The 57,037-nt window shown below is 70.8% G+C and carries 49 protein-coding genes, 1 pseudogene and 2 riboswitches (1 of these 52 cut by a window edge); of the genes and pseudogenes, 15 read left to right on the top strand and 35 right to left on the bottom strand.

All coding sequences use genetic code 11. From position 1 onward, the window contains the following. Positions 1–309 carry the 5' portion of a ferredoxin gene (gene fdxA / locus FJ658_RS07765; RefSeq protein WP_141144780.1) on the bottom strand. The gene continues 9 nt to the left of window position 1, outside the view, so only the first 309 of its 318 coding nucleotides appear in the window; it begins with the start codon at positions 307–309; the stop codon falls past the left edge of the window. Beyond that, a complete protein-coding gene (locus tag FJ658_RS07760; RefSeq protein WP_141144779.1) occupies positions 306–758 on the bottom strand; it encodes a hypothetical protein in 453 nt (150 codons plus the stop codon). Before FJ658_RS07760 ends, fdxA begins: the two co-directional genes overlap by 4 nt. A gap of 101 nt (positions 759–859) precedes the next feature. Here FJ658_RS07760 and efeU point away from each other — a divergent pair, with 101 nt between their 5' ends. The 3 genes from efeU (at position 860) to efeB (ending at position 4,345) form a co-directional block, all read left to right on the top strand. Next, positions 860–1,738: an iron uptake transporter permease EfeU gene (efeU, locus tag FJ658_RS07755; protein ID WP_141144778.1), complete on the top strand. Its 879-nt coding sequence runs from the start codon at positions 860–862 to the stop codon at positions 1,736–1,738. A gap of 103 nt (positions 1,739–1,841) precedes the next feature. Continuing rightward, positions 1,842–3,071, top strand: coding sequence for an iron uptake system protein EfeO (gene efeO / locus FJ658_RS07750; protein WP_141144777.1), 1,230 nt, complete (start codon positions 1,842–1,844; stop codon positions 3,069–3,071). Beyond that, entirely contained in the window at positions 3,068–4,345 is a 1,278-nt protein-coding gene (efeB, locus tag FJ658_RS07745) for an iron uptake transporter deferrochelatase/peroxidase subunit (protein WP_141144776.1), read from the top strand. Before efeO ends, efeB begins: the two co-directional genes overlap by 4 nt. Positions 4,346–4,360: 15 nt before the next feature. Here the strand turns inward: efeB and FJ658_RS07740 are convergent, their stop codons facing one another. The 5 genes from FJ658_RS07740 to FJ658_RS07720 all read right to left on the bottom strand — a co-directional run bounded on the left by FJ658_RS07740 (position 4,361) and on the right by FJ658_RS07720 (position 12,515). Continuing rightward, positions 4,361–4,855 carry a hypothetical protein gene (locus FJ658_RS07740; RefSeq protein WP_141144775.1) on the bottom strand — a complete coding sequence of 165 codons (495 nt, stop codon included), beginning with the start codon at positions 4,853–4,855 and terminating at the stop codon, positions 4,361–4,363. 126 nt (positions 4,856–4,981) lie between these two features. Continuing rightward, positions 4,982–6,904 carry a translational GTPase TypA gene (gene typA, locus FJ658_RS07735; RefSeq protein WP_141144774.1) on the bottom strand — a complete coding sequence of 641 codons (1,923 nt, stop codon included), beginning with the start codon at positions 6,902–6,904 and terminating at the stop codon, positions 4,982–4,984. Positions 6,905–7,018: 114 nt separating this feature from the next. After that, positions 7,019–8,842 (bottom strand): ABC transporter substrate-binding protein, encoded by a 1,824-nt coding sequence (locus tag FJ658_RS07730; RefSeq protein ID WP_141144773.1) that lies wholly within the window; start codon positions 8,840–8,842, stop codon positions 7,019–7,021. Next, on the bottom strand, positions 8,839–10,653 hold the full coding sequence (locus FJ658_RS07725; protein ID WP_141144772.1) for an ABC transporter substrate-binding protein: 1,815 nt from the start codon (positions 10,651–10,653) through the stop codon (positions 8,839–8,841). The genes FJ658_RS07730 and FJ658_RS07725 overlap by 4 nt, the downstream gene beginning before the upstream one ends. 146 nt (positions 10,654–10,799) lie before the next feature. Then, the gene (locus tag FJ658_RS07720; protein WP_141144771.1) at positions 10,800–12,515 is read right to left on the bottom strand and encodes an ABC transporter family substrate-binding protein; all 1,716 of its coding nucleotides are present in this window, start codon (positions 12,513–12,515) and stop codon (positions 10,800–10,802) included. A gap of 285 nt (positions 12,516–12,800) precedes the next feature. Here FJ658_RS07720 and FJ658_RS07715 point away from each other — a divergent pair, with 285 nt between their 5' ends. The 4 genes from FJ658_RS07715 (at position 12,801) to FJ658_RS07700 (ending at position 17,447) form a co-directional block, all read left to right on the top strand. Further along, positions 12,801–13,784: an ABC transporter permease gene (locus FJ658_RS07715; protein ID WP_141144770.1), complete on the top strand. Its 984-nt coding sequence runs from the start codon at positions 12,801–12,803 to the stop codon at positions 13,782–13,784. A gap of 83 nt (positions 13,785–13,867) precedes the next feature. After that, entirely contained in the window at positions 13,868–14,701 is an 834-nt protein-coding gene (locus FJ658_RS07710; RefSeq protein ID WP_255447618.1) for an ABC transporter permease, read from the top strand. Beyond that, a complete protein-coding gene (locus FJ658_RS07705) occupies positions 14,694–16,763 on the top strand; it encodes an ABC transporter ATP-binding protein (RefSeq protein WP_141144768.1) in 2,070 nt (689 codons plus the stop codon). The genes FJ658_RS07710 and FJ658_RS07705 overlap by 8 nt, the downstream gene beginning before the upstream one ends. Before the next feature lie 60 nt (positions 16,764–16,823). Further along, a complete protein-coding gene (locus tag FJ658_RS07700) occupies positions 16,824–17,447 on the top strand; it encodes a PH domain-containing protein (RefSeq protein ID WP_141144767.1) in 624 nt (207 codons plus the stop codon). Between the two features lie 100 nt (positions 17,448–17,547). On the opposite strand, the gene FJ658_RS07695 is transcribed toward FJ658_RS07700, so the two are convergent. The 4 genes from FJ658_RS07695 to FJ658_RS07680 form a co-directional block, all read right to left on the bottom strand. Beyond that, the gene (locus FJ658_RS07695) at positions 17,548–19,272 is read right to left on the bottom strand and encodes an ABC transporter ATP-binding protein (RefSeq protein ID WP_141144766.1); all 1,725 of its coding nucleotides are present in this window, start codon (positions 19,270–19,272) and stop codon (positions 17,548–17,550) included. Further along, positions 19,269–20,228, bottom strand: a complete 960-nt coding sequence (locus tag FJ658_RS07690; protein ID WP_141144765.1) for an ABC transporter permease — start codon at positions 20,226–20,228, stop codon at positions 19,269–19,271. Before FJ658_RS07690 ends, FJ658_RS07695 begins: the two co-directional genes overlap by 4 nt. Continuing rightward, positions 20,218–21,147, bottom strand: coding sequence for an ABC transporter permease (locus FJ658_RS07685; RefSeq protein ID WP_141144764.1), 930 nt, complete (start codon positions 21,145–21,147; stop codon positions 20,218–20,220). Before FJ658_RS07685 ends, FJ658_RS07690 begins: the two co-directional genes overlap by 11 nt. A gap of 110 nt (positions 21,148–21,257) precedes the next feature. After that, positions 21,258–22,907, bottom strand: a complete 1,650-nt coding sequence (locus FJ658_RS07680; protein ID WP_141144763.1) for an ABC transporter substrate-binding protein — start codon at positions 22,905–22,907, stop codon at positions 21,258–21,260. 317 nt (positions 22,908–23,224) lie between these two features. Here FJ658_RS07680 and FJ658_RS07675 point away from each other — a divergent pair, with 317 nt between their 5' ends. Further along, positions 23,225–23,974, top strand: a complete 750-nt coding sequence (locus FJ658_RS07675) for a CPBP family intramembrane glutamic endopeptidase (RefSeq protein WP_141144762.1) — start codon at positions 23,225–23,227, stop codon at positions 23,972–23,974. A 115-nt stretch (positions 23,975–24,089) separates the two neighbouring features. Here the strand turns inward: FJ658_RS07675 and gcvP are convergent, their stop codons facing one another. From gcvP to FJ658_RS07645, 6 genes are all read right to left on the bottom strand, one after another. Further along, positions 24,090–26,948 carry an aminomethyl-transferring glycine dehydrogenase gene (gene gcvP / locus FJ658_RS07670; protein ID WP_370454777.1) on the bottom strand — a complete coding sequence of 953 codons (2,859 nt, stop codon included), beginning with the start codon at positions 26,946–26,948 and terminating at the stop codon, positions 24,090–24,092. A 77-nt stretch (positions 26,949–27,025) separates the two neighbouring features. Further along, a complete protein-coding gene (gcvH, locus tag FJ658_RS07665; RefSeq protein WP_141144761.1) occupies positions 27,026–27,388 on the bottom strand; it encodes a glycine cleavage system protein GcvH in 363 nt (120 codons plus the stop codon). A gap of 2 nt (positions 27,389–27,390) precedes the next feature. Further along, a complete protein-coding gene (gene gcvT, locus FJ658_RS07660; protein ID WP_141144760.1) occupies positions 27,391–28,581 on the bottom strand; it encodes a glycine cleavage system aminomethyltransferase GcvT in 1,191 nt (396 codons plus the stop codon). 40 nt (positions 28,582–28,621) lie between these two features. Then, a riboswitch (glycine riboswitch) is annotated at positions 28,622–28,710 on the bottom strand. Continuing rightward, positions 28,711–28,800, bottom strand: a riboswitch (glycine riboswitch). A 118-nt stretch (positions 28,801–28,918) separates the two neighbouring features. Continuing rightward, positions 28,919–29,536: a hypothetical protein gene (locus FJ658_RS07655; protein ID WP_141144759.1), complete on the bottom strand. Its 618-nt coding sequence runs from the start codon at positions 29,534–29,536 to the stop codon at positions 28,919–28,921. A gap of 96 nt (positions 29,537–29,632) precedes the next feature. Continuing rightward, entirely contained in the window at positions 29,633–30,157 is a 525-nt protein-coding gene (locus FJ658_RS07650) for a hypothetical protein (protein WP_141144758.1), read from the bottom strand. Positions 30,158–30,263: 106 nt separating this feature from the next. Further along, the gene (locus tag FJ658_RS07645) at positions 30,264–30,923 is read right to left on the bottom strand and encodes a TetR/AcrR family transcriptional regulator (RefSeq protein ID WP_141144757.1); all 660 of its coding nucleotides are present in this window, start codon (positions 30,921–30,923) and stop codon (positions 30,264–30,266) included. Positions 30,924–31,051: 128 nt separating this feature from the next. Between FJ658_RS07645 and FJ658_RS07640 the strand changes: the two genes are divergently transcribed. After that, complete coding sequence (locus tag FJ658_RS07640) at positions 31,052–32,035, top strand: aldo/keto reductase (RefSeq protein WP_141144756.1); 984 nt, start codon at positions 31,052–31,054, stop codon at positions 32,033–32,035. Positions 32,036–32,181: 146 nt separating this feature from the next. Here the strand turns inward: FJ658_RS07640 and FJ658_RS07635 are convergent, their stop codons facing one another. After that, positions 32,182–33,522, bottom strand: a complete 1,341-nt coding sequence (locus FJ658_RS07635) for a heparan-alpha-glucosaminide N-acetyltransferase domain-containing protein (protein ID WP_141144755.1) — start codon at positions 33,520–33,522, stop codon at positions 32,182–32,184. Between the two features lie 165 nt (positions 33,523–33,687). Here FJ658_RS07635 and FJ658_RS16100 point away from each other — a divergent pair, with 165 nt between their 5' ends. Next, a complete protein-coding gene (locus FJ658_RS16100; protein ID WP_181408373.1) occupies positions 33,688–33,861 on the top strand; it encodes a hypothetical protein in 174 nt (57 codons plus the stop codon). 54 nt (positions 33,862–33,915) lie between these two features. On the opposite strand, the gene FJ658_RS07630 is transcribed toward FJ658_RS16100, so the two are convergent. The 5 genes from FJ658_RS07630 to FJ658_RS07610 form a co-directional block, all read right to left on the bottom strand. Then, positions 33,916–34,233, bottom strand: coding sequence for a HigA family addiction module antitoxin (locus FJ658_RS07630; protein WP_141144754.1), 318 nt, complete (start codon positions 34,231–34,233; stop codon positions 33,916–33,918). Continuing rightward, the gene (locus FJ658_RS07625; protein WP_141144753.1) at positions 34,220–34,501 is read right to left on the bottom strand and encodes a type II toxin-antitoxin system RelE/ParE family toxin; all 282 of its coding nucleotides are present in this window, start codon (positions 34,499–34,501) and stop codon (positions 34,220–34,222) included. Before FJ658_RS07625 ends, FJ658_RS07630 begins: the two co-directional genes overlap by 14 nt. 115 nt (positions 34,502–34,616) lie before the next feature. Beyond that, the gene (locus FJ658_RS07620) at positions 34,617–35,120 is read right to left on the bottom strand and encodes a DUF1877 domain-containing protein (RefSeq protein ID WP_141144752.1); all 504 of its coding nucleotides are present in this window, start codon (positions 35,118–35,120) and stop codon (positions 34,617–34,619) included. Positions 35,121–35,224: 104 nt separating this feature from the next. Next, positions 35,225–36,301, bottom strand: coding sequence for a redox-regulated ATPase YchF (ychF, locus tag FJ658_RS07615; protein WP_141144751.1), 1,077 nt, complete (start codon positions 36,299–36,301; stop codon positions 35,225–35,227). A gap of 11 nt (positions 36,302–36,312) precedes the next feature. After that, a complete protein-coding gene (locus FJ658_RS07610) occupies positions 36,313–37,044 on the bottom strand; it encodes a class I SAM-dependent methyltransferase (RefSeq protein ID WP_141144750.1) in 732 nt (243 codons plus the stop codon). Between the two features lie 130 nt (positions 37,045–37,174). Between FJ658_RS07610 and FJ658_RS07605 the strand changes: the two genes are divergently transcribed. The 3 genes from FJ658_RS07605 to FJ658_RS07595 all read left to right on the top strand — a co-directional run bounded on the left by FJ658_RS07605 (position 37,175) and on the right by FJ658_RS07595 (position 40,158). After that, positions 37,175–37,858, top strand: coding sequence for an exonuclease domain-containing protein (locus tag FJ658_RS07605; RefSeq protein WP_141144749.1), 684 nt, complete (start codon positions 37,175–37,177; stop codon positions 37,856–37,858). A 95-nt stretch (positions 37,859–37,953) separates the two neighbouring features. Then, positions 37,954–38,646, top strand: coding sequence for a hypothetical protein (locus FJ658_RS07600; protein WP_141144748.1), 693 nt, complete (start codon positions 37,954–37,956; stop codon positions 38,644–38,646). A gap of 81 nt (positions 38,647–38,727) precedes the next feature. Then, the gene (locus FJ658_RS07595) at positions 38,728–40,158 is read left to right on the top strand and encodes a DNA recombination protein RmuC (RefSeq protein WP_141144747.1); all 1,431 of its coding nucleotides are present in this window, start codon (positions 38,728–38,730) and stop codon (positions 40,156–40,158) included. Between the two features lie 2 nt (positions 40,159–40,160). Here FJ658_RS07595 and FJ658_RS07590 read toward each other — a convergent pair whose 3' ends face one another. The 8 genes from FJ658_RS07590 to FJ658_RS07555 form a co-directional block, all read right to left on the bottom strand. Beyond that, entirely contained in the window at positions 40,161–42,203 is a 2,043-nt protein-coding gene (locus tag FJ658_RS07590) for an ABC transporter ATP-binding protein (RefSeq protein ID WP_141144746.1), read from the bottom strand. After that, a complete protein-coding gene (locus FJ658_RS07585) occupies positions 42,200–43,933 on the bottom strand; it encodes an ABC transporter ATP-binding protein (RefSeq protein ID WP_141144745.1) in 1,734 nt (577 codons plus the stop codon). Before FJ658_RS07585 ends, FJ658_RS07590 begins: the two co-directional genes overlap by 4 nt. A 7-nt stretch (positions 43,934–43,940) precedes the next feature. Next, positions 43,941–44,558, bottom strand: coding sequence for a TetR/AcrR family transcriptional regulator (locus FJ658_RS16635; protein WP_219995733.1), 618 nt, complete (start codon positions 44,556–44,558; stop codon positions 43,941–43,943). Positions 44,559–44,653: 95 nt separating this feature from the next. Next, the gene (gene glpX / locus FJ658_RS07575) at positions 44,654–45,664 is read right to left on the bottom strand and encodes a class II fructose-bisphosphatase (protein ID WP_141144744.1); all 1,011 of its coding nucleotides are present in this window, start codon (positions 45,662–45,664) and stop codon (positions 44,654–44,656) included. A gap of 99 nt (positions 45,665–45,763) precedes the next feature. Further along, positions 45,764–47,026 (bottom strand): four-carbon acid sugar kinase family protein, encoded by a 1,263-nt coding sequence (locus FJ658_RS07570; RefSeq protein ID WP_141144743.1) that lies wholly within the window; start codon positions 47,024–47,026, stop codon positions 45,764–45,766. 14 nt (positions 47,027–47,040) lie between these two features. Beyond that, on the bottom strand, positions 47,041–48,375 hold the full coding sequence (locus tag FJ658_RS07565) for an MFS transporter (RefSeq protein ID WP_141144742.1): 1,335 nt from the start codon (positions 48,373–48,375) through the stop codon (positions 47,041–47,043). Positions 48,376–48,442: 67 nt separating this feature from the next. Continuing rightward, positions 48,443–49,186: a FadR/GntR family transcriptional regulator gene (locus tag FJ658_RS07560; protein WP_141144741.1), complete on the bottom strand. Its 744-nt coding sequence runs from the start codon at positions 49,184–49,186 to the stop codon at positions 48,443–48,445. A gap of 105 nt (positions 49,187–49,291) precedes the next feature. Next, the gene (locus FJ658_RS07555; RefSeq protein WP_141144740.1) at positions 49,292–50,653 is read right to left on the bottom strand and encodes an NAD(P)H-dependent oxidoreductase; all 1,362 of its coding nucleotides are present in this window, start codon (positions 50,651–50,653) and stop codon (positions 49,292–49,294) included. A gap of 185 nt (positions 50,654–50,838) precedes the next feature. On the opposite strand from FJ658_RS07555, the gene fbaA reads away from it, so the two are divergent. Beyond that, positions 50,839–51,870, top strand: coding sequence for a class II fructose-bisphosphate aldolase (gene fbaA, locus FJ658_RS07550; RefSeq protein ID WP_141144739.1), 1,032 nt, complete (start codon positions 50,839–50,841; stop codon positions 51,868–51,870). A 121-nt stretch (positions 51,871–51,991) separates the two neighbouring features. On the opposite strand, the gene FJ658_RS07545 is transcribed toward fbaA, so the two are convergent. The 4 genes from FJ658_RS07545 to FJ658_RS07530 all read right to left on the bottom strand — a co-directional run bounded on the left by FJ658_RS07545 (position 51,992) and on the right by FJ658_RS07530 (position 56,373). Then, positions 51,992–53,122 carry a hypothetical protein gene (locus FJ658_RS07545; protein ID WP_141144738.1) on the bottom strand — a complete coding sequence of 377 codons (1,131 nt, stop codon included), beginning with the start codon at positions 53,120–53,122 and terminating at the stop codon, positions 51,992–51,994. After that, entirely contained in the window at positions 53,112–54,431 is a 1,320-nt protein-coding gene (locus FJ658_RS07540) for a sensor histidine kinase (protein ID WP_141144737.1), read from the bottom strand. Before FJ658_RS07540 ends, FJ658_RS07545 begins: the two co-directional genes overlap by 11 nt. Before the next feature lie 116 nt (positions 54,432–54,547). Continuing rightward, positions 54,548–55,294 (bottom strand): DUF6264 family protein, encoded by a 747-nt coding sequence (locus FJ658_RS07535; protein ID WP_141144736.1) that lies wholly within the window; start codon positions 55,292–55,294, stop codon positions 54,548–54,550. After that, positions 55,291–56,373 carry a 4-hydroxy-3-methylbut-2-enyl diphosphate reductase gene (locus FJ658_RS07530; RefSeq protein WP_370454776.1) on the bottom strand — a complete coding sequence of 361 codons (1,083 nt, stop codon included), beginning with the start codon at positions 56,371–56,373 and terminating at the stop codon, positions 55,291–55,293. Before FJ658_RS07530 ends, FJ658_RS07535 begins: the two co-directional genes overlap by 4 nt. A 130-nt stretch (positions 56,374–56,503) precedes the next feature. On the opposite strand from FJ658_RS07530, the pseudogene FJ658_RS16820 reads away from it, so the two are divergent. Continuing rightward, positions 56,504–57,037 (top strand): annotated as a pseudogene (locus tag FJ658_RS16820) (HNH endonuclease); the annotation flags it as partial.

Genomic DNA, 57,037 nt, shown 5'->3' with positions numbered 1-57,037 from the left:
CGGCGGCAGGGCGGCGATCAGCGCGTGGTCGCCCGGGATGGGGCCGACCTTGGCGGCGCCGCCGGGCGAGCCGATCTCCTGGAAGAACTCCACGTTCGCGTTGTAGTAGTCCTTCCACTCGTCGGGGAGGTCGTCTTCGTAGTAGATCGCCTCGACGGGGCAGACGGGCTCGCAGGCGCCGCAGTCGACGCATTCGTCGGCCTGGATGTAAAGCATCCGATCGCCCTCGTAGATGCAGTCGACGGGGCACTCGTCGATGCAGGCGCGGTCTTTCACATCGACGCAGGGAAGGGCGATGACGTAGGTCACTGGGCGATTCTATTCGTTGAGGGGGCGGGGTTCCGACGGCGCACGATGCGCGGCCAGGCGAGCACGACGAGGGCGATCACGGTGGGCGCGACGGCCCAGGTCCAGCCGATCGCGTCGTCGGCCACGAGCACGGATCCGCCGGGCCCGCGCAGGGCGAGCAGCGCGGTCGCGCCGAGCAGCCCGACCGCGGCGCCGCCGGCGACGATGCGGCTGTCGAAGGCGAAGCGGAAGCCGGCTAGCAGGCAGGCGGCGAGCACGATCGCCACGACGAGGCCGAGCGGCAGTCCCTCGCCGCCGATGCGCCACTGCCGGTGCAGCACCGTCAGGACGCCGCCGACGAAGGCGCCGATCGCGACCGCGAGCACGGCGCCGACGATCGATCCGATGATGCCGAGACCCGCGTCGTCGACCACGCCGGCGGCGGGCGTCGCGGTCGCGGGATCGGTCATCCCGCCAGGCTAATCGTCACCGGGCTGGTGCACCTGTGAGCTTAGGCTAGGCTAACCTCCGGCCCTCGCCCGGGGACCATCCCCTCCCCCGAAAGCCGCCCGTGCTCGCCAACTACCTGATCGGACTCCGCGAAGGCCTCGAGGCCGGACTCATCGTCGGCATCCTCGTCGCCTACCTGCGCAAGTCGGGCCGCCGCGACCTGCTGCCGAAGCTCTGGATCGGCATCACCGCGGCGATCGCGCTGTCGCTCGGCGTGGGCGCGATCCTCACCTGGGGCCCCTCGACCCTGAGCTTCCAGGCGCAGGAGATCATCGGCGGCGGCCTCTCGATCGTCGCCGTCGGCTTCGTCACGTGGATGGTGCTCTGGATGGCCAAGCACGCTCCGACGCTCAGCCGCGAGCTGCGTGAGCGCGCCGACGCCGCGATCCTCGGCGGCAGCGCCGTCGGACTGGTCGTGCTCGGCGTCGTCAGCGTCGGCCGCGAGGGCATCGAGACCGCGATCTTCGTCTGGGCCAGCGTCAGCGCGACCGGGACGCCGACGATCGGATTCCTGGGCGCGATCCTCGGCATCCTCACCGCCGTCGCCCTGTCGGCCGCGATCTCGCTCGGCTTCCTGCGCATCGACCTCGGCCGCTTCTTCCGCTGGACCGGCATCGTGCTCGTCGTCGTCGCCGCGGGCGTCTTCGCCTATGGCGTGGGCGATCTGCAGGAGGCCGGCGTGCTGCCCGGCATCGGCCAGCACGCCTTCAGCCTGGCGGCGATCGTGCCGCCGACCAGCTGGTGGGGCATCCTGCTCGCCGGCCTGTTCAACCTGACCGCCGAGCCCACCTGGCTGCAGGTCATCGTCTGGGTCGCCTACGTCGCGATCGTGCTGCCGCTGTTCCTGCTGCGTCAGCGCCCCGCCCGCCCCCGCTCCGACGTCGCCGCGCCGGGCTCCACCGGCACGGCCGCGAACCCGACGGTCGCCGGCTCCGCCTGACCGGCTCCAGGCGCGCCGACCCGGCGTCGCCCGCTCCCCGACGCGCATCCGCGACGTCGTCCACAGCTCCGCACTGCACCCTCCCCTCACCGACAGGAGAATCATGTCCTCACGACTCCGTCCGATCGCCGCCGTGGCCGCGATCGGCGTCGTCGCCCTCGCGCTGGCCGGCTGCGTGCCGAACCCGCGCGCGACCGGCTCGTCGACCACGCTCGACGTGAAGATCGCCGACGACAGCTGCGAGGTCTCGGCCGCGACCGCCAAGGCCGGCACCGTGACCTTCACGATCGAGAACTCGGGCACCGACGTCAACGAGTTCGAGATCCTCGCGGATGACAAGCTGCGCATCGTGGGCGAGAAGGAGAACGTCACGCCCGGCCAGTCGGTGTCGTACGTCGCCCAGCTCAACCCCGGCACCTACTACACGGCCTGCAAGTTCCAGCAGGTGGGCCAGCCGATCGGCCTGGCCGCCTTCGAGGTGACGGGCGAGGAGATCGAGAGCTCGGCCTCGGAGAAGAAGCAGATCGCCGCCGCGGTCACCAACTACGTGGCCTACATCAAGTCGCAGGTCGGCGCGCTCGTGCCCGCCGTGAAGACCTTCACCGACGCCTACCGCAGCGGCGACGACGACACCGCTCGCGCGCTGTTCGCCTCGACCCGCGTCGCCTACGAGCGCATCGAGCCGACCGCCGAGGCCTTCGGCGACCTCGACCCGAAGATCGACTACCGCGAGGTGGATGCGCTGGCCGAGGGTCTGGACTGGACCGGCTTCCACCGCATCGAGAAGGACCTGTGGCCGCCGGCAGCCGGTGACGTGAACTCCGACGGCACCGACGCGCTCGAGGGCTGGACCGCCTCGACGCCCCAGCAGCGCGGCGAGTTCGCCGACGGCCTCGTCGCCGACGTGCAGCAGCTCTCGGACCTCGTGAACGCGAAGGACTTCACGGTCGGCATCGCCGACATCTCGAACGGCGCCATCGGCCTGCTCGACGAGGTCGCCACCGGCAAGATCGAGGGCGAGGAGGACTGGTGGTCGCACACCGACCTCACCGACTTCGCCGCCAACGTCGAGGGCGCCCACGTGGCCTACGGCATCGTGCGCGACATCGCGAAGAACAAGGACGCCGACGGCGCGAAGCTCGTGAAGACGATCGACGCCCGCTTCGACGACCTCGAGGCGGAGCTGGCGGAGTACGGGAGCATCGAGGCGGGCTTCACGCCCTACGATGAGGTCACCGACTCGCAGCGCAAGGAGCTCTCGGACGCCGTGAACGCCCTCGGAAAGCCGCTCTCGCAGCTGACCCACACCGTGCTGGGCGTCTCCGGCTCGTGACCGACGACGAGTCCGGCCGCGGTCTGTCCCGGCGAGGCCTGCTCGGCCTCGCCGGAGCGGGCGCGGCCGGGCTCGCGCTCGGCGGCGCCGGCGGGGCGGCCGTCGCGGCCGGCATCGCCGGCGCCGCCGCCGCGAACGGCACGAGCACCGTCTACCCCTTCCACGGCGAGCATCAGGCGGGTATCAGCACTCCCGCGCAGGACCGCCTGCACTTCGCCGTCTTCGACGTCGACGCGGGCGCGAGCCGCGACGACCTCATCCAGCTGCTGAAGGACTGGACCGCCGCCGCGCGGCGCATGACGGCCGGCGACGAGGTGGGCGGCGGCGCCGTCGACGGCTCGCCGCTCGCGCCGCCCGACGACACCGGCGAGGCCCTCGGCCTGCCGGCCAGCGGCCTCACGCTGACCTTCGGCTTCGGCCCCACCCTCTTCACCTCCGCCGAGGGCGACGACCGCTTCGGCCTCGCCGACCGGCGCCCGCCCGAGCTGGAAGCCCTCCCCCGCTTCCGCGGCGACGCGCTCGTGCCCCAGCTCACCGGCGGCGACCTCTGCATCCAGGCCTGCGCCGACGATCCGCAGGTCGCCGTGCACGCGATCCGCAACCTCAGCCGCATCGCCTTCGGCACAGCATCCCTGCGCTGGTCGCAGCTCGGCTTCGGCCGCACCTCGTCGACGTCGACGTCGCAGGCCACCCCGCGCAACCTGTTCGGCTTCAAAGACGGCACCGCCAATGTGAAGGCCGAGGAGCAGAGCGCCCTCGCCGAGAACGTCTGGGTCGGCGCGAAGCAGGGCCCCGAGTGGATGGTCGGCGGCAGCTACCTCGTCGCCCGCAAGATCCGCATGGTCATCGAGTCGTGGGATCGCACGCGCCTCGAGGAGCAGGAGCGGGTGATCGGCCGCAGCAAGGGCGAGGGCGCCCCGCTCAGCGGCGGCACCGAGTTCACCGAGCCCGACTTCACCCGGAAGGGCGCCACCGACGCGCCGCTGATCGACCGCGACGCGCACGTGCGCCTCGCGCATCCCGACGTCAACGACGGCATCCGGCTGCTGCGCCGCGGCTACAACTACGTCGACGGCAACGACAGCCTCGGGCGTCTGGATGCCGGCCTGTTCTTCCTGTCGTACCAGTCGGATCCCGCGCACTTCGTCACCGTGCAGCGCAGCCTGGCGAGCGATGCCCTCAACGAATACCTCAAGCACGTGGGATCAGCGGTGTTCGCGATCCCGGCCGGCGTGGCCGAGGGGGCGTGGATCGGGCGCGAGCTCTTCGGCTGAGCCGGATCGGCCTACTCAGCCCGCGGGGCTGGCGGAGGGCGAGGCGCTCGCGGTCGGCTCGGCGTAGCTGACCGTGTAGTCGGCGATCCAGCCGAGCTGCTTGTCTTCGGTGACCAGCAGGATGACCGTGTACGGCGCCTTCGCGAAGGTGCCGGTGCGACCGTCGGCGTCGGCGCCCGGCGTGCTGGCGGCCGTGAAGCCGGCGGCCGTCGTGAGCTGGTTCGAGATCGTGTCGAAGGCCGCCGCGTCGGCCACCTTCACCGTGACGGCCCACGACTTGTCCTTGCCGTCGACCAGTCCGGCGCCGTAGACGACCTCGCCGTCGACGAGCGGGACCTCGTCGGTCGGATACGACTTCGGCACGCTCGGCCCGCCGATGTCGACCTTGTCGCCCGAGGCGCCCTCGACCGCGTTCTGCACGATCGAGCAGCCGCTCAGCAGCGTCGGCACGCCGAGCGCGAGAGCCACCGCGATCGCCGCGGCGGCGCGACGACGGCCGGATCGGAGCATGAGGGACCTCCGGTCGGGGGAACTGACAGGGCGAGTCTAATGAACGAGACCTGGCCGGCGGATGAGGGCGACCCCTGACGGAGCCGCCGCATCCCCCGGCCAGGCCGAGATCGACGGGCGAGCGGCTCAGCCGGCGGCGACCGACGCGTCCTGGCGCTTCGCGCGCGAGGTCGCGCGGGCGCGCTCGCTCGGGTCGAGGATCACCTTGCGGATGCGCACGACCTCGGGGGTGACCTCGACGCACTCGTCCTCGCGGGCGAACTCCAGGCACTCCTCGAGGGTCAGGATGCGCGACGGGGTCAGCTTCTCGAAGTTGTCGGCCGTGGCCGAGCGCATGTTCGTGAGCTGCTTCTCCTTGGTGACGTTGACGTCCATGTCCTCGGCGCGCGAGTTCTCGCCGACGACCATGCCGGCGTACACCTCCTGCGTCGGCTCGACGAAGAACGACATGCGCTCCTGCAGGGCGATCATGGCGAACGGCGTGGCCGAGCCCGCGCGGTCGGCGACGATCGAGCCGTTCACGCGGGTCGTGATCTGACCGGCCCACGGCTCGTATCCGTGGGCGATCGCGTTGGCGATGCCGGTGCCGCGGGTGATCGTGAGGAACTCGGTGCGGAAGCCGATCAGACCGCGCGACGGCACCACGAACTCCATGCGCACCCAGCCGGTGCCGTGGTTCGACATGCCCTCCATGCGGCCCTTGCGGGCGGCGAGCAGCTGGGTGATCGCGCCGAGGTGCTCCTCGGGCGTGTCGATCGTCAGGTGCTCGAAGGGCTCGTGCACCTTGCCGTCGATCTGACGGGTGACGACCTGGGGCTTGCCGACGGTGAGCTCGAAGCCCTCGCGGCGCATGTTCTCGACCAGGATCGCCAGGGCGAGCTCGCCGCGACCCTGCACCTCCCAGGCGTCGGGCTTGCCGATGTCGAGCACGCGCAGCGACACGTTTCCGATCAGCTCGCGGTCGAGGCGATCCTTCACCATGCGGGCGGTGAGCTTGTGGCCCCTCACCTTGCCGACGACCGGCGAGGTGTTGGTGCCGATCGTCATCGAGATCGCCGGCTCGTCGACCGTGATCGCCGGCAGCGGGCGGATGTCCTCCGGGTCGGCGATCGTCTCGCCGATCGTGATGTTCTCGATTCCGGCGACGGCCACGATGTCGCCGGCCGAGGCGCTCTCGGCGGGCAGGCGCTCGAGCGCCTTCGTGACGAGCAGCTCGGTGATGCGCACGTTCGAGTGCGAGCCGTCGTGGCGCACCCAGGCGACCGTCTGTCCCTTGCGGATCGTGCCCGCGAAGACGCGCAGCAGCGCGATGCGGCCGAGGAACGGCGAGGCGTCGAGGTTGGTGACCCACGCCTGCAGCGGAGCCTCGTCGTCGTAGGCGGGCGCCGGGACGTGCTTGAGGATCGCGTCGAACAGCGGCTCGAGGTCGGCGTTGTCGGGCAGCTCGCCGTCGGCGGGCTTGTTCCAGCTCGCGGCGCCGTTGCGGCCCGAGGCGTAGACGACCGGCACGTCGAGCAGCGCGTCGACGTCGAGGTCGGGCACGTCGTCGGCGAGGTCGCTCGCGAGGCCGAGGAGCAGGTCGTGGCTCTCTTCGACGACGGCGTCGATGCGCGCATCCGGGCGGTCGGTCTTGTTGACCAGCAGGATGACGGGCAGCTTCGCCTCGAGCGCCTTGCGCAGCACGAAGCGGGTCTGGGGCAGCGGGCCCTCGCTCGCGTCGACGAGCAGCACGACGCCGTCGACCATGCTCAGGCCGCGCTCGACCTCGCCGCCGAAGTCGGCGTGGCCGGGGGTGTCGATCACGTTGATCGTCACGGGACCGTCGGTCGCGTGCTTGCCCGAGTACGACACCGCCGTGTTCTTGGCGAGGATCGTGATGCCCTTCTCGCGCTCGAGGTCGTTCGAGTCCATCGCCCGCTCCTCGACGTGAGCGTGCTCGCCGAAGGAGCCGGTCTGGCGGAGCATGGCGTCGACGAGCGTCGTCTTGCCGTGGTCGACGTGGGCGACGATCGCGACGTTGCGCAGATCGGTGCGGCGGGCATCAGCCATGACGGTTTTCCTCGGATCGAGTGAGAGGGGCGGCGGATCGGCGACGCATCGCGGGCGGATCGCCGCGGACGGAACGCACTGATACGGGCGGAATGCCCGAGACCTTCCCTCAGTCTACCCGCTCGCGCCGTCGTCGGCCGTCGGTCGCCACGCCCAGGCCGCGTCGAGCACTCCGCCGGTCAGGGGCGAGGCCACGACGCCCGAGATGGCGCCGCTCGTGAGCACGATGGTGGGCGATGCCGAGAGGGGCAGCGTGACCGCGGCCTGCGCCACGCGGGTCTCGAGCTCGGCCAGCAGACGGTCGCGCTCGGCGGTGTCGCCGTCCACGGCGGCCGACTGGATGCGCGCCAGGAGCCGATCGCTCTCGGCATCGCCGAAGCCGGTGAAGTTCGCGACCGACGTGCTGCGGAACGGCTCGGCCAGGCCTTCGGGCGGGAGGCCGGCCGTGTCCCAGGCGAACAGGGCGGCGTCGTAGGCGCCGGCAGAGCCCAGCTGCGAGGCCCAGTCGGGAGTCGAGCAGTCCTGCACGACGAACCCGGCCTTCGCGGCCGCGTCGCGGAGGAGCTCGAAGGCGGTGCGCCGGGAGGCGCGGTCGGGGTCGAACAGGACGCACACCTCGGGTGCGCTCTCGCCGGCCTGCCGCAGCAGCCGCTTCGCCGCCGCCACGTCGGGGTCGTCGGGCAGGTCGGCCGCGGCGCTCCCGGCCGCCATCCCCGATGCGCCGGGACGGAACAGCGACGCCGCCACCGGTTCCGCGTCGGGATCGACCTCCCCCGCCGTCGCCGCGACGATGCGCTCGCGCGGCACGACCGCGAGGAAGGCCCGGCGCACCCGGGGATCGTCGAACACCCCGGACCGCGATCCCGAGGCGCGCAGCTCGAGGTGCTCGACGCGCCCCCGCGAGCCGAAGACCGGGTCGAGGTCGGGGTCATCGCGCAGCAGCGCGGCGACGTCGGCGCTCGGCTCCGGTGAGACGACGTCGAGGTCGCCGTCGCGGAACGACTTCACGGCCGCGAGCGGGTCGGTGGCGACGCGGAGGTCGAGCTCGTCGACACCCGGCTGCCGCGTGCCGCGGTAGTCGTCGCGGGCGCGTAGCACCGCCGAGCCGTCGGCGGCGACCGTCTCGAGCGCGTAGGGGCCCGACGAGATCGCGAGGCGGGCATCCACCTCGTCGCCGACCGTCCAGTCGGAGTTCCAGCTGCGGGCGAGCGGTGCGAGCGACGCGGCGTCGGCGCCCTCGATCGCCGCGATGACGGCGGCCTTCGCGTCGGCGCCATCGCGCTGATGACGCGTGCCCAGCGCCGCCTCCGCCGCCAGGTGGGCGGGCACGACCGGGGCGATCAGCGCCGGCAGGTTCGTGACCGGTCGATCGAAGACGACCGTGATCGAGCGGCCGTCGTCGCCGACCGTCGGGGTCGCGGTGCTGTGCTCGAGACCGCTCGACCGCGCCCCGTCGAAGTAGACCGCGTCGTCGGGCAGGTCGTCGGAGAGCCGACCGGTGTCGGGGTCGACGTAGTCGTCGACGCGCAGGCCGGGCGTGGTCAGCCGGGTCGAATCGGCGGCCCACGCGAGCAGCAGGTCGGCCGCATCGATCGGCACGCCGTCGGACCAGGCGACGCCGGTGCTCACCGTCCAGCGCACCGTGAACGGCTGCTCGGCGACCACGTCGACCGAGCCGAAGGCGCGGTCGGCCACCCACTCGCCGTCGTCGCCCCACCAGCCGAAGCCGTCGCGGATGAGGCCGGCCACCGCCGAATCGGTCGCGTTGCCGCGCGCCGGTGACGTGCGCGCGTTGGCCGAGGTGAGCGGCTGGTCGACGCCGACCCGCACCGCGCTGCCGGCGACCAGGTGCGGCTGGGGCGCCCCGGTGCATCCCGCGAGGAGCGCGACGACGACGGCCGCGGCCGCGAGGACGGCCGGGCGGAGGCGCGAGATCACGACGAGGAGCTGGGACTCGGGCTCGAGCTGACCGCGACGGCTCGCCAGGTCCAGGCGTTCCAGAGCACCGAGCGCGCGAGCGGACTCGGCTTCAGGGCGCCGAGCTTCGGCCCGTGCGAAATGACCGCGGGCACGGCGTAGAGCGGCAGCAGGGTGTCGTCGGTCGACCACAGGGCGGAGTCGAGGGCACGCAGCGCGCTCTGGTGCGCAGTCGTCGTGGTCGCCTCGGCGACCCGATCGACGGCGTCGGCGATCTCGTCATCGGGCTGCAGGAGCGGCGAGCCGTCGAGCTCGTCGCTGCCGAGGGTCTCGACCGCGCCGGGGCGGGTCGCGTGCGCCGAGTCCCAGGACCGCAGCGCCACATCCCAGGTCGACGGCTGCGCGAGACGCGTCTGCCAGTCGGTCGCCCCGCAGTCGACCAGGTCGATGTCGTACTGCTCGACGGCGGCCTTCATGATCTGGAAGGCCGCGACGCGCCGCGGGTTCGTCGAGTCGTAGAGCACGCACACCGAGCGCGAGCTGACCCGCGCGTCGGCGAGGACGTCGTCGAGCGTCTTCTTCGCATCCGCGGAGTAGGCCGCCGAGCCGTTCGAGGCGGCCGCGTCGGCGTAGTCGCCGTCGCCCGGCGCCGACACCCAGGAGTCGAGGGGCGAGGCGTCGGTGCCGACGCCGTCGAAGAGCTGATCGACGACGTCCTGCCGCGGGATCGCGAGAAGCAGGGCGCGGCGGAACGCCGAGTCGAGCATGGCGCCGTTGCGCGGCGACTCGGTGTTCACCTCGAGGTACTCGACGCGCGAGGTCGAGCCGACGGCGGTCGACGCGCTCTCGACGCCGGACACCGCCGCGAAGTCCGACCCGATGCGCAGACGCGCGACATCGAGCGAGCCCTGCGACAGCGCCGCGATCGACTGGTTCGGGTCGGCGCGATAGACGAGGCTCAGGCTCGGCACCCGCGCGGCGCGATCCCCGTGATAGCGGTCGTTGCGGATCAGGGTGACGGTCTCGGCATCGACCTTCTGGATGCGATACGGGCCTGACGAGACCAGCAGGTCGGCGTCGTCGGGCGTCGCCGTGAAGTCCCATCCGCCGGCCCAGGCCCGCGCCACGGCCGCGAGCTGCTCACCGGAGCCCGCCCGGATCGCCGCCTGCACGGCCTTCGAGCCGGCCGACGCCGACCCCGCCTTCAGGGCGGACTCGCCGATCACGTGGGCGGGCACGCTCGGCTCGAGCGCGATCTGCCAGCCGGCGACCGGATGCGCGTACTCGACCTCGATCGCGCGCCCCGCATCCCGGATCGTCGGAGTCGACGTCGCGGCGGCGAGGATGCCGCCGGCCGGAGCGCCGAAGCGCACCGTGTCGGCGGGCGCGTCGGCGCCCAGCAGCCCCGTGGCGGGGTCGACGAGCCCGTCGGTGTCGTCGCTGTCGAGCGCGCCCGACTCGGCGGCCCAGGTGAGCAGCAGGTCGGTCGCGTCGATCGCGGTGCCGTCGGACCACTGCACCTGATCGGCGAGGGTGTAGCGCACCGTGAACGGCGCCTGCTTCACGATCTCGGCCTTGCCGAACGAGGTGTCGAGCACGAGCTGCCCGCTCGGGTCGTAGTAGCCGAAGCCGCTCGAGGTGAGGTAGCCGACGTCGGCGTTCGCGGCGGTGCGCGCGTGCTCGGCGCGGGCGTTGGCCGAGGTGAAGGTGCCGGCGGCGCTGACCGTGAGCGCGGCGCCGGTCTGCACCTCCGGCGTCGGAGACGTGCAGGCGGCGAGAGCGAGAACTGCGCCGAGCGCGACGACGGCGGCGGCGGGCCGGGGGAACCTCATCCCGGTCAGCCTACAAGGGCGCGCCGACAGCCCGGTCTGCCCCGGTGCCGACGCCCGGAGCCGGCGCGGCGCCGCCGGGGACAGCGCGACGGCGGCACCCCGTGAGGGATGCCGCCGCCGCGGTGATCAGCTGTGCTGCGAGCCGGTCAGCTGCTCCAGCCGACGCGGTTCCACGGCACGTTCTGCACCTCGAACTGCGACGGACCGTAGTTCACGAGGCCCTTGGTCACGCCGTAGGCGTAGGGCTCCGGGAACAGCGGCACGGTCGAGACCAGGTTCACGAGCTTCTTGTCGATCGCCTGCGCATCGGCGATGCGCTTGTCGGGGTCGAGCTCGCTGTTCGCCTTGTCGAAGGCGGCGCCGAGGCTCTTGTCGGTGACGCCCGGGAAGTTCTGCCCGGCGTTGGCCGGGTAGTAGATCGACTTCACGCTCGACACCGGGAAGGGCGTGCCCTGCCAGGCGAAGTAGGTCGCGTCGAAGTCGCGGCCGTCGGTGGTGATGTACTTCGTGAAGAAGTCATCCGAGGGCACGACGTCGATGTTCACCTTGAATCCGGCGGCCTTCGTCTGCTGCTGCACGAGCTGCGCGATGTTCGCCGAGTTCTGGTTCTCCGACGGGATCACGAAGCGCACGGTCAAGGTCTTGCCGTCCTTCTTCATGTACTCGCCGTCCATCTTCCAGCCCTCGCCCTCGAGCAGCTTCTTGGCCGCGTCGACGTCGTAGCCGATGACGCTGGTCGCGTCGTCCTCGTAGCCCTTCTGACCCGGCAGGTACACCAGGTTGCCGAGCACGGTGACCGGGCTGCCGACGGGCTTCAGGATGGCCTGGGCCAGCACGTCGCGCTGCAGCGACTTGGCGAAGGCCTGACGCACCTTGACGTCCTTGAAGACCGACGACGTGCCGTTGAGGGTCACGTGGCGGAAGGTCGTTCCGAGCGAGCGCTGGATCTCCGCATCCGATCGGCCCTCGGCCGTCTTCAGGTTGTCGGCCGAGCCGTAGAGGTTGAAGGCGTCGATCTCCTTGTTGGCGAACGCCTGCGCGAGGCCGTTGCGCGACACCGTCTTGAAGATCAGCGAGTCGAGCTTGGCGGGCTCACCCCACCAGGCGGGGTTCTTCGCGAAGGTGACGACCTGCGCGTTCGCGTCGATCGACTGCACGATGAACGGACCACCCGAGACGTAGGTGGTGCCGTCAGCGGCGACAGGCCCGTTCTTCCACAGATTGTTGAAGTGGTCGGGCGTGTCCACGGCCCACTTCGGGTAGATCGTGCCGAGCACCGACGCCCAGTCGGCGTTCGTCTTGGCGAAGGTGATCTTCACGTCCTGAGCGCTGGCGCCGGCTTCAACCGACTCCACGTCCTCCCAGACGTTGCTCGACGTCGGGGCGAACTCCGAGTCGGGGCTCTTGAGCGCGTTCCAGGTGGCGGAGACGTCGTCGGCCGAGAGCGGGGTGCCGTCCGACCACTTCGCGGCCGGGTTGATCTTCACCTCGACGACCTGCGGATCCTCGCTGGTCAGCTCGACCGACTCGGCGTAGTCCTTATTGGGCTCCCAGGTGCCGTCTTCCTTGATGGTGATGAATCCGGGGAGGTAGACCGTCGTGAGCAGCGCGTCGTCGACGGTGCCCGAGTCGAGGTTGTACAGCTGCCAGTTGGCCGGGATCGCGTCGACCGGCAGGGTGACCGTGCCGCCGTCCTTGACCTGGTCGTAGTCCGCCTTCGCCCAGCCGGTGCTGGGCAGCTTGACGTCGTCGCTGGGTGCCGTGCTGGCGTCGGTGCCGCCACCGGCGGTGCAGCCGGTGAGTGCCACGGCGGCGATCGCGAGCGAGGCGATCACCAGCCCCGGCTTGCGCATGGAGACCATGGAAGATCCTTTCGTGATGGATGCCCCGACCCGCCCCAGGACGCACGCGATCGGCGCACGGCTCGGTCGGGTCGTTCCGAACACTATGCACCCCTGTCGGGGGTAGACCCATTCCCGATGACGTTTTGTTATCTTGCTGAACCATCGGGGAAACGGCCCGGAAACACGGGCCGCTGAGACTCGACGATGTCGCGGCCGACCATGCTGTGCCCTCGTTCCCCGAGCAGACGGTAGGTTTTCCGTGTCGCGACGAAGCGACCGACGTACCGTGCAGGAAGGCGTGACGTGGCGGGATTCCTCCTCAAGAGGCTGCTGAACTATCTGGCCCTCACCTCCGTGGCGACCATCCTCGGGTACCTGCTCGTGAGCAGCACCCTGAACCCCGAGGCGCGGTTCCTGGGCCGCAACCCCCCGGTCCCCCAGGCGTCGATCGACACGACGCTCAGTCGTCTCGGGGTGAACCCCGACACGCCGTTGCTGGTGCGCCTCGGCAACTGGATCGTGAATCTCGTCACGACCGGCTCGCTCGGCACCAGCTCGCGAGGCACCGAGGTGACCGCCGACATCTTCGCCCGCTCGGGCACCAGCCTCCGGCTCCTCGTGATCGGCACGATCCTGGGCGCGCTGATCGGGATCGCCATCGGAGTCTGGGGTGCGGTCCGGCAGTACAAGGCGCCCGATCAGATCACGACCTACGCATCTTTCGTGATCCTGGCGACACCCGTCTTCGTCCTCGCAGTACTGCTGATGATCACCGCGACGGCGATCAACCGGACCACCGACTCCCAGATATTCAACTTCACCGGGGAGTACACGCCGGGCCTCACGGGCGGATTCTTCACGATCCTCGGCGACCGCATCGTGCATCTGCTGCTGCCGACGATCAGCCTGACGGTTTTCGCCGTCGCGTCGTACTCGCGCTACCAGCGCTCGGCGATGCTCGACGTGATGAGCGCCGACTACATCCGCACCGCGCGATCCAAGGGCCGCACCCGCGGCTCGGCCATGATCCGCCACGGCGTGCGCGTCGCCCTCATCCCGATGTCGACCTTCTTCGCCTACTCATTCGGCTTGATCCTGACCGGCGCGAGCGTGACCGAGCTGGCGTTCAGCTGGCACGGAATGGGCGAGTACCTGATCACCAGCATCCGCAACAACGACATCAATGCGGCGGCCGGCACGATCCTCTTCACCTCGATCCTCGTGCTCATCTCGGGCACGCTCGCCGACTTCCTCTATGCCGCCCTCGACCCGAGAGTGAGGGTCTGATGACGTCGACCGACCCGACGACCACCACTGTCGATACCGAATCCGAAGTAGCGGAGGCCCGGCAGCCTGACATGCGCCACGGCGTGCTGCGACGCACGTTCCGCGCGAAGCGCGCCTGGATCGGCGCGATCGCCCTGGCGCTGATCGCGCTCTGGGCCTTCGTCGGGCCGCTGCTCGCTCCGTACAACGCGACCGACTCCGACGTGCTGGCGTTCGGCGCGCCTCCCGGGAACGGTCACTGGTTCGGCACGAACGACATCGGCCAGGATGTCTATGCGCAGACTCTCGTCGGCCTTCAGAAGTCGATCATCATCGGACTCATCGCCGGACCGCTCGCCACTCTGATCGCCGGCCTCGTCGGCGCGATCGCGGGGTATTTCGGCGGAGTCGCGGATCGAGTGATCGTCTGGATCATCGACCTCCTGCTCGTGATCCCGTCGTTCTTCATCCTCGTCCTGGTGAGCCCGGTCTTCAAGCAACTGAGCTGGATCGCGCTCGTCGTGCTGATCTCGGTCTTCAGCTGGATGATCATGGCCCGCGTGGTGCGAGGACAGACCATGTCGCTGCGCGAGCGCGATTTCGTCAAGGCCGCGCGGTACATGGGCGTCAAGCCGTTCACGATCATCCGGCGGCACATCATCCCGAACGTCGCCTCGCTGCTGATCATCGACGCCACTCTCGGCGTCGGCGCCGCGATCATCTTCGAGTCGACGCTGAGCTACTTCGGCTTCGGCATCCAGGTTCCCGACGTATCGCTCGGCTCGCTGCTGGCGAGCTACAGCAACGCCGCCGTGACCCGCCCGTGGCTGTTCGCCCTGCCCGCTGCAACCCTCATCGCGACCGTGCTCGCCACCAGCCTGCTCGGCGACGCCTTCCGCGACGCCATCGACCCGACCTCCGGAGCCAACCGTGACTGAGCCCCTCCTCCGCGTCGACGACCTGCACGTCACTTTCGGCGGGCAGGGGTCGGCGGTCCACGCCGTGCGCGGCGTCAGCTACGAGGTCAACCGCGGCGAGTTCCTCGGCATCGTCGGCGAGTCCGGATCGGGCAAGTCGGTGTCGTCGACCGCCGTCATGGGCCTGCTGCCGTCGAGCGCCCAGGTCTCGGGCAGCATCCGCTTCGACGGCCGCGAGCTGCTCGACCTCGACGATCGCGAGCTGTCGCGCATCCGGGGCAGCGAGATCGCCATGATCTTCCAGGACCCGCTGTCGGCGCTGACCCCGGTGTACACGATCGGCCAGCAGATCATCGAGGGCCTGAAGCTGCACGACCGCTCGATCTCGAACCAGGCCGCCCGCGCCCGCGCGGTGGAGCTGCTGGGCGTGGTCGGCATCCCGAACCCGCAGCGGCGCGTGGACTCGTTCCCGCACGAGTTCTCGGGCGGCATGCGCCAGCGCGCGATGATCGCGATCGCGATCGCGAACGACCCGAAGCTGATCATCGCCGACGAGCCGACCACGGCGCTCGACGTGACGATCCAGGCGCAGATCCTCGAGGTGCTGCAGACCGCGAAGGACATCACGGGCGCCGCCGTCGTGCTCATCACCCACGACCTCGGCGTCGTGGCCGGCAACGCCGATCGCGTCGCCGTGATGTACGCCGGCCGCATCGTCGAGCAGGCTCCGGTCGACACGCTGTTCACCGAGCCGGCCATGCCCTATACGGTCGGGCTGCTGCGCTCGATGCCGAACATGGCGGCGCCGCGCGAGGAGCGCCTCGTGCCGCTCGAGGGCCGCCCGCCGCTGCTGACCACGATCCCGACGGGATGCCCCTTCGCCGACCGCTGCCCTGCTGCCTTCGCCGCGTGCCGGCAGGGCGAGCCGGCGCTCGCGCCCGTCGCGGGCGCCGCCGAGCACACGGCGGCGTGCATCCGCGCCGAGGAGATCGCCGCCGGCACGCTGCGCCGGCCCGATATCTTCCCGCGCCCCGAGGAGGTCGCGGTCGCCCCGGTGGCGCGCGCCGAGTCGGCCCCCGTCGTCGAGCTGAAGGACGTCAAGCGCACCTTCCCGGTCATGAAGGGCACGGTGTTCCGTCGCCGCATCGGCACCGTCAAGGCCGTCGACGGCGTCACGTTCTCGGTAGACCGCGGCACGACGCTCGGGCTGGTCGGCGAGTCGGGGTCGGGCAAGACCACGACGATCCTCGAGCTGCTCGAGCTGGCGAAGGCCCAGCACGGCACGATCTCGGTCAACGGCGTCGACACGGCCACGCTGACCGCGGCCGACCGGCGCAAGCTGCGCAGCGAGATCCAGATCGTGTTCCAGGACCCGATGGCCTCGCTCGACCCGCGCATGTCGGTCGAGGACATCATCGCCGAGCCGCTGACGGTGGTCGACGTCCCGAAGGACGAGCAGCGCCGCCGGGTGGCGCACATGCTCGAGCTGGTCGGCCTCGAGCCGAGCTTCGCTACCCGCTACCCGCACCAGTTCTCGGGCGGGCAGCGTCAGCGCATCGGCATCGCCCGCGCGCTGATCGTCGAGCCGAAGATCCTCGTGCTCGACGAGCCGGTGTCGGCGCTCGACGTCTCGGTGCAGGCCGGCGTGCTCAACCTGCTCGAGGACCTCAAGGCGCAGCTCGGCCTGTCGTACCTGTTCGTGGCCCACGACCTCGCGGTCGTGCGGCACATCGCCGACGACGTCGCCGTGATGTACCTCGGGCGGATCGTCGAGTACGGCCCGGCCGACCTGATCTTCTCCGACCCGCGGCATCCCTACACCCAGGCGCTGTTCTCGGCCGTGCCGGTGCCCGACCCGCAGGTCGAGCGCACGCGCAGCCGGGTGCTGCTGCAGGGCGACCTGCCGTCGCCGCTCGACGAGATCACCGGATGCCCCTTCCGCAGCCGGTGCCCGCTCTACAAGCTGCTGCCCGAGGATCGTCAGCGCCGCTGCGCCGAGGAGGACCCGGCCCCGCGCTCGGTGCACGACCGCGACGTGCGCTGCCACTGGGCCGAGGAGGAGCGCTTCGACGTCGCCGTGTGATCGGGGGCCCTCGCCTTCGCGCAGGGCTCCTGCCCACGCGGCGCATGGCAGGCTGAGAGCATGACCGACTCCGCGGCGGAACGCCGTGCCCGCGAGCGCCTCGTGCTGCGCTCCCCCAGCTCGATCTGGCTGCTCGTCGCCGTCGGCGCGCTGGCGGTGTTCCTGCTCGGCGACGCGATCGTGCGGGCGCAGTGGGGCGTGGCGCTGCGGGCGCTCCCCTGGCTCGCCCTCGGCGCCTGGCTCGTGTTCGCGGTGCTCGTGCGCCCGAGCGTGGTCGTGACGCGCGAGAGGCTCGAGATCGTCAACGTCTGGCGCCGCTTCGTGCTGCCGTGGCAGCGCATCGACCACCTCGAGAGCCGGTACCAGCTGCGCGCGCACCTGGATGACGGGCGGCTGATCCGCTCCTGGGGCGCACCGGCGGCCGGTCTCGACCGCGCGCCGCGGGCGGTCGCCGAGGACCAGCGCGAGCAGGCGGCGCGCCGTGGCCGCTCCCGCAACGCGCTGCCGCCGACCGACCTCGTGATCGAGCGCTGGCGTGCTGCCGCCGCCGAGCGCGACGACCGCGCGGGCGTGGTGAGCTCGGAGGCTCCGGCGGGCGAGGCGCCGCGCATCCGGATCGACTGGTGGATCCTGGCGGTGACCGCCGGGCTGCTGCTCCTGCTCGTGCCCGCGCTCACGCTTTGACCCGGGCGCGGTCGCGCGATCGCTCTCGCACGACGAAGGCCCTCACGCGCTTCTGCGGGAGGGCCTTCGTCGTGGTGCGCTGTGTTCAGACGCCGATCACTCAGACGCCGATCTTGATGCCGGCGCCCGGGATCGCATCCAGCAGATCGCGCGTGTACTGCTCCTTCGGCGAGGCGAAGACCTCGTCGGTCGACGCCTGCTCGACGATGCGCCCCTTCTGCATGACGCAGACGTTGTCGGCGATCACGCGCACGACGGCGAGGTCGTGCGTGATGAACAGATAGGTCAGCCCGAGCTCGCTCTGCAGCTCGGCCAGCAGCTGCAGGATCTGCGCCTGCACGAGCACGTCGAGCGCCGAGACGGCCTCGTCGAGCACGATGATCTCGGGCTTGAGCGCCAGGGCGCGCGCCACGGCGACGCGCTGACGCTGACCGCCCGACAGCTCATTCGGGTAGCGGTCGGCCAGCTCGACCGGCAGCGCGACCTGCTCGAGCAGCTCGGTCACCCGGTCGCGCCGCGAGTCGCGGTCGCCGACGCCGTGGATCTTGAGCGGCTCGGCGATCGTGTTGCCGATGTTCACGAGCGGGTCGAGGGTGCCGTACGGGTCCTGGAAGACCGGCTGCATCGTGCGACGCAGGCGGAACAGCTCGCGCCGGTTCAGCGTCGTGATGTCGCGCCCGCCGACCGAGATCGACCCGGAGGTCGCGCTCTCGAGGCCGAGCAGCAGCTTCGCGACCGTCGACTTGCCCGAGCCCGACTCCCCCACGAGCGCCGTGGTGGTGCCCTTCGGGATCTCGAAGCTCACCTTGTCGACCGCGGTGAAGTCGACGCTGCGGAAGCCGCCGGTGCGGATCTTGAACACCTTCGTGAGGTCGCGGATCTGGATGACCGGCTCGCTCGGGTTCGCGGCGAGGTGCTCGGCGCGCTCCTCGGCCGCGGTGATCAGGTCGACGCTGCCGGCATCCGTCTCGGTGTCGTGCTTCAGCTCGCCGAGCTTCTGCTCCGAGCCCTGGATGCGCCGCGACGCCAGGCTCGGCGCCGCCGCGATCAGACGCTGCGTGTAGGGGTGCAGCGGGTTCTGCAGCACCTCGAGCGAGGGGCCCGCCTCGACGATGTCGCCCTTGTACATGACGATCAGCTTCTCGGCACGCTCGGCGGCGAGGCCGAGGTCGTGCGTGATGAAGAGCACGGCGGTGCCGGCGTCGCCGGTCAGGGTGCCCAGGTGATCCAGGATGCGCCGCTGCACGGTCACGTCGAGGGCCGAGGTCGGCTCGTCGGCGATGAGCAGCTTCGGGTCGCCCGAGAGGCCGATGCCGATCAGCACGCGCTGGCGCATGCCGCCCGAGAACTGGTGCGGGAACTGGCGCATCCGCTTGTCGGCGTCGTCGAGGCCGGCCTGCTTGAGCACCTCGACGGCCTTCTTCTTGACGTCGCGGGGCGAGGTGGCCACGCCGTTGGCGCGGATCGTCTCCTCGACCTGGAAGCCGACCGACCAGACGGGGTTGAGGTTCGACATCGGGTCCTGCGGCACGAAGCCGATGCCGCGACCGCGCACGTGCTCGAGCTGCGAGCGGCTGGCCTTCGCCAGATCCTGGCCCTCGAACAGCACCTGGCCGTTCGTGATCTGACCGGTTCCCGGCAGCAGGTTGATGATCGCGGCGGCGGTCGTCGACTTGCCCGATCCGGACTCGCCCACGATCGCGACGGTCTCGCCGTGCTCGATCGTGAAGCTGACGCCGTTGAGGGCCTTGACGCTGCCGCGCTGCGTGCGGAACGCGACCTCGAGGTCCTTGACCTCGAGCAGCGGGGTTCGGGTGTCGGTCATCGCAGAGCACGCGCCTTCGGGTCGAGCGACTCGCGCAGGGTCTCACCGAAGATCACGAAGCTGAGCACCGTGATGGTGAGGGCGAGCGAGGGATAGATCAGCGTGGCCGGGTTGCTGCGCAGGTCCGACTGCGCGGCCGAGATGTCGTTGCCCCACGACATCGTGCCCGAGGGCAGGCCGACGCCGAGGAACGACAGGGTGGCCTCGGCCGTGATCGCCGCGGCGAGCGACAGCGTCGTGACGACGATCACCGGCGGGATCGAGTTGGGCAGCACGTGCTTGAACATCAGCGCGAGGCGGCTCTGGCCGAGCGCGGTGCCGGCCATGACGAAGTCGCTGTTCTTGACCCGCAGCACCTCGGATCGCATGACGCGCGCGGTCGACGGCCAGGTGAAGGCGCCGATCGCGAGTGCCACGACGAAGACGTTCACGTAGGCCGAGAAGACCGACATGATCACGACGGCGGCGAGGATGTAGGGAATCGAGAAGAAGATGTCGCCGAGGCGCATCAGCACGCTGTCGACCCAGCCGCCGAAGAAGCCGGCGATCGAGCCGATGATGGCGCCAGTGATGCCGGACAGCGCGATCACGATGAAGCCCACCGCGAGCGAGGCGCCGGCGCCGTGCACGATGCGCGAGTAGACGTCGCAGCCCTGCTTGGTCAGGCCCAGGATGTGGTCGGCCGAGGGCCCGGCGTTGCTGTCGACGAGCTGGCATCCGGCGTTCGGCGGAACCGAGGTGAACAGCGTCGGGAACAGCGCCACGACGATGAACAGCAGGATGAAGATGCTGGACACCCAGAACAGCGGGCGGCGGCGCAGATCGCGCCAGGCGTCGGTCCAGAGGTTGCTGCGCTGGCCCGAGAGCTTGACCTGATCGATGGCGGCGACGGGCGTCTCGGAGACGGGCGCCACGAAGTGGTCCGCGCTGCGGCGCGGTGCGGTGTTACTTGACATAGCGGATCCTCGGGTCGAGCACGGCGTAGATCAGGTCGATGATGATGTTCACCACGAGGTAGAGCAGCACCATGACCGTGACGAACGACACGACGGTGGGTCGCTCGCCTCGGATGATCGCCTGATAGAGGGTGTTGCCGACACCGGGCACGTTGAAGATGCCCTCGGTCACGGTCGCGCCGACGAGCAGGATGCCGAAGTCGGCGCCCAGCTGCGTGGTCACGGGGATGAGCGAGTTGCGCAGCACGTGCACCGGGATGACGCGGCGGCGCGAGAGGCCCTTCGAGTACGCGGTGCGCACGAAGTCGTTGTTGAGCGTCTCGATGACCGATCCGCGCGTCAGCCGGATGTTGATCGCGACCAGCGACGAGGCCAGCACGATCGCCGGCAGGATCAGGTTCGGGATCGAGGCGTCGGCGCCCACCGTGGTGCGGAACCAGCCCAGCTTGAAGCCGAGGAAGAACTGCCCGATGAAGCAGATGACGAAGATCGGCACCGAGAGGAACAGCAGGCTGATCACGAGCGAGCTCAGGTCGAACAGCTTGCCCTTGCGCAGACCCGCGACGAGGCCGATCGTGACGCCGACGACCATCTCGATGACGACCGCCATGAGCGCGAGGCGCGCGGTGACCGGGAAGGTGCGGGCGAGCACGTCGTTGACCGACTGGCCCGAGAACGAGACGCCGAAGTTCCCGGTGACGACATCGCGCAGGTAATAGAGGTACTGCACGATGAACGGCTCGTTGAGGTGGTACTGCTTCTCGAGCTCCGCCAGCAGGGCCGGGTTCGGCGTCTTGTCGCCGAAGAGCGCCTGCACCGGGTTGCCCGGCATCGCGAAGACGAGGAAGTAGATGAGGAACGTGGTGCCGATCAGAACAGGGATCGCCTGCAGGATTCGGCGGATGACGTAGAAGACCATGGGATCAGCTGGCCGGACGTCGGGTCATGAGGAAGGTTTCCTTCGTGCGGGTTTCACGGGTGTGGGGCGGCAGCTGACGCTGCCGCCCCACGGGGAGAAGGAGTCGGAGACTACTTCTTGGTGATCTGGTAGTAGATCGGAACGCTGTGCCAGTCGACCTTCACGTTCTCGACGTTCTCGCCGTAGCCGCCGACGGTGTTCTGGTACCACAGCGGGATGGCGGGGAGGTCCTGGAACAGGATCTCCTCGGCCTGCTGGAACTTGGCGTTGGCCGCGTCGGTGTCAGCCGAGGCCGACCCCTCCTGGATCAGCTTGTCGAACTCGGGGTTCGAGTAGTCGCCGTCGTTCGAGCTGGCGTTCGTCGCGTACAGCGGTCCGAGGAAGTTGAACAGACCGGGGTAGTCGGCCTGCCATCCGCTGCGGAACGCGGTCGTGATGTCGCGCTTGCCGGCGTCGTTCTTCGAGATCAGCGTGCGCGCCTGAGCGAACGTGGGGTAGGCCTTGCCGGAGCAGTCCATCCCCTTGAGGTTGTTGTTCAGGTTGTTGCAGACCGCGTCGACCCATGCCTTGTGGCCACCGTCGGTGTTGTAGGCGATCGAGAAGCTGCCCGACCACGGCGAGATGGCGTCGGCCTGGGCCCACAGCTCAGCGGCCTTGTCGGGGTCGTACTTCAGCACCTCGGAACCGGGGATGTCCTTCTTGAAGCCCGCGATGGTCGGCGAGGTGAAGTCCTCGGCCGGGGTGCGGGTGCCATCGAAGATCTTGTCGGTGATCGTGTCGCGGTCGATCGCGTACGAGATCGCCTGACGACGCAGCTTGCCCTCGTCACCCACGAAGTGGGCGAAGGCGCTCTGGTCGGTGTAGTTGGTCAGGTCCGACGGGATCGTGAACGACTGGAAGACGGCGCCGGGGGTGTTGATGGCGCGGTCGCCGAGGTCGCTCTTGAAGGTCGAGAACGCCGACTCGGGCAGGGCGTCGAGCACGTCGAGGTTGCCGCCGAGCAGGTCCTGGTACGCCGCGTCGAGCGTCGCGTAGAACTTGATCGTCAGACCCGTGTTGTCGGCCTTGCGACCGCCGGTGTAGGTCTTGTTGGTGGCGAGGTCGATCTGCACGTCGTGCTGCCAGGCCTTCTTGCCGCCGTCGAGCTTGTACGGGCCGTTGCCGATCGGGTTCTCACCGAACGCCTTGGTGACCTTGCCGTCCGAGTCGAACGCCTCGGTGGGCAGCGGGTAGAAGGCCGAGTAGCCGAGACGCAGCGGGAAGTCCGCGAGCTTCGACTTCAGCGTCACCGTGAAGGTCTGGTCGTCGACCTTCTTCAGACCGGTGAGGTCGCTGTCCTCGTCGTAGCTGAAGCCCTCGATGTCCTCGAAGAAGTAGGAGTTGAGGCGCTCGTTCGACAGGAGCGCGCCGTCCTTCCACGCGTTGATGAACGAGTCGGAGGTCACCTCCTCGCCGTTGGAGAACTTCTCGCCCGACTTGATCTTGATCGTGTAGGTCTGCTGGTCGTCCGAGGTGATCGACTCGGCGAGGTCGTTGACGGGGGTGCCGTCCGCCTCGTAGTAGACGAGACCCGCGAAGATGGCGTCGAGGATCTTTCCTCCGCCGACCTCGTTGGTGTTCGTCGGGATCAACGGGTTCTGGGGCTCCGAGCCGTTCGCGGTGATGTACCCGCTGGCGCCCGAATCAGAACCGCCCCCCGTGGAGCAGCCGGCCAGGGCGACGGTGGTCGCCAGGGCGATGCCGCCGACGATCGCCCCCATCCGAGAGATTCGCAATGTTCCTCCTGTGCAGAAAGCTTCACGGCACGCGCGCATGCAGAGCACGCCGCCGTGTCCTGGGGAAACGATAGGTCGGTCGTGTACCCCGGCCAAATCCCCGGCGTAAACGTTACCTGTCGGAAATGATCGCCGCAGGATCTTGCGCGAGCTGCACGAATGCGCCGGAATGTACCCCGATTCGGCGGATTCGTGCGTGGATGAGGGGGTAGCGCCGGTGGGCCGGATGGCGTGGGCGAGGCCGCGCGGGAGTGCGGCGCGCATCCCGGTGTCGGCCAGGATGCGGACCGTACGATGCTCGGGTGAGCCGCGCCCGCATCCATGCCGAGGTCGCGATCGTGCTGGGCCTCTCACTCGGGCTGTCGGCGCTGTATGCGATCGTGCAGCTGATCGACGCGAGCACCCGCGGGCCGCTGCGCGATCAGACGACGACCCTCAATCCCTCGCGCAGCGACCGCGAGATCTTCGACCTGCTCTATCAGCTGCTCTCGATCGCGGGCGATCTGGTGCCCGTCGCGCTCGTCTGCTTCCTGCTGTGGAGCGCGAGCCGCCCGCACCTGGGCCGGCTCGGCATCGACTTCACAAAGCCCGGCCGGGATGCGCTGCAGGGGCTCGGGCTCGCGGTGGTCATCGGCGCCGGCGGCATCGGCGTCTACCTCGGCGCCCGCGCCCTCGGCCTCGCCGTGGGCGTGCAGGCGAACGGTCTGAGCGAGCACTGGTGGACCATCCCGGTGCTGCTGCTCTCGGCGTTCCGCGCGGGAGCGACCGAGGAGATCATCGTCATCGGGTACCTGTTCGCCCGGCTCGGCCAGGCCGGGTGGAACCGCTGGGCGATCATCGTGTCGGCCGCGCTGTTCCGGGCGAGCTACCACCTCTACCAGGGCTGGGGCGGCTTCGTCGGCAACCTGATCATGGGGCTGATCTTCGGGTGGCTCTACTCCCGCACGAAGCGCGTGCTGCCGCTCGTGATCGCGCACACGATCATCGACGCGGTCGTGTTCGTCGGCTACCCCTGGGCGGCCGCCACGTTCCCCCAGCTCTTCGGGGTGTAGCGCCGCCCAGGGAGATGCGAGTGCCCGAGGCGAACGCCTCCACCGGCCGCGCTCCGCAGGAGCGGCTGACAAGCACAGCCAGGCGCAGCCGGCCCGCCGGTCGGAGCCTGAGCCCCTAGGCGAAGGCTTCGACCGGCGGGCACGCGCAGACGAGGTTGCGGTCGCCGTAGGCCTGGTCGATCCGGCGCACCGGCGGCCAGTACTTGCCGGCGATCAGCGAGTGCACCGGATAGACGGCGCGCTCGCGGTCGTAGGGGTGCGTCCACTCGCCGACGATCGCGCTCTCGGCGGAGTGCGGGGCGTTCACGAGGGGGTTGTCGTCCTTCGACCACTCCCCCGCGGCGACGGCGTCGGCCTCGGCCCGGATGGCGATCATGGCCTCGACGAAGCGGTCGAGCTCGGCGAGGTCCTCGCTCTCGGTCGGCTCGACCATGAGCGTGCCCGCGACGGGGAACGACATGGTCGGCGCGTGGAAGCCGTAGTCGATGAGCCGCTTGGCGACGTCGTCGACCGTGATGCCGGTGGCCTCGCGCAGCGGGCGCAGGTCGAGGATGCACTCGTGCGCGACGAGCCCGTTGTCGCCGGCGTAGAGCACGGGGAACGCGTCGCGCAGCCGCACGGCGACGTAGTTCGCCGCGAGCACGGCGGCGCCGGTGGCGCGCTTCAGCCCGTCGGCGCCCATCATGCGCACGTACGACCACGAGATCGGCAGGATGCTCGGGCTGCCGTACGGCGCCGCGCTGACGATGTTGTGGTGGTCGGGCAGAGATGCGCCGCCGCGGTCGATCGTGTCGCGCTGCTGCAGCGGGTGACCGGGCAGGAACGGCGCGAGGTGCGCCTTCGCCGCGACCGGGCCGACACCGGGACCACCGCCGCCGTGCGGGATGCAGAAGGTCTTGTGCAGGTTGAGGTGCGAGACGTCGCCGCCGAAATCGCCGAAGCGGGCGTAGCCGAGCAGGGCGTTGAGGTTCGCCCCGTCGACGTAGACCTGCCCGCCGGCCGCGTGCACCGCGTCCGTGATCGCGCGCACCTCGTGCTCGTAGACGCCGTGCGTCGACGGGTAGGTGATCATCAGCGCCGCGATCTCGTCGGCGTGCTGGGCGATCTTCGCGCGCAGGTCGTCGAGGTCGACGTCGCCGGTCTCGGTGCAGGCGACGACGACGACGCGCATGCCCGCGAGCACGGCGCTGGCGGCGTTGGTGCCGTGCGCGCTCGACGGGATGAGGCAGATCGTGCGCTGCGCATCCCCGCGGCTGAGGTGGTAGCCGCGGATCGCGAGGAGCCCGGCGAGCTCGCCCTGGCTGCCCGCGTTGGGCTGCAGCGAGACGCGGTCGTAGCCGGTGACGGCGGCGAGCCACGACTGCAGCTGCTCGATCAGCTCGAGCGAGCCGTGCACGTCGGCTTCGGGGGCGAAGGGATGCAGGTCGGCGAACTCGGGCCAGGTGACGGCGGCCATCTCGGTCGCCGCGTTGAGCTTCATCGTGCACGAGCCGAGCGGGATCATGCCGCGGTCGAGCGCGTAGTCCTTGTCGGCGAGGTGCTTGAGGTAGCGCATCATGCCGGTCTCGGAATGGTGCGTGTCGAAGACGGGATGCGTGAGGTACTCGCTCGTGCGCACGAGCTCGGCGGGCACGCTCACGAGCGCCGCCTTGACCGGCAGCGCCACCTCGGGGCGGCCGAGCGCCGCGCCGATCACGCGGGCGACGGTCGTCGCCTCGGCGTCGGTCGTGGTCTCGTCGACGCTGACCTGCAGCGTGAGGTCGTCGACGACGTGCACGAGGATGTCGAGGTCGCGCAGGTCGGCGGCGACGCGGTGCGCGATGCCCGGCACGTGCACCTGCACGGTGTCGAAGAACGAGCCGTGCACGACGGCGTCGCCGAGCGCGTCGGCGAGGCGCGTGGCCGTGCGATTGACGCGATGGGCGATCCGCTTGAGCCCCGCGGGGCCGTGGTACACGGCGTACATCGACGCCATGACGGCGAGCAGCACCTGCGCGGTGCAGATGTTGCTCGTTGCCTTCTCGCGCCGGATGTGCTGCTCGCGCGTCTGCAGCGACAGACGGTAGGCGGGGTGGCCGGCGGCGTCGAGCGAGACGCCGACCAGGCGGCCGGGCAGCTGGCGCTCGAGGCCCGCGCGCACAGCCATGAAGCCGGCGTGCGGTCCGCCGAAGCCCATCGGCACGCCGAAGCGCTGCGAGCTGCCGACGGCGACGTCGGCGCCGAGCTCGCCGGGCGCGGCGACGAGCGTCTGCGCCAGCAGGTCGGCGGCGGCGACGGCGATGCCGCCGCGCTCCTTGACGGCGGCGAACACGGCGCTCGGGTTCCACAGGCGTCCGGAGGCGCCCGGGTACTGCACGAAGACGCCGAAGACGTCGAGGTCGGCGTCGTCGAGCCCCGTGGCGCTCGAGCCGTCGCCGGCGGCCGCGGCGGCGTCCGCCAGGTCGGCGAAGCGCAGCTCGATGCCCACGGCCTCGGCGCGGTGCTGCAGCAGCGCGCGGGTCTGCGGCAGCACGTCGGCGTCGACCAGGAACGCGGTCGACGCGGACTTCGACGCGCGGCGCGCGAGCAGCATCCCCTCGACGACGGCGGTGCTCTCGTCGAGCATCGACGCGTTCGCGGTCGTGAGCCCGGTCAGGTCGGCGACCATCGTCTGGAAGTTGATGAGCGCCTCGAGGCGCCCCTGCGAGATCTCGGGCTGGTAGGGCGTGTAGGCCGTGTACCAGCTCGGGTTCTCGAGCACGTTGCGCTGGATCACCGAGGGCGTGACCGTGCCGTAGTAGCCGAGACCGATCATCGATCGGCGCACGGTGTTGCGGTCGGCGAGAGCGCGCAGCTCGGCGAGGGCCTCGCGCTCGGTGGCGGCGGGCGGCAGGGCCGCGGTGCCGTCGTTCTCGCCCGGCTGCAGGCGGATGCCGGAGGGCACCGCCGCATCCATCAGCGCGTCGACCGAGGCGTAGCCGACGGCGTCGAGCATGTGCTGCTCGGCGGCGCGGTCGAGGCCGATGTGGCGGTCGGCGAACAGCTCGCCCAGACGGGGGCCCGGCGCGGCGCTCACTCGGCGGTGAGCGCGGCGTACTCCTCCGCGCTGAGCAGGGTCGGCAGCTCGGTGAAGCGCACGCGGATCATCCAGCCCGCGCCGGTCGGGTCGGAGTTGACCAGCGACGGGTCGTCGATCACGGCCTGATTGGCCTCGACGACCTCGCCGTCGACGGGGGCGAAGAGCTCGCCGACCGACTTGGTCGACTCGATCTCGCCGACGATCGCGCCCGAGGCGAGGCTCGAGCCGGCGGCGGGCAGGTCGACGTAGACGACGTCGCCCAGCTTGTCGGCGGCGTAGGCGGTGATGCCGACGGTGGCGACGTCGCCGTCGACGGCGACCCACTCGTGCTCGGCGGTGTACTTGAGGTCGGACATGATCACTTCTTCCGTGAGTAGAAGGGCAGGGCGACGACGCGGGCCGGGATGCGGCTGCCGCGCACGTCGAGGTCGAGGGTCTGGCCGACGGCCGCGACGGCGGGGTCGACGAAGGCGAGGGCGATCGGGTGGCCGAGCGTGGGCGAGAGCGCCCCGCTCGTGATCTCGCCGACGGTCGCGTCGCCGTCGAGCACGGCGTAGCCTGCGCGTCCGGCGCGACGCCCCTCGGCGGCGAGGCCGACGAGCACGCGCGCATCGGCGGCCGGTCCGGCCCCGACGGCGGCGCGACCCACGAAGTCGGCGGTCTTGGTCTTCGGCGGCGCGATGCGCCCAAGTCCGGCCTGGGCGGGCTGGATGTCGAGCCCGAGCTCGTGGCCGTAGAGCGGCATCCCGGCCTCGAGGCGCAGCGTGTCGCGCGCGGCGAGGCCCGCGGGCACGAGGCCGAGCGGGGCGCCGGCGGTGAGCAGCGCATCCCAGAGCAGCGGCGCGGTCGCGGCGTCGACGTAGAGCTCGAAGCCGTCCTCGCCGGTGTAGCCGGTGCGGGCGACGAGCAGCGGCCGGCCCTGGAACGTCATGCCCATGCACGCGTAGTAGGGCAGGGTGTCGAGCGTGTGGCCGATCGCCTTCGCGTCGTCGTGCTCGAGCTCGTCGGTCGCGGCGAGGATCTCGCGGGCGACCGGCCCCTGCACCGCGATCAGCGCGAGCGCGTCGGTCGCGTCGGTCAGGGTCGCCTCGAAGCCGTGGATGCGCTCCCCCAGCGCCGTCGCGACGGCGTCGTGGTTGCCGGCGTTGGCGACGACCAGGTACTCGTCCTCGGCGTTGCGGTAGACGATCAGGTCATCGATCACGCCGCCGTCCTCGGCGAGGATCATCGTGTACTTCGCCCGCGAGACGGCGATGGCGCTGACGTCGGCGGCGAGGGCTGCATCCAGGAACGCCGCCGCCTGCGCGCCGCCGACGCCGAACTCGGCCATGTGCGAGATGTCGAAGAGGCCCGCCGCCTGACGCACGGCGTGGTGCTCGGCCAGGTCGGAGCCGTAGCGCAGCGGCATGTCCCAGCCGCCGAAGTCGGTGAAGCTGGCGCCGGCCGCGGTGGTCGCCGCGTGCAGCGGCGATCGGCGCAGCGCGGGAGCGGCGTCGGGGCCGGGGCCGTCGGGGGTGTCGCCGGATGCGGTGGGGTCGGTGTCGGTCATCGAGGAGTCCTCCGTGGAGCACGTGGGCCGTGGACGGGACTCCCCCTCTGTCATGGTGCCTGAGAGTTTCACGCCGGGTGGGCGCTTTCACCGTGGGCGGCCCACCGGGGTGGACGCTTTTCAGAGTGGCCTCGCGCGGCGGTGCTGTGACCTGAGAGATTGGCGGGGAGGCTTGCTCCTTCGGTGTCCGGTCGAGCCGGACTCTCCCGCCGCGCGTGCGGCCGATGTTCGATTTTCGCGGTCAGCCTAGCAAGCGGCTGTTACAGCGGTGTTGCAGCGCGGCGGTGTCGCGGCTCGGCGGTGACGCGGCTCGGCGGTGACGCGTGGTCGCGCGCCGTCAGTTCGTGACGCCGGCCGCGTAGAGGATCGAGAAGCCGACCGCCGGCGCCATCAGGATCACGCCGCCCGCGATCGCGAGTGCCGAGAAGAGGCGGTTGCGCGCGCTCTCGGCGCGGTGGAAGCCGAGGGCGCCGAAGCAGATGCCGAGCACCCAGAGCAGTCCGAACAGGGCCAGCGGACCGACCGCGGCCGTGTACTTGATCGCGTGGCCGAGGATCATCGCCGCGACGACGGGGACGCCGCCGAGGATCACCCAGCCGACCGCCGTGACGCCGATGAGCAGCGCGCCGACGATCGACATGACCGGAACCGGCTCGCGCTCGTCGACGACGGGGGCGCCGGTGGAGTCGATCACGATGCGCTCGACCACCGCATCCTCGCCGCGGTTCGCCTTCATGAGCAGGATCACGGCGCTGCCGCCGAGGATCACCGCCATGACGACCAGATCGATCGTGATGAGGGCGTTGAACAGGCCCTCGAGCGGCGAGCGGTAGGGGAAGCCCGCGGCCGAGCCCGCGTTCACGAGCGCGGCGGCGAAGGCGATGACGGCGACCAGCCCGAGCAGCAGAGGGCTGCGGCGCACGCGACGGCGCACGATCGGGAAGGGCACGGACACCCCGGAATCCTAGGCCGCGGTGCCTGGATGCTGGCCGGAAGCGAGCGGGATGCGCGGTGGATGCCCGGCTGGTCGCCCGGTCGCCGGCAGACCGGGCTAGTCGACCGAGCCGGGCAGCGGATGCGCGAGCAGCTCCGCGCGCTCGCGCAGGTAGGCGTCGAGCGGCACGGTCGCCGCACCGGGGGCCCAGCGCACGCGCACGCCGTCATCGGCCAGCACGAGCGGCCCCAGGTTCGGCTCGGCCGGCGTCAGCTCGGCCAGGTCGAGGGGAAGCGCATCCAGGTCGATCGTCTCGCCGTCGGGCACGCCGGCGGCCCGGGCCATGACCTTCACCTCGCGGCGCTGGTACGCGACGCTCGACTGCAGCGCCAAGTGCTTCGGATCGGCGGCGCGCACGCTCGCGCCGGTCGCGAAGAGGGCACCGGAGTCGTCGAGCAGCAGGACCCCGAGACGCCAGACGCGACCGCGCGGATGCAGCTGCGGCGAGCGCCGCACGCCGAGCACCCGGCGCGGTTCGACGATCTCGGCGCGCAGCTCGGTGCGGGCGTCCGCCTCGGCGAGAGTGCGCACGGTGCTCTCGATCGCGGCGCGCGCCGCCGCGATGCGCGGGTCGTCGCTCATTCGCAGCAGCCGATCTCGGCGGCCACCCGACGACACGGCTCGCACCACCAGACGCCGACGGCGGCTTCGGTCTCCCGGCCGCAGGCGGGGCAGGCGGGCGCGGCGGTCACGCGCGGATCCCCGCCAGCACCAGCTCGACCAGGCGACCCACCTGCGCGGGGTCCGCGGCATCCCGTGTGCTGAGGAACACCCCGACGAGCGCGGTCGTCACGTCGTCGGCGCGGGCGTCGTCGCGGATCTCCCCCGCATCCTTGCCCGCGCTCAGCAGGGCGTCGATGGATGCGGTCACCCGCGCGTGCGTGTTGGTCGGCGACAGCGCGCCCGCGTCGGCGGCCTCGCGCAGCGCCTCGGCCATCCCGCGCTTGGTGGAGAAGAACTCGGTGTAGCCGTCGAGCCAGCGACGCAGGGCGACGGCCGGCGGATGCTCGGCCAGCAGCGGCTCGACCGACGCCGTCAGCGCGTCGATACCGCTCTCGTGCACGGCGCTCACGAGTGACGAGCGGGTCGGGAAGTGCCGGTAGAGGGTTCCGATGCCCACGCCCGCGCGGCGGGCGATCGCCTCGAGCGAGGCGTCGGCGCCGCCCTCGGTGAACGCGGAGCGGGCGGCCTCGACGAGGGCGTCGCGGTTGCGCTGGGCGTCGGCGCGGCGGCGCGGGGTGGGGGGAGCGTCGGCGGTCGCGGCGGGTCGCGCGGTGGCCTGCGTCGCAACCGGGGCTGCCGTCGCCGAAGCTGCGGTCGCCGGATCGGCGGTCGTCGAGTCGACCATAAGCGGAGGCTCCTCCGATTGTGTTAGCGTGGCGTAAGCGGAGGTTCCTCCGTCTCGTCATCATCCCACGGATCCGTCCGTCACGCCCGGATCCGCACCCCTGCCCTCCCCTCTAGCGAAGGATCACGATGAACGACCGCACGACTCCCACCCCGACTCCCGACACCGACGCCGCGGCGCCGGCCCCCGCTGCGCCGGCCTCCGCTGCGCCGGCCGTCGCCCCCGGCGGACGCTTCGCCCTCGGCCCCCGCGAGGTCGCCCGCGTCGGCTACGGCGCCATGCAGCTCGGCGGCCTGCCCGGGCGCCCGCCCGTCTCCGACGCCGACGCGACCGCCGTGCTGCGTCGCGCGGTCGAACTCGGCGTCGACCACATCGACACGGCCCAGTTCTACGGCGACGGGGTCGCCAACCAGCGCATCCAGGCCGCCCTCGGCGACACCGCCGACGTCGCGATCGTCAGCAAGGTCGGCGCCGTGCACGTCGCCGACGCCGAGATGCCGCTCGCGGTCGCGCAGAAGCCGGCCGAGCTGCGAGCCCAGATCGAGCAGAACCTGCGCACGCTCGGCCGCGAGCGCCTCGATCTCGTCAACCTGCGTCGCGTCGACGCCGGCATCGGCATCCGCGCGACCGGCGACCAGCTCGTTCCGCTCGACGACCAGCTGGCCGAGCTCATCGCCCTGCGCGACGCAGGCACGATCGGCGCGATCGGACTCAGCAACGTGGATGCGGCGCAGCTGACCCAGGCGCTGCCCGCCGGCATCGCGCAGGTGCAGAACGCCTACAGCCTCGTGGCCCGCGGCGACGAGGACCTGCTCGCCCTCACCGTGCAGCACGGCATCGCGTGGGTGCCGTTCTTCCCGCTCGGCTCGGCGTTCCCCGGAGCGCCCAAGGTGGCCGAGCAGCCCGCGGTGCAGCGCGTCGCCGCCGCGATCGACGCGACGCCCGCGCAGGTCGGGCTCGCGTGGCTGCTCGCGCACGCCCCCAACGTGCTCCTGATCCCCGGCACGGTCGGCGTCGACCACCTCGAGCAGAACGTCGCGGCCGGCGCGGTCGCGCTGACCACCGAGCAGCTGGCCGAGCTCGACGGCGTCGCCGAGGGCATCCCCGCCTGAGCGGCGGCCGGTGTCGGAAACTCAGGCGTTGTGAAAGACGAGCGCCGTGGCCGCGGCTCGATGCCGCGCGCGGCATGCACTAACGCCTGAGTTTCCGACACCGCCGCGCGAGAGCGGCCGTGGCTGGCGATCCGCCGCGGCGGGTCTCAGCCGAGGCGCGCCGCCGCCCGCGCGACCAGGCTCGCGAACGCCTCGAGCGGACCCCGCCGCTTCAGCGCGGCCAGCACGACCCCGAGCAGCAGCGCGGCGACGATGTGCACGGCCCACGCCGACGCCCCCATGAGCCACCACGGGGTCGAGCCCATGCCGAAGCCGCCGTCGCCGGGCAGCCCGATCGCGCCGGTGATGATCATGGCGATCACCGCGGTCGCGAGCACGTGCAGCGTGTAGAGCGTGAGCGGCGCCGACCCGGCCGCGGCGATCGGCCGCAGCAGCAGCGGGATGCGCCGCGCGCGCTCGTCGACGGCGTTCAGCGAGCGCGCCGCCACCCGGCGTCGCCACAGCTCGCCGATCACGACCAGCAGTCCGATGAGCAGCAGCGCCGCGCCGGCGGTGCGCACGATGTCGCCCGTCGACCCGGTGTGCGGGGCCGCGTTGACGACCGCGATCCATCCGGAGTCGATCGGAACGCCGAAGCCGTCCTCCGACACGAGGTAGTCGGCTTCGTCGCGGCCGGCACCGCGCGCCATGAGCGCGGCGATCACCGCGGGGCGACTGACCAGATCGACCGTGACGGCGAGGGCGAGCATCCCGGCGCCGACGATCGCGACCCGGATGGCCGCGCGCAGGCGGTCGGGACTCAGCAGCGCCCGCGCCGCGAGCACGCCGATGAGCATGTAAACAAGCCAGGTCACGACCGGGTACATCCCCGTGAACGCGACGGAGCGCAGGAACTGCAGCGGGTCGGCGAAGCTGAGCTCGCCGAGCGTGTCGAGGTTCGCGGTGTCGTGCACGAAGACGTTGAGGTGGGGTCCGCCGATCACGAGCGCGGCGGCGATCGCGACGAGCGCCGGACCCGGCAGGTGGAGGAGCAGCGCCGTGACGATCATCCCGACGCCGTAGTAGACGAGCACGACCGCGACGAAGGTCGGCGTGAGCCCGAGTGCGACGCCGATGAGCGCCACCACGACGCCGCGCGCCGCGAGCGACAGCGAGGCGGCGAGCCGCTGCCCGCGCTCGACGTAGCCGCGCGTCGACAGCACCGCGCTCACCCCGCCGAGCACGGCGAACAGCGTCGACGGGAAGCCGCTGACGGCGACTGACAGCGCGCCGACGTAGCCGAGCGCGAGATGGTTGCCCATCATCCCGACGATCGCGATGAAGCGCGCCACATCGATCGCGACGAGCCGGCCCGTGGATGCGCGGCTCGTGCTCCGCGGAGGGACTGCAGCGTCACCGTGGCCGCCGGCGACGGACTCGCTCTGGCGTTCAGTCGCGGTGCGTGCCTCGTCGCCGATCGCGGTTCCGGTCTGCGCGCCGTCGCTCATGGTCCTCCTCCGCGCCGTGCGCCTCTCGCCCGCCGCTCCCCCAGCCTTCCGACCGCGGCCGCCGGGGCCGTCATCCTCGATGATGATCCTGATCGTCGGGCCGGAGGAGATGGGTGCGGGCAGGCCCTGTTGTCCGCCTCGGCGCAGCCTTCTAGCGTCGCCAGCATGGGTTCGAGATCCGAAGCAGAGCAGGCACTGGCCAACGCGATGGTCAACGCGAACAACACGATCACCTACGGCCAGCGCGTCGAAGCGCGCGACAAGGACCTGGGGTTGGCCGTGCAGTCGATCGGCTACGCGCTGCACGCCCTCGCACGGGCGCAGCAGGAGCAGCTCTAGGCCGCCGTCCCAGCGCTTCGCCGTCAGCGGCCCCGCCGCCTTCCGACGGAGCGGTCAGGCGACGCGGATCGGCACGATCGCCGCGATGTCTGCGGCGGCGCGGTCGTCGGCGACGTCGAGATCGTAGAGCGCCTGCAGGTTCAGCCAGAACGGCGCAGTCGTGCCGAAGTACTTGGCGAGCCGCAACGCGGTATCGGCCGAGATCGCACGCTTTCCGTGCACGATCTCATTGATCCGGCGCGGGGGCACTCCGATCGCGACAGCGAGCCGGTGCTGCGTGATGCCGAAGCCCTCGATGAAGTCCGCCATCAGGATCTCGCCGGGATGCACGGCAGCGAGTCGGCCGACGCTGCTCAGTTCAGTGGTAGTCAACGATCTCCACTCCCTCCGGTCCCGCCGCGGTCCACGCGAAGCAGATCCGCCACTGGTCATTGATCCTGATGCTGTATTGGCCCGCTCGGCCGCCGCGCAGTGTTTCGAGCCGGTTGCCCGGCGGGATGCGCAGATCGTCGAGCGTCTCGGCGGCACCGATCTGACGGAGCTTGCGCAGCGCCACCCGCTGGATCCGCGGGTCGAGCGACGGCACCGACTCGCGTCGCCACAGCCGTTCGGTGCGCGAATCGCCGAACGACTTGATCATGCGCACCCAACATAACGCGACGCGTTATTGACGCGCAACGTTATACGAGGGCGCGGGCGCTGTGAGCGACGGGCCGCCCACTCCGACGAACCTCGAGTACGGCATCGGACAACGGTCAGCCGATGAGGTAGACGAGCCCGCGACCATCCTCCGCGAGGCGGTCCACGAAGACACGCGCCCGGTGGAGATAGTCAGCAACGTAACGATCGTCTTCGCTCGATTCCGGTATGAGCGAGTGCTCGAGGCGCACCGCCTCATCCAGATCAACGAGATCCTTCTGGATCGGCGCGACCTCGTCCGGCGCGATCACGCTGACCCAGCTCTCCCATCCGTACTCGTGCATCGTGACCCGGCCAGCGAACAGCCGATGCGAATCGCGCGCGGGCCCACCTTGGACGCCCGACAACGTCAGGATCTGGAGCTCTCGCCACGCCTTGTCGAGGTAGAGCATGTCCCGTTCGGAGGACCGCTGTCGAAACGTGGCGGTCCCCATCGAGACGTGCGGCTCCATCCCCCACGCATCAGCGAGCGGGTCACTCGACAGGAAGCGGCGTGGTTCGGCGAAGACCTGCTCGGTCTGATCGGCATCGAATGCATACGCGTAGTAGCGGATTCCCATCCGTCGAGCGTGCCCGGAGCGATTAGCACGCCGGCGCGGATCCGGCATGAACCGAGAAAGCTGCTCGATTCCCCGCCCTGTGGAGGGACGCCGAGCGACGCGCCTCACACGTTGAAGCGGAACTCCACCACGTCGCCGTCCTGCATGACGTAGTCCTTGCCCTCGATGCGGGCCTTGCCGGCCGAGCGGGCGTCGGCGACCGAGCCGGCGGCGACGAGGTCGTCGAAGCCGATGACCTCGGCCTTGATGAAGCCCTTCTCGAAGTCGGTGTGGATCACGCCGGCGGCCTGCGGGGCCTTCCAGCCCTTGCCGATCGTCCAGGCGCGCGACTCCTTGGGGCCGGCGGTGAGGTAGGTCTGCAGGCCGAGCGTGTCGAAGCCGATGCGGGCCAGCTGGTCGAGGCCCGACTCGGTCTGGCCGGTGGAGGCGAGCAGCTCGGCGGCGTCCTCGGGGTCGAGGTCGATGAGCTCCGACTCGATCTTCGCGTCGAGGAAGACGGCGTGGGCGGGCGCGACAATCGCGGCCAGCGCATCCATCTTGGCGGCGTCGGTCAGGATGCCCTCGTCGACGTTGAAGACGTAGATGACGGGCTTCGCGGTGAGCAGGCCGAGCTCCTTGAGCAGCGGCAGCTCGATGCCCTTCGCCTGCGACAGCGGGGTGCCCTCGCCGAGCGCCTTCTGCGCCTCGACGGCCGCGGCGAGCACGGCCGGGTCGGCCTTCTTGCCGCGCACCTCCTTCTCGAGGCGCGTCACCGCCTTCTCGAGGGTCTGCAGGTCGGCGAGCATCAGCTCGGTGTTGATGGTCTCGAGGTCGCCCGATGGGTCGACCGCGCCGGCGACGTGCACGACGTCGTCGTCGGTGAAGGCGCGCACCACCTGGGCGATCGCGTCGGCCTCGCGGATGTTCGCCAGGAACTGGTTGCCCAGCCCCTCGCCCTCGCTCGCGCCCTTCACGATGCCGGCGATGTCGACGAACGACACGGTCGCGGGCACGATGCGCTCGCTCGAGAACACGTCGGAGAGCACGTTCAGCCGCTCATCCGGCAGGTTCACGATGCCGACGTTCGGCTCGATCGTCGCGAACGGGTAGTTCGCCGCGAGCACGGTGTTCTTGGTGAGGGCGTTGAAGAGGGTCGACTTGCCCACGTTGGGGAGTCCGACGATGCCGATGGTGAGAGCCACGGGAGGTCAGCCTACCGGCGGGCGCGGTAGGCGACGGTGCGCATCGGCATGACCCAGGTTCCGGATGCGCGCACGCCGGCGTCCGCATCCAGCAGCTGCTCGATCCCGCGCTCCATCGCGGCGCGCCCCACGGCGTCGCGGGTGATCCACGCGCTGCGGGAGCGCACCAGGTCGAGAACCTGCTCGCGGCTCAGCTCGCGAGTCCAGTCGACCGAGTGCGTCGCCATCTCGCCGAAGGGCGGCGCGAGCGTCGGCACCTCGTCGAGGAACACCTCGGCGCCCGACCGCTCCGCGATCTCGCCGAAGCGACGATTGCCGGGATCGCGCTCGTCGCGCACGTTCCAGACGAGCGCGAGGGTGCCGCCGGGACGCAGCACGCGCGCGGTCTCGGCGATCGCGCGGGGCGCATCCACCCAGTGCCAGGCCTGCGCGACGGTGACCAGGTCGACGCTCGCGTCGGGCAGCGGGATGCGCTCGGCCGAGCCCTCGAGCGTCGTCACCTGCGGCGAGCGCGCGCTGAGCGTCGCGAGCATCGCGGGGTCGGGGTCGACGGCCGTGACAGCGAGTCCGCGGGCCGCGAGCGCGCGGGTCAGCTTGCCCGTGCCGGCGCCGAGATCGAGCACCTCGCGGGCGCCCTCCGGGATCATCCAGTCGACGATCTCGGCCGGGTACTCGGGGCGGGCGCGCTCGTAGGCCTCCGTCGCCGTGCCGAAGGAGAGGGCTCGCGCATCTCGATCGCTCATGCTCGTCACGCTACGCCGGGCGGGCGACACGGCACCGGGCGCGATGTGAGCCGGGCGCACGACGAGCCCGCGTCGGCCCGCCCCGGCGTGGGGGCGCGGCGACGTCGGTGCCCCGTGTGACCATCGGCACGTGCCAGTGGACTTCACCGCGATCGACTTCGAGACCGCCAACTCGTCGTCGGCGAGCGCCTGCTCGGTCGGTCTGGTGAAGGTGCGCGACGGCCGCGTCGTCGAGACCGACGGCTGGCTGATCCGCCCGCCCGCGGGTCACGATCACTTCGTCGAGTGGAACGTGCGCATCCACGGCATCATGCAGGCCGACGTGGTGGATGCGCCGCTCTGGTCCGAGCAGCTGCCCCGCCTGATCGCCTTCGCCGGCGACGACATGATGGTCGCGCACAACGCCGGCTTCGACATGGGCGTGATCAAGGCGGCGTGCGCCGCGAGCTTCCTGCCGCATCCCGCCATCGACTACGTGTGCAGCCTGCAGGTCGCACGCAAGAGCTACGACCTCGACAGCTACCGACTGCCCTCGGCCGCGGCGGCCGCGGGCTTCGACGACTTCCGCCACCACGACGCGATCGCCGACTCGGAGGCCTGCGCGGCGATCATGATCGACGCCGCGCGCCGCTGGGGCGCCGACGACCTGCGAGCGCTGGCCGCCGCGGCCGGAGTGCGGGTCTCGTCGACCGCGCCGAAGCCGAGCGGAGTCGGCGCGTCGGCGCCGTCGCGATCGGCCGCCACGCAGCGACCCGCCCCCACGGCGGCCTCGTTCACCGCCGGCGGATGGGCGCCTCCGCCGCTGTCGGTCTGACACCGGTGGGCCTTGTTCGGGCCGCTCGCCGATCGTGACCCCATCGTTGTCGACCACTCCTTGGATCTCCAGGCTCGCTCGGCAGGATCGAGGCCATGTCCTCCGACGTCGGCACTCGCATCCGCACCCTCCTGCTGGGCCTGACCACCGCCGCTGCGGCGATCGCACTGACGGGATGCGCCACCTCCGCCCCCGCCGATGACGCGAGCGGCACGTCATCCCCGTCGACCTCGGCCTCGGCCGAGCCCGCTGTCGCCACTGTGCGCATCGGCGCCGCCGACGTGAAGCTGCTGGATGCCGACGGAACCGAGCTGAGCGCACTCCCCTACACCTCGACCGCCGATGACCTGGTCGCCGCGTACACCGACGCGTTCGGCGCCGAGCCGACCGAGGAGGCGTACCCCGGTCACATCGAGGAGCAGCCGGGTACCGACTACGCCTGGGAGGGATTCACCCTGCGCGTGCTGGAGTCCAACGCCTCCGTGCCCGACCAGAACCTCGTGAACTACGTCGTGACGGCAGCGGAGGTCGGCGACGTCGCGATCACCGCCGGGGCGGACGACGTGACGGTGGGCTCGACCGTGGCCGATGTGGTGCCGGGTCCCGGCTCGTCGGCGGATCCGGTCGACATCGACGGCGTTCCGACGCGCTTCCACGCGGCCGACGTGCACGAGATCGGCGGCACGGACGACTACGGCAATCCGCTCGCCGACTACGTGTCGGCCCGCGTCGGCCCCGACGGCGTCGTCACCGAGCTGTACGCACTGAACCACAGCTTCGGCGTCTGACGCCCCGTCGTCGACGCCGCATCCCCGCCCGCCGGGGCGAGCCTCGACCCCGATGTCGGCGGCCCCCGCCACACTGTCGGCATGGACCCGCTCTCCCTGCTCATCGGACTGATCCTCGGCCTCGTCGTGGGCGCCGTCGCCGCCGCGCTCCTGCTGCGGTCGCGCCGCACGGCCGAGAGCACCGTGGATGCGCCGGTCGAGAACCCCGAGCTGGTCGCCGCCCGGCACGCGCGCGAGCTGGATGCGGTGCGCGCCGAGGAGGCGGGCCGGCGCGGCGAGCTGAACGCCGAGCTCTCCGGCGTCCGAGCGTCCCTCGAAGCAGCACGCGAAGCGCTCGCTGGCCAGGAGCGGCAGTTCCGTGACCTCATCGAGCGCACCGAGGCCGAAAGGCGAGAGCGTGCGCACCGGGAGCAGACCGACGCGGCTTCCGAGAGCAAGGTGCTCCAGGCGCTCAGCCCGGTGCAAGAGTCGCTGCGCACGATGCAGAGCAAGGTCGCCGAGCTCGAACAGCAGCGCAGCCGCGAGCACGGAGAGCTCACCCGGCAGCTGACGTCGGCGGCAGAGTCGGAAGAGCGCCTTCGCCGCACTGCCGACTCGCTGGCTTCCGCGTTGCGCAACAATGCGACCCGCGGAGTGTGGGGAGAGACGCAACTGCGCAGCGTCGTCGAGGCCGCGGGAATGCTCGAGCACGTGAACTTCGACGTGCAGGCGAGCGTCCAGATCGACAACCGCACTGCACGCCCCGACATGGTCGTCCACCTCCCCGGTGGCAAGAACATCGCCGTCGACTCGAAGGTGCCCTTCAACTCATACCTCGAGGCGTCGGCGATCGATGCCGGTGCTGGAGACGCCGAACTCGCCCGTCGCGAAGCGCTGCTGAAGCAGCATGTCAAGGCGGTTCGCGACCACATCACGACGCTCGGCGGCAAGAGCTACTGGGACGGGCTGGAGGCGAGTCCCGAGATGGTCGTCGCATTCATCCCGTCGGAGTCTTTGCTGTCCGCAGCGCTCGAAGCCGATCCGACGATCATGGAGTTCGCCTTCTCGAAGCACGTTGCGCTTGCGTCGCCCGTGACACTGTTCTCGGTGCTGAAGGCCGTCGCCGTCAGTTGGCGTCACGAGGTCGTCACCCAAGAGGCTCGAGCGCTGTTCGACGTGAGCCGAGAGCTCTATGGGCGCATCACGACTCTGGCAGGGCGCGTGGACAAGCTCGGGCGGTCAATTGAGCGAAGCGTCAAGGACTACAACGCGTTCGTCGGCTCGCTCGAACGTCAGGTGCTCCCCTCGGCCAAGCGGCTCAGTCAGCTCGACGAAGCGAAAGTACTGCCGGCGTTGAAGGAGATCGACGAGGACACCCGCCAGGTAACCGCGTCAGCTCTCACCGATCAGATCGCCGAAGAGCAGCGGCTCGCGCTCGCCGGCACGGGCCACGAGGAACTTGACCTCGGCCTCGCGGGCTCGACGCCTCGCGACGACACGGCCGACGACGAGGACGAGCGCCGCAGCGCCTGACCTCAGCCCTGCACGGGGTCCGGGGCCTCGGCGCCTTCGTCCACCGGCGCGGCGAACTGCGCCTGGTAGAGCCGGGCGTAGGCGCCGCCGTGCTCGAGCAGCTCGGCGTGCGAGCCCTGCTCGACGATCGAGCCCTTCTCCATGACGAGGATGAGGTCCGCATCCCGGATCGTCGACAGGCGGTGCGCGATCACGAAGCTCGTGCGATCGCGGCGCAGCTCGGCCATCGCCCGCTGCACGAGCAGCTCGGTGCGGGTGTCGACCGAGCTGGTCGCCTCATCGAGGATCAGCACGCTCGGCCGCGCGAGGAAGGCGCGCGCGATCGCCAGCAGCTGCTTCTCGCCTGCGCTGATGTTCGAGGCCTCGTCGTCGAGCAGGGTGTCGTAGCCGTCGGGCAGCGAGTGCACGAAGCGGTCGACGAAGCTCGCCTGCGCGGCGTCGAGGATCTCCTCCTCGGTCGCATCCGGCCGACCGTAGGCGATGTTGTCGCGGATCGTGCCCGCGAACAGCCAGGTGTCCTGCAGCACCATGCCGGTGCGCGAGCGCAGATCGGCGCGCGACGTCCGCGCGATGTCGACGCCGTCGAGGGTGATGCGGCCCGACTGCGGCTCGTAGAAGCGCATGATCAGGTTCACGAGCGTCGTCTTGCCCGCTCCGGTGGGGCCGACGATCGCGACCGTCTGCCCGGGCTCGGCGACGAGCGAGAGGTCGCGGATGAGCGGCTTCTCGGGCACGTAGTCGAAGTCGACCTGCTCGAAGGCGAGGCGTCCGCCGCTGCCGGCCGGGCGCTCGGGCGCCGCCGGGTCGGCGCTCTGCTCGTCGGCATCCAGTAGCTCGAACACGCGCTCGGCGCTCGCGACGCCCGACTGCAGCAGGTTCGCCATCGAGCCGAGCTGCGACAGCGGCTGCGTGAACTGACGCGAGTACTGGATGAAGGCCTGCACGTCGCCGAGCGTCATCGACCCGCTCGCGACGAGCAGTCCGCCGACGACGGCGATCGCGACGTAGACGAGGTTCCCGATGAACATCATCGCCGGCATGATGATGCCGCTCACGAACTGGGCGCCGAAGCTGGCCTTGAAGAGCTCCTCGTTCTTCTCGGCGAAGCGCGCCTCGACCTCGCGGTGGCGGCCGAAGACCTTGACGAGCGCGTGGCCGGTGTAGCCCTCCTCGATCTGCGCGTTCAGCTCGCCCGTGTTCTTCCACTGCGCGACGAACAGCTTCTGCGACCGCTTGGCGATCACCGTGGTCACGACCAGCGTCAACGGGATCGTGACGAGCGCGATGAGCGCGAGCCACGGCGAGATGACCAACATCATCGCGACGACGCCGATCACGGTCAGCACCGAGGTGAGCGCCTGGCTGATCGTCTGCTGCAGGCTCTGCGAGACGTTGTCGATGTCGTTCGTGACCCGGCTCAGCAGCTCGCCCCGCGGCATCCGGTCGAAGTACGACAGCGGCAGCCGGTGGATCTTCGCCTCGACGTCCGAGCGCAGCCGGAACACCGTGCGCTGCGTGATGCCGTTGAGCACGTAGCCCTGCAGCCAGCCGAAGACGGAGGCCAGCACATAGAGCAGCAGCACCGAGCCGAGCACGAGGTGCAGCGCCGAGAAGTCGATGCCCTGCCCGGGCACGAGGTCGAGGCCGCGGATCATGTCGCCGCGCGCCGTGTCGCCCTGGGCGACGAGCTGGTCGATGATCTGCTGCTTGGATGCGCCGTCGGGCAGCTGCGATCCGATCACCCCGGCGAAGATCACGTTCGTCGCCTGGCCGAGGATCTTGGGCCCGAGGACGGAGAGGACGACGCTGACGACGCCGAGCAGCAGCACCACGATCATCCCGCCGCGCTCGGGGCGCAGGCGGCCCAGCAGGCGCTTCGCCGAGGGCAGGAAGTTCATGCTCTTCTCGGCGGGCATGCCGGCGCCGCCGAAGGGTCCGCCGCCCCCACCCGGTCCGCGCCGTGGGGGCGCCGAGGGTCGCGTCGATGCTTCGGTCTGCTCGCTCGCCGGACGCTCGTCGGCGGGCCGGTTCGTCTCGTCGCTCATGCCGCCTCCTCCGCCGTGAGCTGGCTCGACACGATCTCGGCGTACTCGTCCGAGGTCGCGAGCAGCTCGTCGTGGGTGCCGCGGGCGACCACGCGCCCGTCGTCGAGCACCAGGATCTGGTCGGCGTCGACGATCGTCGACACGCGCTGGGCGACGACGATCATGGTCGCGTCGCCGACCTGGCGCTCGAGCGCCGACCGCAGCCGCGCATCCGTCGCCGTGTCGAGCGCCGAGAAGGCGTCGTCGAAGACATAGACCTCGGGTCTCTTCACGAGCGCCCTCGCGATCGCGAGCCGCTGCCTCTGGCCTCCCGAGACGTTCGTGCCGCCCTGGGAGATCGGCGCCTCGAGCCCTTCCGGCAGCTCTTCGACGAAGTCGCGCGCCTGCGCGATCTCGAGCGCCGACCAGAGCTGCGCATCCGTCGCCTCGGGGTTGCCGTAGCGCAGGTTCGACGCGATCGTGCCGCTGAACAGGTACGCCTTCTGCGGCACGAGCCCGATGCGCCCCCAGAGCAGGTCGGGGTCGAGCTCGCGCACGTCGACGCCGTCGACCAGCACGGACCCCTCGGTCACGTCGAACAGGCGCGGCAGCAGTCCGACCAGGGTCGTCTTGCCCGACCCGGTCGAGCCGATGATCGCGGTGGTCTCGCCGCGGCGGGCCGTGAACGAGACCTCGCGCAGCACGGGCTGGTCGGCGCCCGGGTAGGCGAAGGTCGCCGCGCGCAGCTCGACCTCGCCGTGGCCGGCGGTCTCGTGCACGGGATGCGCGGGAGGCACGACCGACGACGAGGTCTCGAGCACCTCGCCGATGCGGTTCGCCGACACCGTCGCGCGCGGCAGCAGGAAGCCGAGCATCGTCGCCATCATGACCGCGCCGAGGATCTGCAGCAGGTACTGCAGGAACGCGGTGAGCGAGCCGATCTGCAGGCTGCCGTCGTCGATCCGGTACGCGCCGAACCAGAGCACGGCGATGCTCGAGAGGTTGAGCACGAGCATCACGACCGGGAACATCAGCGCGAACCAGCGGCCCGCCGCGGTCGCCGCCTGCGTCACGTCGCGGTTGGCGCCCTCGAAGCGCTCGACCTCGACCGGCTCGCGCACGAACGCCCGCACGACGCGGATGCCGGTGAGCTGCTCGCGCAGCACGCGATTGATGCCGTCGATGCGGTCCTGCATCCGCTGGAACCAGGGCACCATCCGGCTGACGATCAGTCCCACGGCGATCAGCAGCACGGGGATCGCGACGACCATGATCCAGCTGAGCTGCACGTCTTCGCGCAGCGCCATGATCACGCCGCCGACCGCCAGGATCGGCGCCGAGACGAGCAGGGTCGCGCTCATGAGCACGAGCATCTGCACCTGCTGCACATCGTTGGTCGTGCGGGTGATGAGCGAGGGGGCGCCGAAGCGCGAGACCTCGCGCTCGGAGAAGACGCCGACGCGCTCGAACACGGCGCCGCGCACATCCCGGCCGAAGGCCATCGCGGCGCGGGCGCCGAAGTAGACGGCGGCGATCGAGCAGGCGACCTGCAGCAGCGTGATGAGCAGCATGACGCCGCCGGTGCTGAGGATGTAGCCGGTGTCGTTCTTGGCGACGCCCTCGTCGATGATGTCGGCGTTGAGGCTGGGCAGATAGAGCGAGGCCATCGACTGGGCGAACTGCAGCACGATCAGCGCGATCAGCAGCGGCCAGGAGGGGCGCAGGAAGCGGGTGAGGAGTCGGACGAGCACGTCGGTCCTAGCCGTCGGTGCGGGATGCTCCCGCAGGCGTGTGGTGGAGGACGCCGCCGGTGACGAAGGCGGCGAGTTCGGCGGTGCTGAACTCGTGGGGAGCGTGGAACTGCGGCACCGAGGCGCCGAAGGCGACGAGGCGGAGGTAGAACGCGAGCTCGGGGATGCCGACGCGCAGCGCGTCGCGGTCCCGGTCGAAGATCTCACCGAGCAGGGCGAGCCACGCCTCGTCGGGGTCGGTGCGCTCGTCGGGCGGCGGGTCGCCGCCGAGCGCGGTGAAGAGGCGGATGACGCCGTCCATGCGGTCGCGCAGCAGGCCGATGACCTCAGCGAGCTTCTGCTCGACGGGCAGCTCGACGTCGATCCCGCGCAGGCGGGTGTGCAGCGGCAGCGGGTCGAAGTGCTTGGCGACGGCGGCCCGGATCAGGCTCTCCTTGTCGCCGAAGGCGCGGAATACCGTCCCCTCGGCGACGCCGGCGGCCTGCGCGATGCGCTTGGTGCTGAGGTCGCGGCCGTGCTCCATGAGCAGCGGGATGACGGCGTCGATGATCGCGTCGCGCCGGTCCTCGGGCGCCATCGGGCGGGCGCGCACGCGCACCTCGACGAACTCCTCCGGCAGCACCACGCCGGAACTCTAACTGAGTGAGCGCTCACTCACAAGCGCTCACGCGCACGCACTCACGCGCCAGCACCTGCTCTCGAGCAGGGATGCTCATCGCGTCAGATACCGGCGAGCTCGCCCTCCTGCAGCCACTTCTCGACCAGGTGGTCGGCCGTGACGCGACGGATGGTGCCCGAGCGGGCGCGCAGCACGATCGACTCGGTGCGGATGATCGGTCCCTTCCGGCGCACGCCGCCGACCAGGTTGCCGTCGGTCACGCCGGTGGCGACGAAGAAGGTGTTGTCGCCCTTCACGAGCTCGTCGACCTCGTAGACGTGGTCGAACTTGAGGCCCGCATCCAGGCCCTTCTGCTTCTCGTCGTCGGTCTTCGGGGCGAGGCGGGTCTGGATGAGCCCTCCGAGCGCCTTGATCGCGCACGCCGTCGCGACGCCCTCGGGGCTGCCGCCCGTGCCGACGCACATGTCGAGACGGCCCTCGTAGCTGGCCGCGTCGATGCCGCCGGCGACGTCGCCGTCGAGCAGCAGGCGGGTTCCGGCGCCGGCCGCGCGGATCTCCTCGATCAGACCCTCGTGGCGCGGGCGGTCGAGGATGCCGATCGACATCTCGCTGACGTCCTTGCCCTTCGCCTTCGCGAGCGCGCGGATGTTCTCGCCCATCGGCTTGCGCAGGTCGACGACGCCGATGCCGTCCGGCCCGGTGACGATCTTCTCCATGTAGAACACCGTGTGCGCGTCGAGCATCGCGCCGCGGTCGGCGGCCGCGATCATCGAGATCGCATTGCGTCGACCGGATGCGGTGAGCGAGGTGCCGTCGATCGGGTCGACCGCGATGTCGCAGGCGGGTCCGCGGCCGTTGCCGACGTGCTCGCCGTTGTAGAGCATCGGCGCCTCGTCCTTCTCGCCCTCGCCGATGACGACGACGCCGTCGAAGTTGACGGTGCCGAGGAACTTGCGCATCGCATCCACGGCCGCGCCGTCGGCGCCGTTCTTGTCGCCGCGGCCGATGAACGGCACGGCGCGGATCGCAGCCGCCTCGGTCGCGCGCACGAGCTCGAGGGCGAGGTTGCGGTCGGGGTGCAGGAACAGGGTGCCGGTCTCGGTGGTCACCATTGGGCATCCTCCTTGTGAAGAGTGACGGAAGGGATGCGCCCGAGGTGGCGTCGGCGCTGCACTCAGCCTAGCGAGGCGGGCGGTCGCACCCGCCTCGTCTCAGGCAGAGTGGACGGACGTGCGCAGTCCGAGTGACTGCACGACGCGCTCGAGGGTGTCGGGTCCGCCGACGTTGCCGGGAACGACGACGTAGAGCAGCTCGCGGCCGTCGTGCGCGGTGAGCCGCCAGACCGAGACGCCGGGCAGCACCTGGCCGAGCACGACCGCGCGCGTCGCGCCGATTCCGGTCGAGGCGACCTCGGCGCTCGTGATGCCGCCCTTCGAGATCACGACCTCGACCTGCGGCAGCAGCCGGCGCACGGCCGTGGTCAGCGCGGCCATGACCTTCTCGCCGTGGTCGAGCGTGCCGTGGTCGCTCGAGCGCACGCGCGCGGTCGTCACGATCGCGAGGCCGCGCTCGGCGACGTGGTCGGCGGCGTCGGCTGCCGCGGCGAGTCCCGCCGCCGCCGGGTCGGCGAGCGCCGCGTCGGTGTCGACGACCGAGGGCTCTCCCCAGGTTGCGACGATCGGCGCGAGCTGCGCCGTCGCACCCGCGGTGTGCGAGCCGCACACCAGCAGGGTGGGCGCCGGTTCCGGGATGAGCGGGGTCGCCAGCAGCCCGGAGCTCGCGACCCCAGCCAGCTCGGCCGCCAGCGGCGACGCCGAGCGCACCACGATCCGGGCACCCTGCGACTCCGCCTCGGCGATCGCCGCCGCGATCAGGCGGATGTCGTCGCCGTCGACCGCGTCGGAGACCACGACCTCGCCGGGGCCGGCCGCGAGCAGCGTCGCGGCCGCGGCACCCGAGCGCAGCGCATCCAGGCTCACCGCGTGGGCGGTGCGCCCCGACTTGGCGGCCACGTAGTCGACCAGGTCCGAATCGGAGAACGGGAACACCGGGTCGTCGGCGTACTCGGTCTCGGCGGCCGGCACGTCCTGCCCGGCCAGCGACACGTAGTGCACTCCCCCGCGGGTCGTGCGCCCGCCGTCAGGGAACGCCGGGACGAAGACCATCACCGCATCGCCGTCGAGGAACTGCTCCGTCTCGGCGAACACGTGACCGCGCAGGGTGGAGTCGCCGCGCAGCACGAACCGCACCTCGGCGCCGAGACGACGAGCCGCCTCCTCGCCATCGGCGCGGATACCGCGCACCAGCTCCACCGCATCCGCCTCGTGCAGGGCGCGGCTGTTGGTCTGCACGTACACGCTGTCGCGCTCGCGCAGCACCGTCTCGAGCTCATCCACACCACCCCGCAGCAGCACCACCGCATCGGTGGCCGACTGCGTGCCGGTGGGGTCGTCGTCGAGCACGATGGTCTTCATCCCGGTCGTCATGCTCAGCGGGCCTCGGTGATCGCCTGCTCGACGTCGGCGCGCTCGCGCTTGCCCCACGTCTCGCGGGTCAGCAGCGCACCGAGCAGACCGAGAACGCCGCACGCCATGTAGACCAGCGCGACGCCGCCCCAGCCGAGCGCCACGGCGACCGCGGTCGCGATGAGCGGGATGAAGCCCGAGATCGCGGCCGAGAACTGGTAGCCGATCGAGGCGCCCGACGCACGGGTGTTCGTGTTGAACAGCTCCGAGAACCAGGCGCCCTGGGTGCCGGCGAGCATGTCGTGGATGATCGACATCGCCACGACGTAGACGAAGACGATCATGAACGGCGCGGCCGTGTTGACGAGCAGGAACATCGGGAAGCCGAAGGCGATCAGCAGGATCGTGCCGACGATGTAGACCGGGCGGCGCCCGACCCTGTCGGTCAGTGTGCCCCACAGGATGGTCGTGAACACACCCAGCGCGGCCGCCGTGATCAGGCCGGTCAGCGCGACCGAGCGCTCGGCGATCGGCTCGTCGCCGCCAGTCAGGTACGACAGCATGTAGGTGACGATCACGTAGAAGCCGCCCGACTCGGCGAGGCGCAGGGCGATGACGCGCAGCACGGTGCGCCAGTCGTTCTTGATGACCTGCCAGAGCGGGTTCTTGACGACCAGGCCCATCTCCTTGGTGTGCTCGAACTCGGGGCTCTCGGACACCTTCAGGCGGATGATCATGCCCGCGATGATGAGCACGGCGCTGAGCAGGAACGGCAGACGCCAGGCGAGCTCGCTGTCGAGCTGCGACGAGAGCAGGAACACGACGTTCGCGAGCAGCACGCCGAAGGGCACGCCCGCCTGCGGGATCGCGGTGTAGCGGCCGCGCTTCTTCCACGGGGCGTGCTCGAAGGTCATCAGGATGGCGCCACCCCACTCGGCGCCGAAGGCGAGGCCCTGCACGACGCGGATGAAGCCGAGGAGCAGCGGGGCGATGATGCCCACCTGCGCGTAGGTCGGCAGCAGGCCGATCAGCACGGTCGAGATGCCCATGACGAGCAGTGCGCCGACGAGCACCGGCTTGCGGCCGATCTTGTCGCCCAGGTAGCCGCCGATCAGGCCACCGATCGGGCGCACGGCGAAGCCGATGCCGAAGGTCAGGAAGCCGAGCAGCACGCCGACGACTGGGTCCTCCGAGGGGAAGAAGTCGGTGCCGAAGTAGAGCGCCGCGGCGGTGCCGTAGGCCAGGAAGTCGTAGTTCTCGATCGTCGTGCCGACGGCGCTGCCGATGGCGGTACGCAGCTTGTCGGGCGACCCGTCACGGGCCTGCGAGGTGCCCTCGGGGGCAGAGGTGGTGGTCATCGGTTGTCCATATCTCCTTCGATATGGGAGCGGGGTGACCGCGCTCCCCGGCGGGAGCGCATCCGGATCACTCCGGGGTCGGCGCTCCGCCGATCTGTCCGTTCTTGTAGAAGCTGCTGATGTGGTGCCGCACGAGTCGCGCAGCGGTCTCGCCGTCGCGGGCGACGATCGCCGCGAGGATCTCGCGATGCTCGGCCCGCACGGTCGTGGCCGTGGTCTTCCAGTCGGCGAGGCGGGCGTAGGCCTCGATCATCTGGCGGTGGATGGTGGTGCGCAGCGACGCCATCACCTGGGCTGTGAGGGCGTTGCCGGTCGATTCGGCGATCCGCTGGTGGAACGCCGCGTCGAGCCGGTTGAACTCGCTGGTCGGGATCTCGGGATCGTCCATGCGATCCAGGATCTCGGCGAGCTCGCGGTGGTCGGCCTCAGTCGATCGATAGGCGGCCTCCGAGCACGACCAGGTCTCGAGCGCGGTGCGCGTCTCGACCACGTCGGTCGCGGTGAAGTGCCCGAGCGCGAACTGCAGCTTGAGCAGGTTCACCAGGCCTTCGCCGGGGGTGGGGAGCAGCACGGCGCCGCCATCCGCTCCCCCGCCCCGGCGCACATCCACCACGCCGAGCGCCTCCAGCACCCGCAGCGATTCCCGCAGCGAGGGGCGCGAGACCCCGAGCGCCACCGCGAGCTCGCGCTCGCTGGGCAGGTGATCCCCCGGCTTCAGCCGCCCGTCGAGGATGCGCTCCTCGATCTGCGACATGACCTGCTCGTAGGTGCGCAGTCGCTGCACCGGCTCCCAGGCGTCGGAGGCCCCCATCGCTCATCACCCTTCCGGTGTCCGCTGCGGACGCCTGCTCGACGTCCGTCGCGTTCATCGTAAGCGTCATGGTGTGTCCTGAAGACGGTCAGACCGTGGTCGGCGTCAGACCGCGAGCGCCGCGTGCTCGGCGCGGAACTCGGCCTCGAGCTGGCGGCGGATCCTGACGGCGAACTGGGTCTCGTCGAGCTCGACGTCGTCCCACGAGACCGTGCGGTCCTTGGGGACGTCGCGGATGAGCTTGGCGCCGTGGGCGAGGCCGAGCGGGAGGGCGCCCGTGGCGAGCGAGGTCGCGGCGGGCGCGAGCTTGCCGAAGACGGTGTAGCCGCCCTCGCCGTCGAGCGTCTCGCCGACCTTGAGGTCCTTCTTCGCGGTCGTGACGACATCCCCGCGGAAGCCCGTCGGCGCCCCCGTCGCCTCGTTGCGCAGCACCGCGGCGGCGATCGACACCCCGAGCTCGAGCCCGATCATGTGGTACGGGCGGTAGAGCTCGCCGAAGCGGCCCGAGGGGTCGGTCTTGACGCCGTATTCGGCGAAGCACTGCACGGCGTAGTCGGTCTGCGCCTCGAAGGTGACGTAGACGCCCCAGCGCAGGTCGCGGAACACGTCCGTCCCGTCGCGGTTCAGGCTCGAGACGATCTCGACCGTGCCCGAGCGCGACAGGGTGCCGCCGTTGGCCTTCGGGATGATCAGGGTCGAGAGATCGTCCACGCCGGCCGGGGTGAAGTTCAGTCCCTCGTCCTGCGGGATGAGGCCGGTGCCGTTCGCGACGGCGGCCATCTCGATCGCCGACTTGGTGCCGTCGAGGAAGGAGTTGAACATCTTCGGGTTGTAGTCGCCCGAGGCCAGCTGCTCGTCGGTGAAGCCGTAGTAGTTCCACACCGTGTCGGGGGTGGAGTAGTTGTACTCGGGCAGGTACTTCGTGCCCTTGCCCGCGGCGACCGGGGTGAAGCCGACCGTGCGGCACCAGTCGACCATCTCGCAGATCAGGGCGGGCTGGTCGCCGTAGGCCATCGTGTAGATGACGCCGGCGGCCTGCGCGCGACGCTGCAGGATCGGGCCCACCATGCAGTCGGCCTCGACGTTGACCATGACGACGTGCTTGCCGTTGTCGATCGCGGTGACCGCGTGGTAGGTGCCGACGAGCGGGTTGCCGGTGATCTCGAGGATGACCTCGATCGCCGGGTGCGTGATGAGCGCATCCGAGCTGTCGATCACGGCGGTGCCGCCCGTGCGCACGGCCTCGTCGAGCGTCGCCGCGGCGTAGCGCTCCGCCGGCCAGCCCGTGCGCTCGAGGGCGCCCTTGGCCTTGGGCACGTTGATGTCGGCGACGCCGACGACGTGGATGTTGTCGCTGTTCACGGCCTGCGTGAGGAACATCGACGCGAACTTGCCGGCGCCGATCACGCCGACGCGGATCGGGCCGGACGCGGCGGTGCGCTGCTGCATGAGCGGGAAGAGATTCATTCCGAGCTACCCCTTTGTAGACGGACGCGCCGTCTGAGAAATCTTTATGGCTTGATGGTCTGACCATCTGCTGGTCACACATATTGCGCGCGACCGGTGCGCATGTCAAGCCCGACGCGCAGAACGCCCATTCCGCCTGGCTAGAGTGGTCGCGAACCCCGCCTGTGCTTCGAAGGAGAACCCCCATGCCCGTGGCAACCCCGGACCAGTACGCCGAGATGCTCGCGAAGGCCAAGGCCGGCGCCTACGCCTTCCCCGCGATCAACGTGTCGTCGTCGTCGACGATCAACTCGGTGCTCCAGGGCCTGACCGAGGCCGGCTCCGACGGCATCATCCAGGTCACCACCGGCGGCGCGGACTACTTCGCCGGCCAGACCGTCAAGGCCCGCGCCTCGGGCGCCCTCGCCTTCGCGAAGTACGTCACCGAGGTCGCCAAGAACTACCCCGTGACCGTGGCCCTGCACACCGACCACTGCCCCAAGGACGCGCTCGACGGCTTCGTGATGCCGCTGCTCGCCGCCTCGGAGGAGGAGGTGAAGGCCGGCCGCAACCCGATCTTCCAGTCGCACATGTGGGACGGCTCGGCCGTGCCGCTGCAGGAGAACATCGAGATCGCGCAGCAGCTGCTCCCCCGCATGAAGGCGATCAACGCGATCCTTGAGGTCGAGATCGGCGTCGTCGGCGGCGAGGAGGACGGCGTGCAGCACGAGGGCAGCAACGAGGCCCTCTACACGACCCTCGGCGACGTCACCGCCGCCGTCGAGGCGCTCGGCCTCGGCGACCAGGGCAAGTGGATCGCCGCGCTCACCTTCGGCAACGTGCACGGCGTCTACAAGCCCGGCAACGTGAAGCTGCGCCCCGAGCTGCTCGGCGAGATCCAGGCCGGCATCGCGGCCAAGTACAGCACCGGCGAGAAGCCCCTCGACCTGGTCTTCCACGGCGGATCGGGTTCGACCGACGCCGAGATCGCCGAGGCCGTGCGCAACGGCGTCGTCAAGATGAACATCGACACCGACACCCAGTACGCCTACAGCCGCTCGATCGCCGACACCGTGCTGAAGAACTACGACGGCTTCCTCAAGGTCGACGGCGAGGTCGGCAACAAGAAGATCTACGACCCGCGCGCCTGGGGCAAGATCGCGGAGTCGGCCATGGCCGTGCGCGTCGTCGAGGCGACCACGCAGCTGGGCTCGAAGGGCCACTCGATCTCGGCTTGATCAGCCCGCTCGTCAGCGGATCAGCGGAGCCCCGTCGTCCTCGCGGACGGCGGGGCTTCGTCGTGCGGGGCGCGCGGCTCGGGCGCCGTCCGACCAGGGCGGGCGACGCATCCACCCCGTCTCAGGTGTCGGCGTCCGGGAACTGGAAGCTCACGCTCAGCCGATCGCGATTCCAGACCACATCGGTCGCCGTCATCTGCAACGTCAGGTAGTACGGCGCGAGGTGCATGATGCGGCGCCCGTCGGGCAGCTCGACGTCGAGACTCACCCCGACCGCGGTCGAGCCGTCAGGGCGGCCGCGCAGCTCGACGAGCAGCGAGCCCTGGTCGACCTCGGGCGCCGCGAGCAGCGCGCGGATCAGACCGCGCAGCGCCGTCCTCTGCGGGGGACGGAGCCGGTCGGCGCGGCGGTCGGGGTCGACGACGACGAGCCGTGACGAGCCCTCCATCTCGTCGAGCCAGCTGGCATTCGCCTGCGTCACGAGATCGTCGCGCAGGCGCCGCGCGAGCTGCCCGGCGAGGGCGCGATCGCCCTCGTCGATGCGGCCGCGCTCGAGCACCTGCTCGAGGAACGGCACGGCCCGTGAGGTGAGCCGTGCCAGACGTGCCCGCTCCGCCTCCTGCATCTGCTGGTCACGAGCGGCGCCCGCGACCACGACCGTGCGCGAGCGCGCCTCGAGCAGCCGCTGCATGCTGCGCACGACCCCGTGCGAGAACGTGACCGTGATCGCGGTCGACACCACGATCGGGGTGGCGATGATGATCGTGCCCGCCACGACGCCCCAGTTGCCCTGCGAGGTCACGAGCGCCGCCGAGAGCGGCACCGTGGCCACGCCGACGCCGATTCCCAGCGCCAGGATCCAGCGCGCCGGCAGGTAGGGCGCGAGCGATCCCAGGGTCATGCAGCTGGCGAGCGAGCCCCACCACACCTCGACGGGGATCGGGATGCCCTGGTAGCCGACCGCCGAGAGCAGCATCGCGGCGCCGCTCAGCGAGCACGCCGTCACGGCCGCGCCGATGCTGATCGCCCCGGAGCGGCGGCTGGCCGCGAAGTGCACCACCAGGTGGGAGGCGACCGCCAGCGCGATCGCGAACAGCTGCAGCCCCGGCAGGTGGCGGGGGTTCAGCCCGGTCGCGATCACGAGCACTCCGCTGACGGCCTGGAACACCGCGAAAGCCGCCGGGATGTAGGGGCCGGTCAGCCAGCTCAGCGGATCGATCTGCTGCGGCGAGATCGGGACTCTACCGCGCATCGTCCGCCCTCCCGCTCGGGCGATCCGATGCGGCATCCCGCTCGATGTCGCGTTCCGCATCCGGCTCGGGCGGCAGCTCCTGGCCGATCAGGCGGTGCTGCGCCGGCTCGGCCTCGGCGATGACCGCGACGACCGGCACCGTCAGCACGACCGAGGTGCCGGCGCCCGGGGTCGACCACACGTCGAAGCGGCCGCCGACGCGCTCCAGGCGTCCGGCCATCGACTCGCGCAGACCCAGCCGATCGCCGGCGACGGCCGAGGCGTCGAAGCCGACGCCCTGATCGATGACCATGATCGAGGTCATGTCCTCGGTCGCGCTCACGACGATCTCGGCCTCGCTCGTGTGCGAGTGGCGCAGCACGTTCTCGAGCGCGGCGCGCGTCGCGTCGATCAGCGCATCGCCCGCATCCGGGGTCACCGAGTAGATGCCGTGGTTCGCACCGGACACGTGCACGGTCAGCCCGCGCCACTGGTACTCGGTGACGACGCGGGCGATGCGATTGCGCAGCACCGCATCCGATTCGTCGGTGGGCACGTGGTGCGAGGTGGTCAGCCACTCCGCACTCGTGAGCGTGTCGAGGTCGTCACGCAGACGCGCCCGGGTGCGCTCGTCGAGCTGGTCGGAGCCGTTCATCACGATCGCGAGGTCGTTGAGCACGGTGTCGTGCACGACGGCGGTCGTGCGCCGCGACAGGTCGGCTCCCGTGGCGATCGCCTGCGTCTCGGCCTCGAGCTCGTCGAAGTTCGGGATGCGCGCCCGCGCCCGGTGCTGGATCGCCGCCAGCACCCCGTAGAGCCCGACGCCGATGATCATCATCATGGTCGGCCCGAACCCGGGCTCGAAGGGGTGGTGGCCGATCGCGGCGACGAACGCGGTGACCGTGCACGACGCCATCAAGCCGGCGAGCAGCCACGCGCTCGCGATCAGCGGGCTCGTGGAGGCGGTCGCGACGAGGACGAGGGCGACGGCCGGGCGGTTGAGCAGGAAGTTGTAGTGGTCGACGGCATCGGGGATGTCGCCGAGCACCGTCAGCTGGAAGGTCGCGGTCAGCACGGCGGCGACGCCGAGGTAGGCGAACGCCATGCGCCGGCTCGGCCAGCGCATGGCGACCAGCACGAGGCCGAGATGGGCAGCCAGCAGCAGCAGCGGCACGACCATGTCGGCGCCGAGCCCGAGGCGCAGGTAGGCCTCGATCACGATCGGCACGTCGAGCAGCAGGTAGATCGCGCCGACCCGCCAGGTCATGCGCGTGATCGTGTCGGTGATCACACCCGACGCCACGTCACGGGGCAGCACGGCGACGCGCACGCTCGACCCCTCTCTCGCCGACTGGGTCGATCCTCTCAGGTCGACGCCGTCACAGGGTCGGGATGCGGCACCCCGCTCCGGGGGACGCGGCCTGCGCGGGCGCGGGTCCGCCGGTGTCAGCGGTTGAGCAGCTCCAGGTACGCCGGGTCCTGCACCATCACGATCACGCCGATCACGACCGAGATCAGCCCGGCGAGAGCGCCGCCCGCGAGCGGGATCCAGAAGATCACGCGCAGACGCCGCGCCAGCAGCGCGACCAGGATCGCGACGACGACCCAGACGACCAGCTGGAGCATCGCATCCCAGTTCGCGGCGGAGGCCGCGGCGGCCTTCGCGGTGAAGTCGCCGATGCCCATCATCTGGAACACCTGCGCGAAGCGCTCGGGGAACTGGTCGCGGGTCGTGAAGGCGCCGACGACGTTGAACAGGCCGTAGGCGAGCAGGCCGACCGTGATCGGCAGGTCCCAGCGCGGGCGAGGGCGCTTCTCGGCGACGGCGGGTGCGGAGTAGCCGGGATGCGCGGGGCCGCCCTGCGACGGGTACGTGCCCTGCGGCGAGGAGTCGGCGTCCGGCCGGCCGTAGGCGCCGGTCGGCGGCGGGTACGCGCCCGGGGCCGAGGTCGGGGGTGCCGACGTCGGCACGGTCGACGCACTCGGCGTCGCCGAGGCGGCATCCGGGCCCGTGCTCGCGGACGGGGCGTCGCCGCCGCTCGTCGGCGCGGCCGCGGCCTCCGTCGCGTCCTGCAGCAGGGGATGATCGGGGCCGAGGATCTCGCGCAGCTCCGCCGGCGAGGCGTACTCGCCGTAGGCGGGGCGTGCCGGCCGATCGGCCGTGTCGTCGCGGGTGGTGCGCTCGTCGCTCATCCGCGGCTCCGTCCGCCGAGGGCGCGCGCATCCGCCTTGCCCTCGAGGTCGCGGCGCAGCTCCTTCGGCAGCGAGAACATGAGGTCCTCCTCCGCCGTGCGCACCTCCTCGACCGCGCCGTAGCCGGCCTCGGCCAGGTCGGCCAGAACCTCCTGCACCAGCACCTCGGGCACCGAGGCCCCGCTGGTCACGCCGATCGTCGACACGTCGTCGAGCCACTCCTGTCGGATCTCGTCCGCGTAGTCGACCCGATAGGCCGCGCGGGCGCCGTACTCCAGTGCGACCTCGACGAGGCGCACGCTGTTCGAGCTGTTGGCCGAGCCGACGACGATCACCAGGTCGGCATCCTTCGCGACCTTCTTGATCGCCACCTGGCGGTTCTGCGTGGCGTAGCAGATGTCGTCGCTCGGCGGGTCCTGCAGGTGCGGGAAGCGGGCGCGCAGCCGGCGCACGGTCTCCATCGTCTCGTCGACGCTCAGCGTGGTCTGCGAGATCCAGACCAGGTTGTCGGTGTCGGGAACCTCGACCGTGTCGGCCGACTCGGGGCTGTCGATGAGGATCGTGCGATCGGGGGCGTGCCCCATCGTGCCCTCGACCTCCTCGTGTCCGGCGTGGCCGACCAGCAGGATGCGCGCATCCTGCTTCGCGAAGCGCAGCGCCTCGCGGTGCACCTTCGTCACGAGCGGGCAGGTCGCGTCGATCGCCTGCAGCTCGCGCTCGGTCGCCTCGCTCCTGACCATCGGCGAGACGCCGTGGGCGCTGAAGACGACGTGCGATCCGGTCGGCACCTCGCCGAGCTCGTCGACGAAGATCGCGCCGCGCTTCTCGAGCTCGCTGACGACGTGCACGTTGTGCACGATCTGCTTGCGCACGTAGACGGGGCTGCCGAAGTGGTCGAGCGCCTTCTCGACGGCGATGACCGCGCGGTCGACGCCGGCGCAGTAGCCGCGGGGGGCGGCCAGCAGCACGCGCTTGGCGACCTCGCCGTCAGCATGGGCGACGGGGCGGTCGACGAGCGGCCCGCGCGAGGTGGGAACGCGCGGCGCAGCGAGGTCGACGCCGAGGGCGCCGTTGGTGATGCCGGACACCCCGTGATTCTACGAGCGCGCGCCTGGCACGACCTGATGCCCGGCTGTGGGCGGATCTCGCTGGCGCCGAGACGTTGCCGACGCCCCTCCTGATGTCGGTGGTCCGCGACACGATGAGCATATGAAGGACCTCCCGACGACGACTCTGAGTGACGGCGATCTCGCCGCGCTGGAGTCGGTCGTGGTGGAGGCCGACGACGTCGCGACGCTGCTCACGGTGGGTCAGGTCGCCGAACTGCGCATGCTCGCCCGGGCAGGTCGGCTGGCCGAGAAGCAGGCGCGGCGCGCGAGCGCGAACGTGCGAGCGCACGACATGGCGCTGCGGTCGATCGCGGCCGAGCTCGCCGCGCTGCTCGGCGTCGCCGACCGCACCGTGCAGGCGCGCATCGGCGAGGCCCGCGAGATCGTCGAGGGCTACCCGCACGCACTCGAGGCGTGGGAGTCCGGCCGGATCACGCGCGGGCACCTGCGGGTGATCGTGGATGCGGGCCGCGTCCTCCCCGTCGATCGCCGTCCCGCGTTCGAGTCCGAGGCGATCGACCGCTGCCTGCTCGACACCCCGGGGCGTGTGCGGTCCGCCCTGGAGATCCTCGCCGAGCAGATCGCCGAACGCCCCTTCACCGAACGCCACGCCGACGCCGCCGCGGGCCGCGGT

The sequence above is a fragment of the Schumannella sp. 10F1B-5-1 genome (assembly GCF_006517535.1).
Taxonomy (GTDB): domain Bacteria; phylum Actinomycetota; class Actinomycetes; order Actinomycetales; family Microbacteriaceae; genus Schumannella.
This window is presented reverse-complemented; position numbering and strand designations above follow the sequence as displayed.

Bases quoted from the DNA above. Each gene is read 5' to 3' on its own strand.
- FJ658_RS07760 (WP_141144779.1), bottom strand. From the start codon at position 758: ATGACCGATCCCGCGACCGCGACGCCCGCCGCCGGCGTGGTCGACGAC.
- efeO (WP_141144777.1), top strand. From the start codon at position 1,842: ATGTCCTCACGACTCCGTCCGATCGCCGCCGTGGCCGCGATCGGCGTC.
- FJ658_RS07740 (WP_141144775.1), bottom strand. From the start codon at position 4,855: ATGCTCCGATCCGGCCGTCGTCGCGCCGCCGCGGCGATCGCGGTGGCT.
- typA (WP_141144774.1), bottom strand. From the start codon at position 6,904: ATGGCTGATGCCCGCCGCACCGATCTGCGCAACGTCGCGATCGTCGCC.
- FJ658_RS07725 (WP_141144772.1), bottom strand. From the start codon at position 10,653: ATGAGGTTCCCCCGGCCCGCCGCCGCCGTCGTCGCGCTCGGCGCAGTT.
- FJ658_RS07720 (WP_141144771.1), bottom strand. From the start codon at position 12,515: ATGGTCTCCATGCGCAAGCCGGGGCTGGTGATCGCCTCGCTCGCGATC.
- FJ658_RS07700 (WP_141144767.1), top strand. From the start codon at position 16,824: ATGACCGACTCCGCGGCGGAACGCCGTGCCCGCGAGCGCCTCGTGCTG.
- FJ658_RS07695 (WP_141144766.1), bottom strand. From the start codon at position 19,272: ATGACCGACACCCGAACCCCGCTGCTCGAGGTCAAGGACCTCGAGGTC.
- FJ658_RS07690 (WP_141144765.1), bottom strand. From the start codon at position 20,228: ATGTCAAGTAACACCGCACCGCGCCGCAGCGCGGACCACTTCGTGGCG.
- FJ658_RS07685 (WP_141144764.1), bottom strand. From the start codon at position 21,147: ATGGTCTTCTACGTCATCCGCCGAATCCTGCAGGCGATCCCTGTTCTG.
- FJ658_RS07680 (WP_141144763.1), bottom strand. From the start codon at position 22,907: ATGGGGGCGATCGTCGGCGGCATCGCCCTGGCGACCACCGTCGCCCTG.
- gcvP (WP_370454777.1), bottom strand. From the start codon at position 26,948: ATGCTCGACGCCGTCGGCTACGCCTCGGTCGACGCGCTGATGGATGCG.
- gcvH (WP_141144761.1), bottom strand. From the start codon at position 27,388: ATGTCCGACCTCAAGTACACCGCCGAGCACGAGTGGGTCGCCGTCGAC.
- gcvT (WP_141144760.1), bottom strand. From the start codon at position 28,581: ATGACCGACACCGACCCCACCGCATCCGGCGACACCCCCGACGGCCCC.
- FJ658_RS07650 (WP_141144758.1), bottom strand. From the start codon at position 30,157: ATGAGCGACGACCCGCGCATCGCGGCGGCGCGCGCCGCGATCGAGAGC.
- FJ658_RS07645 (WP_141144757.1), bottom strand. From the start codon at position 30,923: ATGGTCGACTCGACGACCGCCGATCCGGCGACCGCAGCTTCGGCGACG.
- FJ658_RS07640 (WP_141144756.1), top strand. From the start codon at position 31,052: ATGAACGACCGCACGACTCCCACCCCGACTCCCGACACCGACGCCGCG.
- FJ658_RS07635 (WP_141144755.1), bottom strand. From the start codon at position 33,522: ATGAGCGACGGCGCGCAGACCGGAACCGCGATCGGCGACGAGGCACGC.
- FJ658_RS16100 (WP_181408373.1), top strand. From the start codon at position 33,688: ATGGGTTCGAGATCCGAAGCAGAGCAGGCACTGGCCAACGCGATGGTC.
- FJ658_RS07625 (WP_141144753.1), bottom strand. From the start codon at position 34,501: ATGATCAAGTCGTTCGGCGATTCGCGCACCGAACGGCTGTGGCGACGC.
- FJ658_RS07620 (WP_141144752.1), bottom strand. From the start codon at position 35,120: ATGGGAATCCGCTACTACGCGTATGCATTCGATGCCGATCAGACCGAG.
- FJ658_RS07610 (WP_141144750.1), bottom strand. From the start codon at position 37,044: ATGAGCGATCGAGATGCGCGAGCCCTCTCCTTCGGCACGGCGACGGAG.
- FJ658_RS07600 (WP_141144748.1), top strand. From the start codon at position 37,954: ATGTCCTCCGACGTCGGCACTCGCATCCGCACCCTCCTGCTGGGCCTG.
- FJ658_RS07595 (WP_141144747.1), top strand. From the start codon at position 38,728: ATGGACCCGCTCTCCCTGCTCATCGGACTGATCCTCGGCCTCGTCGTG.
- FJ658_RS07590 (WP_141144746.1), bottom strand. From the start codon at position 42,203: ATGAGCGACGAGACGAACCGGCCCGCCGACGAGCGTCCGGCGAGCGAG.
- glpX (WP_141144744.1), bottom strand. From the start codon at position 45,664: ATGGTGACCACCGAGACCGGCACCCTGTTCCTGCACCCCGACCGCAAC.
- FJ658_RS07570 (WP_141144743.1), bottom strand. From the start codon at position 47,026: ATGAAGACCATCGTGCTCGACGACGACCCCACCGGCACGCAGTCGGCC.
- FJ658_RS07565 (WP_141144742.1), bottom strand. From the start codon at position 48,375: ATGACCACCACCTCTGCCCCCGAGGGCACCTCGCAGGCCCGTGACGGG.
- FJ658_RS07560 (WP_141144741.1), bottom strand. From the start codon at position 49,186: ATGGGGGCCTCCGACGCCTGGGAGCCGGTGCAGCGACTGCGCACCTAC.
- FJ658_RS07555 (WP_141144740.1), bottom strand. From the start codon at position 50,653: ATGAATCTCTTCCCGCTCATGCAGCAGCGCACCGCCGCGTCCGGCCCG.
- fbaA (WP_141144739.1), top strand. From the start codon at position 50,839: ATGCCCGTGGCAACCCCGGACCAGTACGCCGAGATGCTCGCGAAGGCC.
- FJ658_RS07545 (WP_141144738.1), bottom strand. From the start codon at position 53,122: ATGCGCGGTAGAGTCCCGATCTCGCCGCAGCAGATCGATCCGCTGAGC.
- FJ658_RS07535 (WP_141144736.1), bottom strand. From the start codon at position 55,294: ATGAGCGACGAGCGCACCACCCGCGACGACACGGCCGATCGGCCGGCA.